At 71.3% G+C, this 56,120-nt stretch carries 54 protein-coding genes (1 of these 54 only partly in view); 35 read left to right on the top strand and 19 right to left on the bottom strand.

Annotated elements, in window-relative coordinates; all coding sequences use genetic code 11:
• The 5 genes from ACZ4VT_RS13460 to ACZ4VT_RS13440 all read right to left on the bottom strand — a co-directional run.
• Nucleotides 1–2,136, bottom strand: partial view of a TPM domain-containing protein gene (locus ACZ4VT_RS13460; RefSeq protein WP_467949158.1) — the 5' portion only. The gene continues 33 nt to the left of window position 1, outside the view; only the first 2,136 of its 2,169 coding nucleotides appear in the window; it begins with the start codon at nt 2,134–2,136; its stop codon lies beyond the left edge, outside the window.
• An 81-nt stretch (nt 2,137–2,217) separates the two neighbouring features.
• Nucleotides 2,218–2,988 (bottom strand): succinate dehydrogenase/fumarate reductase iron-sulfur subunit, encoded by a 771-nt coding sequence (locus tag ACZ4VT_RS13455; protein ID WP_467949156.1) that lies wholly within the window; start codon nt 2,986–2,988, stop codon nt 2,218–2,220.
• Nucleotides 2,985–4,910, bottom strand: coding sequence for a fumarate reductase/succinate dehydrogenase flavoprotein subunit (locus ACZ4VT_RS13450; RefSeq protein ID WP_467949154.1), 1,926 nt, complete (start codon nt 4,908–4,910; stop codon nt 2,985–2,987). Before ACZ4VT_RS13450 ends, ACZ4VT_RS13455 begins: the two co-directional genes overlap by 4 nt.
• A 1-nt stretch (nt 4,911) precedes the next feature.
• On the bottom strand, nt 4,912–5,736 hold the full coding sequence (locus ACZ4VT_RS13445) for a hypothetical protein (protein WP_467949153.1): 825 nt from the start codon (nt 5,734–5,736) through the stop codon (nt 4,912–4,914).
• A 103-nt stretch (nt 5,737–5,839) separates the two neighbouring features.
• Entirely contained in the window at nt 5,840–6,070 is a 231-nt protein-coding gene (locus ACZ4VT_RS13440; protein WP_467949152.1) for a hypothetical protein, read from the bottom strand.
• A gap of 347 nt (nt 6,071–6,417) precedes the next feature.
• Here ACZ4VT_RS13440 and ACZ4VT_RS13435 point away from each other — a divergent pair, with 347 nt between their 5' ends.
• The 17 genes from ACZ4VT_RS13435 to ACZ4VT_RS13355 all read left to right on the top strand — a co-directional run bounded on the left by ACZ4VT_RS13435 (nt 6,418) and on the right by ACZ4VT_RS13355 (nt 28,295).
• Entirely contained in the window at nt 6,418–8,775 is a 2,358-nt protein-coding gene (locus tag ACZ4VT_RS13435) for an ABC transporter family substrate-binding protein (protein ID WP_467949150.1), read from the top strand.
• A gap of 345 nt (nt 8,776–9,120) precedes the next feature.
• Nucleotides 9,121–11,025: a translational GTPase TypA gene (gene typA / locus ACZ4VT_RS13430; RefSeq protein WP_467949148.1), complete on the top strand. Its 1,905-nt coding sequence runs from the start codon at nt 9,121–9,123 to the stop codon at nt 11,023–11,025.
• A 491-nt stretch (nt 11,026–11,516) separates the two neighbouring features.
• A complete protein-coding gene (locus tag ACZ4VT_RS13425) occupies nt 11,517–13,172 on the top strand; it encodes a peptide ABC transporter substrate-binding protein (RefSeq protein ID WP_467949147.1) in 1,656 nt (551 codons plus the stop codon).
• A gap of 257 nt (nt 13,173–13,429) precedes the next feature.
• On the top strand, nt 13,430–14,296 hold the full coding sequence (locus tag ACZ4VT_RS13420; protein WP_467949145.1) for an ABC transporter permease: 867 nt from the start codon (nt 13,430–13,432) through the stop codon (nt 14,294–14,296).
• A 23-nt stretch (nt 14,297–14,319) separates the two neighbouring features.
• Nucleotides 14,320–15,243, top strand: coding sequence for an ABC transporter permease (locus ACZ4VT_RS13415; protein WP_467949143.1), 924 nt, complete (start codon nt 14,320–14,322; stop codon nt 15,241–15,243).
• 117 nt (nt 15,244–15,360) lie between these two features.
• Nucleotides 15,361–16,344 carry an ABC transporter ATP-binding protein gene (locus tag ACZ4VT_RS13410; protein WP_467949217.1) on the top strand — a complete coding sequence of 328 codons (984 nt, stop codon included), beginning with the start codon at nt 15,361–15,363 and terminating at the stop codon, nt 16,342–16,344.
• Nucleotides 16,337–17,389: an ABC transporter ATP-binding protein gene (locus ACZ4VT_RS13405; protein ID WP_467949142.1), complete on the top strand. Its 1,053-nt coding sequence runs from the start codon at nt 16,337–16,339 to the stop codon at nt 17,387–17,389. Before ACZ4VT_RS13410 ends, ACZ4VT_RS13405 begins: the two co-directional genes overlap by 8 nt.
• Before the next feature lie 126 nt (nt 17,390–17,515).
• Nucleotides 17,516–18,442 carry a GNAT family N-acetyltransferase gene (locus tag ACZ4VT_RS13400; RefSeq protein WP_467949140.1) on the top strand — a complete coding sequence of 309 codons (927 nt, stop codon included), beginning with the start codon at nt 17,516–17,518 and terminating at the stop codon, nt 18,440–18,442.
• 106 nt (nt 18,443–18,548) lie between these two features.
• Nucleotides 18,549–20,180: a peptide ABC transporter substrate-binding protein gene (locus ACZ4VT_RS13395; protein ID WP_467949138.1), complete on the top strand. Its 1,632-nt coding sequence runs from the start codon at nt 18,549–18,551 to the stop codon at nt 20,178–20,180.
• A 31-nt stretch (nt 20,181–20,211) separates the two neighbouring features.
• Complete coding sequence (locus ACZ4VT_RS13390; RefSeq protein WP_467949136.1) at nt 20,212–21,135, top strand: ABC transporter permease; 924 nt, start codon at nt 20,212–20,214, stop codon at nt 21,133–21,135.
• A 112-nt stretch (nt 21,136–21,247) separates the two neighbouring features.
• Nucleotides 21,248–22,174 carry an ABC transporter permease gene (locus ACZ4VT_RS13385; protein ID WP_362797621.1) on the top strand — a complete coding sequence of 309 codons (927 nt, stop codon included), beginning with the start codon at nt 21,248–21,250 and terminating at the stop codon, nt 22,172–22,174.
• 12 nt (nt 22,175–22,186) lie between these two features.
• On the top strand, nt 22,187–23,161 hold the full coding sequence (locus ACZ4VT_RS13380; RefSeq protein ID WP_467949134.1) for an ABC transporter ATP-binding protein: 975 nt from the start codon (nt 22,187–22,189) through the stop codon (nt 23,159–23,161).
• Nucleotides 23,154–24,197: an ABC transporter ATP-binding protein gene (locus tag ACZ4VT_RS13375; RefSeq protein ID WP_467949132.1), complete on the top strand. Its 1,044-nt coding sequence runs from the start codon at nt 23,154–23,156 to the stop codon at nt 24,195–24,197. Before ACZ4VT_RS13380 ends, ACZ4VT_RS13375 begins: the two co-directional genes overlap by 8 nt.
• Nucleotides 24,198–24,600: 403 nt before the next feature.
• A complete protein-coding gene (locus ACZ4VT_RS13370) occupies nt 24,601–24,795 on the top strand; it encodes a hypothetical protein (protein ID WP_030012369.1) in 195 nt (64 codons plus the stop codon).
• A 23-nt stretch (nt 24,796–24,818) separates the two neighbouring features.
• Nucleotides 24,819–25,715: an N-acetyl-1-D-myo-inositol-2-amino-2-deoxy-alpha-D-glucopyranoside deacetylase gene (gene mshB, locus ACZ4VT_RS13365; protein WP_467949131.1), complete on the top strand. Its 897-nt coding sequence runs from the start codon at nt 24,819–24,821 to the stop codon at nt 25,713–25,715.
• Nucleotides 25,712–26,095, top strand: a complete 384-nt coding sequence (locus ACZ4VT_RS13360; protein ID WP_467949129.1) for a DUF6113 family protein — start codon at nt 25,712–25,714, stop codon at nt 26,093–26,095. Before mshB ends, ACZ4VT_RS13360 begins: the two co-directional genes overlap by 4 nt.
• A 205-nt stretch (nt 26,096–26,300) precedes the next feature.
• A complete protein-coding gene (locus ACZ4VT_RS13355) occupies nt 26,301–28,295 on the top strand; it encodes a peptidoglycan binding domain-containing protein (RefSeq protein ID WP_467949128.1) in 1,995 nt (664 codons plus the stop codon).
• A 216-nt stretch (nt 28,296–28,511) separates the two neighbouring features.
• Here ACZ4VT_RS13355 and ACZ4VT_RS13350 read toward each other — a convergent pair whose 3' ends face one another.
• Together ACZ4VT_RS13350 and ACZ4VT_RS13345 are read right to left on the bottom strand one after the other, a co-directional pair.
• The gene (locus ACZ4VT_RS13350; RefSeq protein ID WP_467949126.1) at nt 28,512–29,306 is read right to left on the bottom strand and encodes a transglutaminase-like domain-containing protein; all 795 of its coding nucleotides are present in this window, start codon (nt 29,304–29,306) and stop codon (nt 28,512–28,514) included.
• The gene (locus ACZ4VT_RS13345; RefSeq protein ID WP_467949125.1) at nt 29,303–30,289 is read right to left on the bottom strand and encodes a GNAT family N-acetyltransferase; all 987 of its coding nucleotides are present in this window, start codon (nt 30,287–30,289) and stop codon (nt 29,303–29,305) included. Before ACZ4VT_RS13345 ends, ACZ4VT_RS13350 begins: the two co-directional genes overlap by 4 nt.
• Before the next feature lie 117 nt (nt 30,290–30,406).
• Here ACZ4VT_RS13345 and fdxA point away from each other — a divergent pair, with 117 nt between their 5' ends.
• Together fdxA and dapC are read left to right on the top strand one after the other, a co-directional pair.
• Nucleotides 30,407–30,736: a ferredoxin gene (fdxA, locus tag ACZ4VT_RS13340; RefSeq protein ID WP_030011906.1), complete on the top strand. Its 330-nt coding sequence runs from the start codon at nt 30,407–30,409 to the stop codon at nt 30,734–30,736.
• 108 nt (nt 30,737–30,844) lie between these two features.
• Nucleotides 30,845–31,939, top strand: a complete 1,095-nt coding sequence (gene dapC, locus ACZ4VT_RS13335; RefSeq protein ID WP_467949123.1) for a succinyldiaminopimelate transaminase — start codon at nt 30,845–30,847, stop codon at nt 31,937–31,939.
• A gap of 75 nt (nt 31,940–32,014) precedes the next feature.
• Here dapC and ACZ4VT_RS13330 read toward each other — a convergent pair whose 3' ends face one another.
• Entirely contained in the window at nt 32,015–32,455 is a 441-nt protein-coding gene (locus tag ACZ4VT_RS13330) for an ATP-binding protein (RefSeq protein ID WP_467949121.1), read from the bottom strand.
• 331 nt (nt 32,456–32,786) lie between these two features.
• Nucleotides 32,787–33,773, bottom strand: a complete 987-nt coding sequence (locus ACZ4VT_RS13325; RefSeq protein WP_467949119.1) for a hypothetical protein — start codon at nt 33,771–33,773, stop codon at nt 32,787–32,789.
• Between the two features lie 86 nt (nt 33,774–33,859).
• Here ACZ4VT_RS13325 and dapE point away from each other — a divergent pair, with 86 nt between their 5' ends.
• Together dapE and ACZ4VT_RS13315 are read left to right on the top strand one after the other, a co-directional pair.
• Complete coding sequence (gene dapE, locus ACZ4VT_RS13320) at nt 33,860–34,939, top strand: succinyl-diaminopimelate desuccinylase (protein ID WP_467949117.1); 1,080 nt, start codon at nt 33,860–33,862, stop codon at nt 34,937–34,939.
• Between the two features lie 64 nt (nt 34,940–35,003).
• Entirely contained in the window at nt 35,004–35,762 is a 759-nt protein-coding gene (locus tag ACZ4VT_RS13315; RefSeq protein WP_365474846.1) for an LOG family protein, read from the top strand.
• Nucleotides 35,763–35,995: 233 nt separating this feature from the next.
• On the opposite strand, the gene folP is transcribed toward ACZ4VT_RS13315, so the two are convergent.
• Nucleotides 35,996–36,856, bottom strand: coding sequence for a dihydropteroate synthase (gene folP, locus ACZ4VT_RS13310; protein WP_467949114.1), 861 nt, complete (start codon nt 36,854–36,856; stop codon nt 35,996–35,998).
• A gap of 76 nt (nt 36,857–36,932) precedes the next feature.
• On the opposite strand from folP, the gene ACZ4VT_RS13305 reads away from it, so the two are divergent.
• Nucleotides 36,933–37,286 carry a DivIVA domain-containing protein gene (locus ACZ4VT_RS13305; RefSeq protein WP_362797348.1) on the top strand — a complete coding sequence of 118 codons (354 nt, stop codon included), beginning with the start codon at nt 36,933–36,935 and terminating at the stop codon, nt 37,284–37,286.
• Nucleotides 37,283–37,864 carry a DNA-3-methyladenine glycosylase I gene (locus ACZ4VT_RS13300; RefSeq protein WP_467949112.1) on the top strand — a complete coding sequence of 194 codons (582 nt, stop codon included), beginning with the start codon at nt 37,283–37,285 and terminating at the stop codon, nt 37,862–37,864. The genes ACZ4VT_RS13305 and ACZ4VT_RS13300 overlap by 4 nt, the downstream gene beginning before the upstream one ends.
• Nucleotides 37,865–38,351: 487 nt before the next feature.
• Here the strand turns inward: ACZ4VT_RS13300 and chcB are convergent, their stop codons facing one another.
• Nucleotides 38,352–39,155 carry a 2-cyclohexenylcarbonyl CoA isomerase gene (chcB, locus tag ACZ4VT_RS13295; RefSeq protein WP_467949110.1) on the bottom strand — a complete coding sequence of 268 codons (804 nt, stop codon included), beginning with the start codon at nt 39,153–39,155 and terminating at the stop codon, nt 38,352–38,354.
• Nucleotides 39,156–39,488: 333 nt separating this feature from the next.
• Between chcB and ACZ4VT_RS13290 the strand changes: the two genes are divergently transcribed.
• Both ACZ4VT_RS13290 and ACZ4VT_RS13285 read left to right on the top strand, forming a co-directional pair.
• Nucleotides 39,489–39,656, top strand: a complete 168-nt coding sequence (locus tag ACZ4VT_RS13290; protein WP_003966491.1) for a DUF3117 domain-containing protein — start codon at nt 39,489–39,491, stop codon at nt 39,654–39,656.
• 109 nt (nt 39,657–39,765) lie between these two features.
• Nucleotides 39,766–40,383 carry a hypothetical protein gene (locus ACZ4VT_RS13285; protein WP_467949108.1) on the top strand — a complete coding sequence of 206 codons (618 nt, stop codon included), beginning with the start codon at nt 39,766–39,768 and terminating at the stop codon, nt 40,381–40,383.
• 27 nt (nt 40,384–40,410) lie between these two features.
• On the opposite strand, the gene ACZ4VT_RS13280 is transcribed toward ACZ4VT_RS13285, so the two are convergent.
• The gene (locus ACZ4VT_RS13280) at nt 40,411–41,073 is read right to left on the bottom strand and encodes an O-methyltransferase (RefSeq protein ID WP_030710037.1); all 663 of its coding nucleotides are present in this window, start codon (nt 41,071–41,073) and stop codon (nt 40,411–40,413) included.
• A gap of 178 nt (nt 41,074–41,251) precedes the next feature.
• On the opposite strand from ACZ4VT_RS13280, the gene sigE reads away from it, so the two are divergent.
• From sigE to ACZ4VT_RS13255, 5 genes are all read left to right on the top strand, one after another.
• Nucleotides 41,252–42,031, top strand: coding sequence for an RNA polymerase sigma factor SigE (gene sigE, locus ACZ4VT_RS13275; protein WP_467949106.1), 780 nt, complete (start codon nt 41,252–41,254; stop codon nt 42,029–42,031).
• Nucleotides 42,028–42,684, top strand: coding sequence for a zf-HC2 domain-containing protein (locus ACZ4VT_RS13270; RefSeq protein ID WP_467949105.1), 657 nt, complete (start codon nt 42,028–42,030; stop codon nt 42,682–42,684). The genes sigE and ACZ4VT_RS13270 overlap by 4 nt, the downstream gene beginning before the upstream one ends.
• A gap of 54 nt (nt 42,685–42,738) precedes the next feature.
• Nucleotides 42,739–44,100 carry a S1C family serine protease gene (locus ACZ4VT_RS13265; RefSeq protein ID WP_467949103.1) on the top strand — a complete coding sequence of 454 codons (1,362 nt, stop codon included), beginning with the start codon at nt 42,739–42,741 and terminating at the stop codon, nt 44,098–44,100.
• 118 nt (nt 44,101–44,218) lie between these two features.
• Nucleotides 44,219–44,677: a sec-independent translocase gene (locus ACZ4VT_RS13260; protein ID WP_467949101.1), complete on the top strand. Its 459-nt coding sequence runs from the start codon at nt 44,219–44,221 to the stop codon at nt 44,675–44,677.
• A gap of 141 nt (nt 44,678–44,818) precedes the next feature.
• On the top strand, nt 44,819–45,562 hold the full coding sequence (locus tag ACZ4VT_RS13255) for a hypothetical protein (protein ID WP_467949099.1): 744 nt from the start codon (nt 44,819–44,821) through the stop codon (nt 45,560–45,562).
• 71 nt (nt 45,563–45,633) lie between these two features.
• On the opposite strand, the gene ACZ4VT_RS13250 is transcribed toward ACZ4VT_RS13255, so the two are convergent.
• From ACZ4VT_RS13250 to ACZ4VT_RS13240, 3 genes are all read right to left on the bottom strand, one after another.
• Nucleotides 45,634–46,794: an Mrp/NBP35 family ATP-binding protein gene (locus ACZ4VT_RS13250; protein ID WP_362797332.1), complete on the bottom strand. Its 1,161-nt coding sequence runs from the start codon at nt 46,792–46,794 to the stop codon at nt 45,634–45,636.
• 42 nt (nt 46,795–46,836) lie between these two features.
• Nucleotides 46,837–47,436 carry a DUF1003 domain-containing protein gene (locus ACZ4VT_RS13245; RefSeq protein WP_467949215.1) on the bottom strand — a complete coding sequence of 200 codons (600 nt, stop codon included), beginning with the start codon at nt 47,434–47,436 and terminating at the stop codon, nt 46,837–46,839.
• Between the two features lie 85 nt (nt 47,437–47,521).
• Entirely contained in the window at nt 47,522–48,793 is a 1,272-nt protein-coding gene (locus ACZ4VT_RS13240; RefSeq protein ID WP_467949097.1) for a magnesium transporter MgtE N-terminal domain-containing protein, read from the bottom strand.
• Between the two features lie 199 nt (nt 48,794–48,992).
• On the opposite strand from ACZ4VT_RS13240, the gene ACZ4VT_RS13235 reads away from it, so the two are divergent.
• The gene (locus tag ACZ4VT_RS13235) at nt 48,993–49,784 is read left to right on the top strand and encodes a hypothetical protein (RefSeq protein WP_467949096.1); all 792 of its coding nucleotides are present in this window, start codon (nt 48,993–48,995) and stop codon (nt 49,782–49,784) included.
• 22 nt (nt 49,785–49,806) lie between these two features.
• Here the strand turns inward: ACZ4VT_RS13235 and ACZ4VT_RS13230 are convergent, their stop codons facing one another.
• Complete coding sequence (locus ACZ4VT_RS13230) at nt 49,807–50,322, bottom strand: hypothetical protein (protein WP_467949094.1); 516 nt, start codon at nt 50,320–50,322, stop codon at nt 49,807–49,809.
• A 31-nt stretch (nt 50,323–50,353) separates the two neighbouring features.
• Complete coding sequence (locus tag ACZ4VT_RS13225; RefSeq protein ID WP_467949093.1) at nt 50,354–51,469, bottom strand: magnesium and cobalt transport protein CorA; 1,116 nt, start codon at nt 51,467–51,469, stop codon at nt 50,354–50,356.
• A 374-nt stretch (nt 51,470–51,843) separates the two neighbouring features.
• Between ACZ4VT_RS13225 and ACZ4VT_RS13220 the strand changes: the two genes are divergently transcribed.
• From ACZ4VT_RS13220 to ACZ4VT_RS13205, 4 genes are all read left to right on the top strand, one after another.
• Nucleotides 51,844–52,428, top strand: a complete 585-nt coding sequence (locus ACZ4VT_RS13220; protein WP_467949092.1) for a suppressor of fused domain protein — start codon at nt 51,844–51,846, stop codon at nt 52,426–52,428.
• Nucleotides 52,429–52,488: 60 nt separating this feature from the next.
• Nucleotides 52,489–53,133, top strand: a complete 645-nt coding sequence (locus tag ACZ4VT_RS13215; RefSeq protein ID WP_467949090.1) for a DUF6758 family protein — start codon at nt 52,489–52,491, stop codon at nt 53,131–53,133.
• Nucleotides 53,134–53,211: 78 nt separating this feature from the next.
• The gene (locus ACZ4VT_RS13210) at nt 53,212–54,075 is read left to right on the top strand and encodes a PHP domain-containing protein (RefSeq protein WP_467949088.1); all 864 of its coding nucleotides are present in this window, start codon (nt 53,212–53,214) and stop codon (nt 54,073–54,075) included.
• Between the two features lie 73 nt (nt 54,076–54,148).
• A complete protein-coding gene (locus tag ACZ4VT_RS13205; protein WP_030660108.1) occupies nt 54,149–54,754 on the top strand; it encodes a MarC family protein in 606 nt (201 codons plus the stop codon).
• Nucleotides 54,755–54,827: 73 nt separating this feature from the next.
• On the opposite strand, the gene ACZ4VT_RS13200 is transcribed toward ACZ4VT_RS13205, so the two are convergent.
• A complete protein-coding gene (locus tag ACZ4VT_RS13200) occupies nt 54,828–54,980 on the bottom strand; it encodes a hypothetical protein (RefSeq protein WP_199808063.1) in 153 nt (50 codons plus the stop codon).
• A gap of 100 nt (nt 54,981–55,080) precedes the next feature.
• Nucleotides 55,081–55,935 (bottom strand): alpha/beta fold hydrolase, encoded by an 855-nt coding sequence (locus tag ACZ4VT_RS13195; protein ID WP_467949085.1) that lies wholly within the window; start codon nt 55,933–55,935, stop codon nt 55,081–55,083.
• Nucleotides 55,936–56,120: the final 185 nt, after the last annotated feature.

Below are 56,120 nucleotides of genomic sequence, written 5' to 3'. Positions count from 1 at the left end.
GGTTCCGCCGCCGCCGAAGGAGCCGGGGCCGCTGCCGCCGCCTCCACCGAAGCCCCCGCCGAAGCCCCCGCCGCCACCCCGGCCGCCGCCTCCGCCGAAGCCCCCGCCGCCCAGCCCGCCCCGCAGGATCTCGCCGAGGATGATCCCGCCGAGCACCGCGCCGCCCTGACCGCCGCCGCGCCGGCCCCCGTACGGATCCTGGTACGCCCGTACGTCCTGCTCCGCCAGCTGCTGCGCCTCCCGCGCCAGCGCGTCCGCCCGCTGCGCCTCCGCCAGCGCGCCCGACGGATCACCCGCCGCCAGGGACCCCGCCCGCTCCAGGTGCCGGCCGGCCTCCGCCAGCCGGGTGCGGGCCTGGCTGCCGACCGCGCCCCGGCTGGTCGTGACGTAGTCCGTCGCCGCGCCGATCGCGCTGCGCGCGGACAGCATGGCCTGGTCGAGCAGGGCCACCGCCCGCTGCCGGCCCGACTCCCGCTCCCGCGCCCCGGAGAGCGCCTCGTCGAGAGCCGCGTCGGCCTCCTCGATCCGGCGCAGGGCGTCGATCGGGTCGTACCGGCCGGCCGCCTCCTCCTGCCGTACGTCGGCCAGTACGGCCTCCGCCCGGCCGATCCGCCCGCGCAGGTCCGCCGTCGAGGTGCCCTCCGAGGTCCCGCTCAGCAGCCCGCGGGCGTCCGCCAGGTCGGTCTCCGTCTCGTTCAGCGCGCCCGTCAGCTTCCCGGCCGCCTCCGCCAGCTCCTGCGCCCGCCGCTCGACCGCGTCCAGCAGGGTCGCCGCCTGGTCCACGGCGCCCTCGGCGGCCCGCACGTGCACGGCGGCCGTACCCTTCTCGCCGCCGTCGAGGGCCGCGTGCGCCAGCCCCAGGTTGGTCGCCGCGAACAGCAGCCGGTCCTTGGCCTGTTCGGGGTTGGAGGCGACGGGCGCGGAAGCGGAGTCGGCGTACCGCCGCGTCAGCGCGATCAGGGTCGCCTCGGCGGTGCCGGCGCGCCCGGTCAGCTCCAGATAGCGCTCCTCCACGGTCGCCAGCGCCCGCGGGGCGTTCTTCTCCAGGTCCCGCAGCCGGTCGAAGGCCGCCGACTCGGCGTCGAGCCGCCGGTTCGCCCCGGTGCAGCGGGCGACGATCTCGTCCAGCATCCGGCGCCGGGTCGCGTCGTCCTCCGGGTAGGCGTCGTCCAGCTGCTGGCGCAGCCGGAAGGCATGGGTCAGCTCGCCCTTGGCGTACTCCACGGCCTCGGTGAAGGGGCCGACCGCCTCCTCGCCGAACTGCGCGGAGGCGAAGCCCAGTTCCTCCGTGCTGGTGCGGACGGCGTCGTCGGTCTGCACCAGCAGGGTCTTGGCCCTGCCGTCCAGTTCCGGCAGCGGCAGCCGGTCCGGCGCGCCCTCGGGCCAGCCCGGCCCGGTGGTCGTACCGCGTCCGCCGCCGCCGGCCGTCTTCCGCTTGCGGCGGGTGTACGCGTACGCCCCGAGCGCCCCGGCCGCGCCGACCGCGACCACCGGGAGGACGAAGTCCCCGGCGCCGTTCTCGCCGCTCGTCCCGCCACCGGGATCGGCCGGGCCGGGGGTGATGGTGGGCACGGGCACGGGCTGCCCGCCGAGCACCGCGTTGTAGCCGTTCGCCGCCCCGATCGCGGCGCCCGCCCAGTCGTTCTGCCGCAGCGCCGGCTCGATGGCGTCCCGGGCCACGGCCGCGAGCTTGTCCTCGGTGAAACCGGAGTCGACGGCCGCCGAATAGGCGTACTGGCGAGCCCCCGTCGCCACCGCAAGCAGGATGTCGTTCTGGCCGAGGCCGTTCTTCTCGGCGGTGGCGTCGGCCCAGCTCTGGGCGGAGCGTCCGGAGAAATCGTCCACGTACGCAACGAAGAGCTGGATCCGCCGGTCGGCGTACAGCTGGTCGAGCGCGGACTTGACGGCGGCCTGCCGGCCCTCCAGCGCCCCGACCCGGTCGGTGATCTGCCCCTGCCGGGACAGCGTGACGGGGTCCTCGGCCCGCGCGGGCGGCGCCTCGGCCACACCCCAGCCGCCGAGCGCCAGCAGTGCGGCGGCCAGGGCGAGCCCGGCCCGCACGCGTACCTGGCTCTTCGGCTCGCTTCTCGGCGGGGTCACATTTGGGAGAGTATGAGCCGTTTCCCGTGCCCGCATCCGGAGCAATGGGCGGTGCAGTGACCCGCCCGGGCCGGGGCCCTCCCGGAGAGGACCCCGGCCCCGGCCTCGCCCCGGCCCTCAGCCGTGCCGGCGCCCGATCTTGTTGCCCAGCCACACCAGCGGGTCGTACTTGCGGTCCACCGCCCGCTCCTTCAGCGGGATCAGCGCGTTGTCGGTGATCTTGATGCCCTCGGGGCAGACCTCCGTACAGCACTTGGTGATGTTGCAGTAGCCCAGCCCGTGCTCCTCCTGGGCGGTGCGCTTGCGGTCCAGGCCCGCCTCCGACGCCGCGTCCAGGGGGTGCATGTCCAGCTCCGCGACCCGCATCAGGAAACGCGGACCGGCGAACGCGCTCTTGTTCTCCTCGTGGTCACGCACCACATGGCAGGTGTCCTGGCACAGGAAGCACTCGATGCACTTGCGGAACTCCTGCGAGCGCTCCACGTCCATCTGCTGCATCCGGTACGCGCCCGGCGCCACCCCCTCCGGCGGCACGAAGGCCGGCACCTCCCGTGCCTTCGCGTAGTTGAAGGACACGTCCGTCACCAGGTCACGGACGACGGGGAAGGCCCGCAGCGGGGTGACCGTGATCGTCTCGGACCGCTCGAAGGTGGACATCCGCGTCATGCACATCAGCCGCGGCCGGCCGTTGACCTCCGCACTGCACGAGCCGCATTTGCCCGCCTTGCAGTTCCAGCGCACCGCGAGGTCCGAGGCCTGGGTGGCCTGGAGCCGGTGGACGATGTCCAGGACCACCTCCCCGTCGTGCACCTCGACCGTGAAGTCCCGCAGTTCCCCGCCCTCCGCGTCGCCCCGCCAGATCCGGAAGCTCGCGTCGTACGTACTCATTGGTACAGCTCCTCTTCGGCGAGGTACTTGACCAGCTCTTCCTTCTCGAAGAGCGCGAGCAGGTCGGGACGGATGGGCTCGGTGCGCGTGCGTTCGAGGACGATCCGGTCGGCCGCCGGGTCCGCCGGGGGCGGGTCGACGGGGCGGCACAGCAGGTTCACCGGACGCCAGCCGCGCTCCATCGACGGACAGTCCTCGCGGGTGTGCCCGCCGCGGCTCTCGGTGCGCTCCAGGGCGGCGCGCGCCACGCACTCGCTGACCAGCAGCATGTTCCGCAGGTCCAGGGACAGGTGCCAGCCCGGGTTGAACTGCCGGTGCCCCTCGACCCCGGCCCGGGCGGCCCGTACGCGCAGGGTCGCGAGCCTCTCCAGGGCCTCGGCCATCTCGCCCTCGCGCCGGATGATGCCGACGAGGTCGTTCATGGTCGTCTGGAGCTCCTGGTGGAGGGTGTACGGGTTCTCCGCGCCCTCGGCCGCGTGGAACGGGGCCAGCGCCTCCGCGGCCGCCGCGTCGATCTCCGCCTGGGAGACCGCCGGGCGCGCACCGGCGGCCGCGGCGTGCTCCGCCGCGTGCAGCCCTGCCCGCCGCCCGAAGACCAGCAGGTCGGACAGGGAGTTCCCGCCGAGCCGGTTCGAGCCGTGCATCCCGCCCGCGACCTCCCCCGCGGCGAACAGCCCCGGCACCCCGACGGTGGCCGCGGTCTCGGAGTCGACCGCGATGCCGCCCATCACGTAGTGGCAGGTCGGACCCACCTCCATCGGCTCCGCGGTGATGTCCACGTCCGCCAGCTCCTTGAACTGGTGGTACATCGACGGGAGTCGCCGCTTGATCTTCTCGGCGGGCATCCGGGTGGACACGTCGAGGAAGACCCCGCCGTGCGGGGAGCCGCGGCCGGCCTTCACCTCCGAGTTGATGGCCCGCGCCACCTCGTCGCGCGGCAGCAGCTCGGGCGGGCGCCGGTTGTGGTCCGGGTCCTCGTACCAGCGGTCGCCCTCCGCCTCCGACTCGGCGTACTTCTCCTTGAAGACGTCGGGCACGTAGTCGAACATGAACCGCTTGCCCTCGGAGTTGCGCAGCACCCCGCCGTCGCCGCGCACCGACTCGGTGACGAGGATGCCCTTCACCGACGGGGGCCAGACCATGCCGGTCGGGTGGAACTGCACGAACTCCATGTTCAGCAGGGGCGCGCCCGCGAGCAGGGCCAGCGCGTGGCCGTCGCCGGTGTACTCCCACGAATTCGACGTGGTCTTGAAGGACTTGCCGATCCCGCCGGTGGCCAGCACCACCGCCGGGGCCTCCAGGACGAAGAACCGGCCGGACTCGCGCTCGTAGCAGAAGGTCCCCGAGACCCGCTGCTCCGCGGCGGAGCCGCCATGGGACTCGCTCTTCAGGACCCTGGTGACCGTGCACTCCTGGAAGACCTTGAGCCGGGCCTCGTAGTCCCCGTACTGCTTGAAGTCCTCCTGCTGGAGCGCGACGATCTTCTGCTGGAGGGTGCGGATCAGCTCCAGGCCGGTGCGGTCGCCCACGTGCGCGAGGCGCGGGTACTCGTGGCCGCCGAAATTGCGCTGGGAGATCTTCCCGTCGGGCGTCCGGTCGAACAGCGCGCCCCAGGTCTCCAGCTCCCAGACCCGGTCCGGGGCTTCCTTCGCGTGCAGCTCGGCCATCCGCCACTGGTTGAGGAACTTGCCCCCGCGCATGGTGTCGCGGAAGTGCACCTGCCAGTTGTCGCCCTCGTTGACGTTGCCCATGGAGGCGGCGATCCCGCCCTCCGCCATCACCGTGTGGGCCTTGCCGAAGAGGGACTTGCAGATCACGGCCGTACGGGCCCCGCGCTCGCGCGCCTCGATCGCGGCCCGCAGCCCGGCGCCGCCCGCGCCGACCACGACCACGTCCCACTGCTGCCGTTCCACTTGGGCCATGTCAGAAGATCCTCGGGTCGGTGAAGGCGCCGCTGGCCAGCAGGTAGACGTAGAAGTCGCACAGGGCCACGCTGATCAGGGAGGCCCACGCCAGCTCCATGTGACGGGTGTTGAGCCGGCTGACCCAACCCCAGAGCCGGTAGCGGACCGGGTGCTTCGAGAAGTGCTTGAGCCGGCCGCCCATGATGTGGCGGCAGGAGTGACAGGACAGCGTGTAGGCCCAGATCAGCGTGATGTTGACCAGGAACAGCAGGGTGCCGAGGCCCATGTGGCCCCACGCGTAGTGCTCGTCGCGGAAGGTCAGCACGGTGTCGTGCGTGAGGATGCCCGCGACCGGGACCGCCGCGTAGAAGAAGTACCGGTGGGCGTTCTGGAGGATCAGCGGGAAGCGGGTCTCGCCGGTGTACTTCGTGTGCGGTTCGGCGACGGCGCAGGCGGGCGGCGAGGCCCAGAAGCCGCGGTAGTAGGCCTTGCGGTAGTAGTAGCAGGTCAGCCGGAACCCGAGCGGGAAGATCAGGATCAGCAGGGCGGGGGAGAGGCCCCACCAGCTGCCGAAGATCTCCCAGTTGGGGCCGCCCTTCATCGGGACGCAGTTCTCCGCGAGGCACGGGGAGTAGAAGGGCGAGACGTACGGGGCCGCGTAGTAGTCGGCGTTCGCGAACGCCCGCCACGTCGAGTAGGCGATGAAGGCGAGCAGCCCGGCCGCGGTGACGGCGGGGGAGACCCACCACCGGTCGGTCCGCAGGTGCCGGGCAGCGATCGCGGCCCGGGAGGCGTCGTGGACGCCGCCGGGCCGCTGCTGGGGTGGTTGTGTTCCTGTGGCCAAAGAGGACTCCGGGAGGAGTGATGAGGGGTGGCCCCAGGGGGCCCGGCCGCGAGCGGCCGGGCCGGATGGGGTGTGCGGGAGGTCGTGGGGTCGCGTACGCCGGTCAGGGCGCGCGACGGTCGCGGGCGCCGAGGCCCTCGTCGTCCGAGTCGGTCCACAGCGAGCTGTCGTACGGCGTGTCCGGGACCGTCACCATCCGGGACGGCTCCGGCGAGGACGCCGGCGGCGAGCTCCCGGGCCTGCGTCGCCCGGCCTGCTGCTCCAGCTGCTCGACCTTGCGCGTGAGTTCGTCGAGGTTTCGGCGTACGGCGTTCAGATCGTCTTGCAGGGACATGATTTGCCCTCACTTCCGCCGAGGTGCGGTGGCAACGCTCATGTGCGCCTGCGAGTGTCGCGCTTCCCGTCCCCCGTTGTGAAGGGACGTGCAGCGATTGCGGGCGCGCAGGCGTGAACTGTGCGCCCCTCCCCGACCCCCATTCTCATCCCTCTCCCGGGGGAACGCCCTTCGGTGCGCAAGCCGGATTGGTCCGCACGGGTGGGGTTCGCGGCGTGGCGAGAGGCGGGTGCGAAGGGTGCGGCGGACCGTCGATTTCAGTGGGATCCGGCAACCGGTGTGATCAGCTCCATATACCGCCGAACGTGATCATGCTTCCCCCACGCCCCGCCCCGGAGGTACCACCCATGTCCCAGCGAAGGCGCAGGTCCTTGGCGCTCCTGACCTCGGGAGTCCTCGCACTGCCGCTCCTCACGGGCTGCGGCGCGGGTGAAGACGAGGGCGGCCCTGTCGCCGCCGGGCAGGACATCGCCACGACCGCCCGCGAGAAGGTCGCGGACGGGGGTGTGCTGCGCTGGGCCGTGGACACCCTGCCGGACACCCTGAACACCTTCCAGGCCGACGCGGACGCCACCACCACCCGCATCGCCGGGGCCGTGCTGCCGCAGCTGTTCGTGCTGGACGCCAAGGGACGGCCCGTGGCCAATCCCGACTACCTGGAGAAGGCCGAGGTCGTCGAGCGGGAGCCCAAGCAGGTCGTCCTTTACAAGCTGAACCAGCAGGCGGTGTGGAGCGACGGACGCGAGATCGGCGCCGCCGATTTCGTGGCGCAGTGGCGGGCGCTGAACGGCAAGGACTCGGCGTACTGGACGGCGCGCAACGCCGGCTACGAGCGGATCGAGAAGATCGAGAAGGGCAAGACCGACCTGGAGGTCAGGGTCACCTTCGCCAAGCCGTACGCCGACTGGCGCTCGCTCTTCAGCCCGCTCTACCCCAAGCAGGTCACGGGCACCCCTGACGCCTTCAACGAGGGCGCCCGCGGCGCTCTGAAGGTCACCGCGGGGCCCTTCGCCCTCGGGGCCATCGACAAGAAGACGGGTACGGCGGCCCTCACCCGCAATCCGCGCTGGTGGGGCCGGCAGGCCAAGCTGGACACGCTGGTCCTGACGGCGGTGCCGCGGGCCGAGCGCGCCGCGGCGCTGGCGGCAGGGAAGCTGGATCTGGCCGAGATCGACCGCAACGGCGCCGACCGGATCGCACTGGCCCGCCGGGACGCGGCCGGTAAGGACGCCACCGGCAAGGACGCCACCGGCAAGGGCGCCGCGGGCTCGGGCGGCGCCCCGGCCCACGGTCCGGGAGCCGCGATGACCCCGGCGCAGGCCACGCTGTCGTGGGCGGTCGCCTTCGGGACGGACGAGGACAAGGCCACGGCGGAGAAGGAAAGCCGCGACAAGCACGTGGCGTCCGTGAAACGGTACGCCGACGAGCAGACGGCCCTGCGGAAGTTCACCGTCCGCAAGTCCCTGGAGCCGGCCTACACCCAGCTCGCGATGAACGGGTCCACGGGCCCGCTGGCGGACGAGCGGGTGCGCCGGGCCGTGGCCCGGGCGCTGGACCGCAAGGCACTGGCCGAGCTCGTGCTGAAGCCGCTCGGCCTGCCCGCGAAGCCCGTCGGCAGCCACGTGGCGCTGGCCGGGCAGCGGGCGTACGCCGACAACAGCGACGCCCTCGGCGGTCAGGACATGCAGGCGGCCCAGTCCCTCCTCGCGGACGCGGGCTGGCGCCGCGGCGGCAAGATCACCGAGCCGGCGGGAGCCAAGGCCGGCCCGGAGAGCGAGTCTCAGGACGACGGGAAGACCCCCTCGGGCCCGGGCACCGGAAACGACGGCCTCTACATCGTCGGCCAGGACGACGAGGCCAACGGAGACCCGCGCTCGGCCGCCGGGCAGCGCCCCCAGGGCCGCCCGGCGGGCCCCGGCGAGCGTCCCCTCGCCGCGGCCCCGGGCGATGCGCTGGACCGGCCCTCCCCCGTACTGGCCCCCGCCCCCTTCGGCGTCCAGCAGGAGGTCTCCCTCCTCGCCCAGGCCGCCCGGGTGGCGGCCGTCGACGACGGCAAGCGCAGCGCGGCCCGCGACGGTGACGCGACCGACCCCGCCAAGGCCTCTCCGGCCCCGGCCAAGCAGGCCACCCGGACCTCCGGAGCCATGCTCGCCAAGGACGGCAAGGCGCTCACCCTGCGCTTCGTCCTCCCGGCCGGCCCCGGCTCGGAGTCCCTGCGCGCGGTCGGCGAGCGGATCGCCCAGATGCTGCGGAAGGTCGGGGTGAACACCGAGACGACCAAGGTGGCCGACGACAGCTTCTTCAAGGACCACATCGCCTCGGGCCAGTACGACCTGGCCCTCTACTCCTGGCCCGCGACCGCCTACCCGGCCACCGACGCCCGGCCCATCTTCGCCAAGCCGGAGCCGGCCGCGGACGGCTCGCTCCTCGTCGAACAGAACTACACCCGGGTCGGCACCGACCACATCGACCAGCTCTTCGACCAGGCGGTCGGCGAGCTGAACGAGGAGCAGTCCCGCGAGCTGATCCGCAAGGCGGACGCCCGGATCTGGGCCGCCGCCGGCTCCATCCCGCTCTACCAGCGCCCGGAGCTGGTGGCCGTCAAGCCGGGCCTGGCCAACGCCGGCGCCTTCGGCCTCGGCACCCCGCGCTACCAGGACATCGGCTGGAAGAAGCCGCCGGCCGCCAAGGACAAGAAGAAGTAGCGTGGGCGAAGAAGTGATGACAAAGGGGTGCCTGTCAGGTTGACCCCCAGGTGGCAAGCTCAGATGTGACTCAAGTCCCTTGCCCGCCGGATCCCCGGCGGGCAAGGTCGTGCCATACCCATTGACCCGGCCGTTGACCCGCATGATTACCGGCACGATGGGCGGCCCGGGCACCCCACGCAGCACTCGGCCGCGCTCATTCGTCCGGCCCCTTGACAGCCCCCGGCAGGCGATTCCCGCCACGCGACGTACCATGGGGTAAGGCCGTGGCAGGTTTTCGCCCGGCCGAGGCGCGCGTGCCAGGCCGTACGCGACGCCATCCACGATCCCGGGAGAAGCGCCGAAGTGCCCACGCGCCACGACATCCGTAACGTCGCCATCGTCGCCCACGTCGACCATGGCAAGACGACCATCGTCGATGCCATGCTCAAGCAGGCCGGTGCCTTCGCCGCCCACCAGCACCTCGACGACCGCATGATGGACTCGAACGACCTGGAGCGTGAGAAGGGCATCACGATCCTCGCCAAGAACACGGCGGTGAAGTATCACCCCAAGGACGGCGGGGCCCCGATCACGATCAACATCATCGACACCCCCGGCCACGCCGACTTCGGTGGTGAGGTCGAGCGCGGTCTGTCGATGGTGGACGCGGTCGTCCTGCTGGTGGACGCCTCGGAGGGTCCGCTGCCCCAGACCCGCTTCGTCCTGCGCAAGGCCCTGCAGGCGAAGATGCCGGTCATCCTCTGCATCAACAAGACCGACCGTCCGGACTCCCGGATCGACGAGGTCGTCAACGAGACGTACGACCTCTTCCTCGACCTGGACGCGGACGAGGACCAGATCGAGTTCCCGATCGTCTACGCCTGCGGCCGTGACGGCGTCGCCTCGCTGACCAAGCCGGAGGACGGCACCGTCCCCGCGGACAGCGACAGCCTGGAGCCGTTCTTCTCCACCATCCTGGAGCACGTCCCGGCCCCGGTGTACGACGAGGAGGCCCCCCTCCAGGCGCACGTCACCAACCTGGACGCCGACAACTTCCTCGGCCGCATCGCGCTGGTCCGCGTCGAGCAGGGCGAGCTGCGCAAGGGCCAGACCGTCGCCTGGATCAAGCGTGACGGCTCGATCTCCAACGTCCGCATCACCGAGCTGATGATGACCGAGGCGCTCACCCGCAAGCCGGCCGAGGTGGCGGGCCCGGGTGACATCTGCGCGGTCGCCGGTTTCCCCGAAATCATGATCGGCGAGACCCTGGCCGACCCGGAGAACCCGATCGCGCTCCCGCTGATCTCGGTGGACGAGCCGGCGATCTCCATGACCATCGGTACGAACACCTCCCCGATGGTCGGCCGCGGCGGCAGCGGCAAGGGCGCGGACGCCAAGTCCGCCGTCAAGGACCGCAAGGTCACCGCCCGCCAGGTCAAGGACCGTCTGGACCGCGAGCTCGTCGGTAACGTCTCGCTCCGCGTCCTCGACACCGAGCGCCCGGACGCCTGGGAGGTCCAGGGCCGCGGTGAGCTCGCGCTCGCCATCCTGGTCGAGCAGATGCGCCGCGAGGGCTTCGAGCTGACCATCGGCAAGCCGCAGGTGGTCACGCAGGAGATCGACGGCAAGGTCCACGAGCCGGTCGAGCGCATGACGATCGACGTCCCCGAGGAGCACATGGGCGCGGTCACGCAGCTCATGGGCGTCCGCAAGGGCCGCATGGACAACATGTCGAACCACGGTTCCGGCTGGGTCCGCATGGAGTTCGTCGTCCCGTCGCGCGGTCTCATCGGCTTCCGTACCGAGTTCCTGACCGGTACGCGCGGCACCGGCATCGCCCACTCGATCCACGAGGGCCACGAGCCGTGGTTCGGCCCGCTGGTGACCCGTAACAACGGTTCGCTGGTCGCCGACCGCGCCGGTTCGGTCACGCCGTTCGCGATGATCAACCTGCAGGAGCGCGGTGTCCTGTTCACCGACCCCGGCACCGAGGTGTACGAGGGCATGATCGTCGGCGAGAACTCGCGCTCCGACGACATGGACGTGAACATCACCAAGGAGAAGAAGCTCACCAACATGCGTGCGGCTTCCGCGGACAACACGGAGAACGTGATTCCGCCCCGCAAGCTCTCCCTGGAGCAGTCCCTGGAGTTCTGCCGCGACGACGAGTGCGTCGAGGTGACCCCGGAGGCCGTCCGCATCCGCAAGGTCGTGCTGGACCAGAAGGACCGCTCGCGCACCGCGTCGCGTGCCAAGTCGGCCAAGTAGGAGTAAAGGCCTTACGCAGCAGGGCCGTTGCGTCGCCCGTCCCGTGGTTTGCTCGGGTGGGCGGACGCGGCGGACGCTGTGGGTCGCGGCACTCTGAAATGCAGCAGCCCCTCTCGTCACGGACTCCGTGACGGGAGGGGCTGTTCGCTTCTGTCAAGCGGATTTTTGCGTTCTGGTGTCCGCATACCGACCGTGACACTCCGGAAGATGAGCTAACCGTCCGTTTCGCACGTGTCTGTCTCCTATCCGTTTGTCCGGATTTCGGGTTTCTGCCGCGGATCGATGTTGTGAAAACGAGACCACCCAAGTGTGGTTTACGGCCTGGCAGTCCCTGAGGATGGCTCCATTGAGCTCGGGTCAATGGGTCACGCGCTGTGGGGAGCGCGCCGACTCACGAGCACACTATGGGCAGGAATTCGCTCGCCGTCAGGGGTGTCGGCGAGGTTTTTTTGCCCCTCAAGTCGATCAGTGGACTCATGAGGAGGAAACCCATGCGCGGTGCCAAGAGCGCCAAGTGGGTCGTGGGCGCGGTTGTCGTCGCCCTGGCCGCTACCGCCTGTGGCGGCGGTGACGGTGACAGCAAGGACAAGGGCAGCGCTGCCAACGGTGGCGTGTTCCGGATGGGCAGCACGGAGCCGGACACCATCGACCCGGGGCGTGCCCACGAGTCCACGGGCATCCTGCTGGCCAACGCCCTGTTCACCGGCCTGTACGGCAACACGCCGGACGGCCTGGCCGAGCCCGCGCTCGCCGAGTCGGCGAGCGCGGACGAGGGTTGCACGTCCTGGACCTTCAAGGTCAAGCCCGACACCAAGTTCTCCAACGGCGAGGTCGTGGACGCCGAGGCGTTCGCCCGTGGTTGGGCCCGTGCCGCGCACAAGGCCGCCGCGTCCGACGTCGCGTACCACTTCGCCGGCATCAAGGGCTACGCCGAGCTGCAGGACGGCTCCGCCAAGACCTTCTCCGGTGTCACCACTCCGGACCCGAACACCATCAAGGTGGACCTGTCCAAGGCGGACTGTGAGTTCGTCCTGAAGACGGCGCACAACGCCTACAGCCCCGTCCCGAAGTCGGCCAAGGTCGGCGAAGAGGACAAGGCGTTCGGCGAGGCCCCCATCGGTAACGGTCCGTTCAAGATGGACGGCACCTGGGAGCACAACAAGGCGATCAACCTCGTCCGCAACGACGACTACTCGCTGACCAAGGCCTCCCTCCAGAAGGTCCAGGTCACGCTCCTCAACGACAAGACCGCGCAGCAGCTCGAGTACGACGGCTTCCAGGCCGGCACCTTCGACTACGCGCACATCCCGACGCCGATGCTCAAGACGGCCGAGGCGAAGTACAAGCCGCAGAACAAGTGGTTCGCCAAGGACACGAACGGCATGAACTTCGTTCTGCCGATCGGTGACAACGGCCCGACCAACAACAAGGACGCCCGTCTGGCGATCTCCTACGCGATCGACCGTCAGGCCATCGCCAAGGGTGTCTTCCAGGGCTACCAGACCCCGTCGACGACCATCGTGCCGCCGGCGTTCCCGAAGGCGTACCAGAAGGACCTCTGCGTCTCCTGCGTCAAGCAGGACGTCGCCAAGGCCAAGGAGCACGCCGAGAAGGGCGGCCTGAAGCCGGGTACCGAGATCAAGTTCAGCTTCAACACCGGTGCGGGCCACGAAGAGTGGGTCCAGGCCATCGCGAAGCAGCTTGAGGACGTCCTCGGCGTCAAGGTCAAGCTGGACGGCAAGGACTTCCCGGGCATGCTCAAGGAGCAGCAGGGTTCCGGCGCCACCGGTGTCTACCGCTTCGCGTGGGGCGCGGACTACCCGACCCCGGAGAACTTCCTGTTCCCGCTGCTGCACTCGGCCTCGATGAACAAGGACGCCGAGGGCAACGTGACCGGTGACAACCGCGTCCGTTACAACAACCCCGAGTTCGACAAGCTGATCGACACGGCCCGCGCCACCAAGGACGAGGCCGCTCGCATCACGATGTACAAGCAGGCCGAGAAGATGGCCATGGACGACATGGCGCTCATCCCGACCTTCAACCGTTCCCAGTTCCGCCTGATGGCGACCGACAAGTTCAACGGTCTGGACGACATCAACTTCAACGAGGACCCGATCCTCGAGAAGATCTCGCTCAAGAAGTAATCGGTTCGGACGGTATATCCGTCAGGAGCGAACGTGCCGCGGCCCCCGGGTGACCGGTGGGCCGCGGCCCCGCTCGGCAGGCCGTTTTCACTTCGGCACCCCTCACATCCGCGGGCAACCCCCGCACGCCGAGAGCCGGCCCGTTCCTTGGGCTGGAGGTCGCTGCTCCCAGAAGCGGCCAGGTAGAGAGGCAAAACATGGGAAGGTACGTCGCCCGTCGCCTCGGGCAGATGGTCATAGTCCTCATAGGCGCGACCATGGTTCTGTTCGCGTGTCTGTTCGTACTCCCCGGCGATCCCGTGGGTTCGATCGCGGGCAGCGACAAGGCACGTGACCCCGCAGTGGTCGCGGAACTGAAGGCGCGTTACGGGCTCGACAAGTCGCTGCCCGAGCAGTACGTGAACTACGTCGCGAAGGTCGCCACCGGTGACCTCGGCGAGGACTTCGTGCAGCGCCGCGAGGTTTCCGAGATCCTCGCACCCAAGCTTCAGAACACGGCGAAGCTGGCCATCCTGGCCATCGTGCTCGTCACCGTGTTCGGTATGGGCGTCGGCATCATCGCCGCGCTCTACAGATACAGCATTCTCGACATGGCCACGACATTCTTTACGACGATGGCCGTCGGCTTCCCCACCTTCGTGATCGGCATGCTGCTCATGAAGTTCTTCGCGGTGGATCTCCAGTGGTTCCCGCAGCTGGGCGGCGACAAGCTGGAGGGCATGGTCCTTCCCGCGATCACCCTCGCCATCACCGACATCGCCTTCGTCGCCCGCCTCACCCGCGGCACGATGCTCGAGGTGCTGCGCGCGGACTACGTGAAGACGGCCGTGGCCAAGGGACTTCCGCGACGCCGCGTGCTGTTCAAGCACGTGCTGCGCAACTCGTCGATTCCCGTGGTCACGTACCTGGGCATTTCGTTCGGCGGACTCCTCGGTGGTGCGCTCATCACTGAGGCGATCTTCAACTGGGACGGTGTCGGTCTGGCACTGGTTCAGGCGATTCAGCAGCAGAACAACCCGATCGTCATCGGGGTCGTGACCTACAGCGTCGCGATCTTCGTCGTCCTCAGCCTCATCGTGGACCTGCTGTACGCGGCCCTCGACCCGCGTATCCGCCTCAGCTGACCGCCCCCAAGGAGGATTTCCTCATGTCTGAGCTCGCAACGAGCCCGGCGATCGGGGACGAGAACCCCGTGTCGTCCGCTTCGGCCACCGCCGAACCCGCACCCAAGCAACTGAGCCAGTGGGGCGAGATCCGGCACCGCTACGTCCAGAACAAGCTGGCCGTCGTCGGTCTCGTGATCATCTCCCTGCTGTTCCTGACGGCGATCTTCGGCGACATGCTCGCGCCGTACGACCCGGCCGCCCAGGACCTGGAGAACACCCTCGCCTCGCCGAACGGCACGCACTGGATGGGCACCGACGCCCTGGGCCGCGACATGTTCTCGCGCCTGATCGCCGGCACCCGCGTCGCCATGTTCGTGGGCCTCGCCTCGATCTTCTTCGCGGTGCTGATCGGTGTCGCCCTCGGCGCCATCGCCGGTTACTTCGCCGGCTTCGCCGACACCCTGGTCATGCGCGTCGCGGACGTGTTCCTCGCGTTCCCGCTGATGATCGGTGCCGTCGTCATCATCCTGGTCACCGGGCGCGGCATCACCCCGGTGGTCATCTCGCTGGCCATCTTCTCCTGGGCCACCGTGTCCAGGCTCCTGCGCAGCTCGATCCTGTCGGTGCGCGAGATGGACTACGTCCACGCGGCCAAGGCGCTCGGCGCCGGCGGCTGGCGGGTCGTCCGCACGCACATCCTGCCGAACTCGCTGACCGCCGTTCTGGTCTACGCGACGTTCAACGTCGGCACCACGATCGTCGGTGTGGCAGCGCTCTCCTTCCTGGGAGCCGGTGTCCCCGTCGACGTCCCCGAGTGGGGCAACATGCTGGCGGCCGGACAGGGCTTCATCGGCGTCAATGACTACCTGTGGTACTTCCCCAGCCTGTTCGTCGTCGTCACCGTGCTCGGCTTCGCCTTCGTCGGCGACGGCCTGCGTGACGCGCTCGACCCGAAGCTCCGGTAGGGCCGCCCGATGCCCCGAGACAACATCAGCAAGCAGGACGAAGGTGGCGGCGTGACGACGTCGGAGATTCTCAGCGTTGCGGAGACGGGCGGCGGGTCCGCCGTGCCGCTGCTGGAGGTGGACAACCTCCAGGTCGAGTTCAAGACCCGTGACGGGGTCGCCAAGGCCGTCAACGGCGTGAGCTACAGCGTCAACGCCGGCGAGACCCTCGCCGTGCTCGGCGAGTCCGGCTCCGGCAAGTCCGTCACCGCACAGGCGATCATGGGCATTCTCGACAGCCCGCCCGGACGGATCGCCGGCGGCGAGGTGCGCTTCCACGGCAAGGACATCCTCAAGATGTCCGACGAGGAGCGGCGCAAGCTCCGCGGCAACAAGATGGCGATGATCTTCCAGGACGCCCTGTCGTCCCTGAACCCGGTCTACTCGGTGGGCGACCAGCTCGGCGAGATGTTCCGGGTCCACCGCGGCGCCTCGAAGAGGGACGCGAAGGCCAAGGCCATCGAGCTCATGGACCGGGTGAAGATCCCCGCCGCCAAGGCGCGCGTGGGCGACTACCCGCACCAGTTCTCCGGCGGTATGCGCCAGCGCATCATGATCGCCATGGCGCTGGCCCTGGAGCCGGACCTGATCATCGCCGACGAGCCCACCACGGCCCTCGACGTGACGGTCCAGGCCCAGGTCATGGACCTGCTCGCGGAGCTCCAGCGCGAGATGAACATGGGCCTGATCCTGATCACCCACGACCTCGGCGTCGTCGCCGACGTCGCGGACAAGATCGCCGTCATGTACGCGGGCCGGATCGTCGAGACCGCTCCGGTCCACGAGATCTACAAGCGTCCGTCCCACCCGTACACCCGCGGCCTGCTCGACTCGATCCCGCGCCTGGACCAGAAGGGCCAGGAGCTCTACGCGATCAAGGGTCTGCCGCCCAACCTGCTCCGCATCCCGACGGGTTGCGCCTTCAGCCCCCGCTGTCCCAAGGCGCAGGACATCTGCCGTACGGAGATCCCCGTACTGCACCCCGTCACCGAGCAGGACGGCACCGAACTGCCGGGCCGCGGCAGCGCGTGCCACTTCTGGAAGGACCAGATCCATGGCTGAGCTCACCAAGAACGCCACCGAGCGCGAGCCGATCCTCCAGGTCCGCAACCTGGTCAAGCACTTCCCGCTGACCCAGGGCATCCTGTTCAAGAAGCAGGTCGGCGCGGTCAAGGCGGTCGACGGGATCTCCTTCGACCTCTACCAGGGCGAGACCCTCGGCATCGTCGGCGAGTCCGGCTGTGGCAAGTCCACGGTCGCCAAGCTCCTGATGAACCTGGAGCGGGCCACCTCCGGCCAGGTGCTCTACAAGGGCGAGGACATCAGCCGGCTGTCCGGCAAGGCCCTCAAGGCCGTGCGCCGCAACATCCAGATGGTGTTCCAGGACCCGTACACCTCGCTGAACCCGCGCATGACGGTCGGCGACATCATCGGGGAGCCCTTCGAGATCCACCCCGAGGTGGCTCCCAAGGGCGACAGGCGCCGCAAGGTCCAGGAGCTCCTGGACGTCGTGGGCTTGAACCCGGAGTACATCAACCGGTACCCGCACCAGTTCTCCGGCGGTCAGCGCCAGCGCATCGGCATCGCCCGCGGCCTGGCCCTGCAGCCCGAGATCATCATCTGCGACGAGCCGGTCTCCGCGCTCGACGTGTCGGTGCAGGCGCAGGTCATCAACCTGATGGAGAAGCTCCAGGACGAGTTCAACCTCTCCTACCTCTTCATCGCGCACGACCTGTCGATCGTCCGGCACATCTCGGACCGCGTCGGCGTCATGTACCTGGGCAAGATGGCCGAGATCGGCTCCGACGCCCAGATCTACGAGCACCCCACGCACCCGTACACCCAGGCGCTGCTCTCCGCCGTCCCGGTCCCCGACCCGGAGGCCCGTGAGGGCCGCGAGCGCATCATCCTGACCGGTGACGTCCCGTCGCCGGCCAACCCGCCGTCGGGCTGCCGCTTCCGCACCCGCTGCTGGAAGGCCCAGGACAAGTGCTCCACCGAGGAGCCGCTGCTGGCGATCCCGGAGCGCTTCAAGGGCCAGACCGGCCCGGCCGCGCACGAGTCGGCGTGCCACTTCGCGGAGGAGAAGGCCATCCTGGCCGTCTGACCTCCGACGGACCCGTACGTCCACGGCCGGTCCCCCGGTGCTTCGAGCACCGGGGGACCGGCCGTTTCCGTACGGGTCCCGGGAACCCGGTTGCGGCGCCTGGAGCGCGGCCCGGAGAGTGAGGCAATGACCCTCACCGTACGGCCCGCCGGGCCCGGGGACGCAGGCGACATCTGCGCCCTCCTCAACGCCGTCGACATGATCGAGATCGGCCGCCCGGAAACCGACCTGGGCACCGTCGAATCCGACCTCAACGCCCCCGACGTCGACCTGGCCACCGACTCCTGGCTCGCCTTCGAGGACGGCCGGCTCGTGGCCTACGCCCTCGTCTGGGCGGACTCCGGACCGGGCCGCGTCGACGGCGACCACTACGTACTGCCCGGCCACGACGAGGCAGCCGTCCTGCTGCTGGAGCGCATGGAGACCAGGGCCCGGGAGCTGACCGCCGCCTCCGGCGTCCTGCGGCTCCAGCTCAACGTGGAGCCCACCCTCGACCTCTCCCACCTCGCGGGGCGCGGCTACCACACCATCCGCCGCTACCAGGTGATGACCCGCTCCCTGTCACCGGCCGCCGACCTCCCGCCGGCCGTTGCGGACGGGCTCACCCTGCGCCACTGCGCCGACGACGAGGCCGACCGCCGCCGGGCCCACGCCCTCATCGAGGAGACCTTCGCGGCGCACTTCGGCCATGTGGACCGCCCGTACGAGAGCTGGCTGGACCACATCGACGGCCGCCGCCTCGACTGGTCCCTGGTCTGGATCGCGAGCCTGCCCGGCCACGGCGACGCGGCCGTCCTGCTCACCCGCGACGACCGCACCAGCATGGGCTGGCTCGGCCACATCGGCGTGCGCAAGGAACTCCGCGGCCGCGGCCTCGGCGGCTTCCTGCTGCGCCACTGCTTCGCGGCCTACGCCGCCCGCGGCCGCGACACCATCGGCCTCGGCGTGGACACCCACAACGAAACCGGCGCACTCGGGCTCTACGAGGCGCACGGCATGGGCCTGCACTACGCGGTCGACTCCTGGGAGCTGACGTTGCACTCGCAGGGGTGACAGGGGCGTGACGCGCGGGTGCAATCGGTCCAACGAGGAGTGTGCGGGCCCCCACATAGGGTGACATTGGCCCCTAAGTGAGTCTGGGACCCCTAGGAGGCACTCCATGCGCGGAGCCACCCACGCCAAGTGGGCCGCATGTGCGGTGGCCGTCGCCCTCGCGGCGACGGCCTGCGGCGGTGGAAGCGACAGCGGTGGGGGCGGGGGCGACGCGGGGATCGTCAGCTCTTCGTGGGGTGACCCGCAGAACCCGCTGGAGCCTGCCAATACCAACGAGGTGCAGGGCGGCAAGGTCCTCGACATGCTGTTCCGGGGTCTCAAGCGCTACGACCCGAAGACCGGCGAGGCGAACAACATGCTCGCCGAGAACATCGAGACGACGGACAGCCAGAACTTCACGATCACGCTGAAGGACGGCTGGAAGTTCAGCAACGACGAGCCGGTCACGGCGCAGTCCTTCGTGGACGCCTGGAACTACGGCGCGGACGTGCGCAACAAGCAGAACAACTCGCCGTTCTTCTCCGACATCGTCGGCTATCAGGACGTGCACCCGGCCTCCGGGGAACCGAAGGCGAAGACGATGTCAGGGCTGGTGGTGAAGGACCCCAAGACCTTCACCGTCGCCCTCAAGAACAAGTTCTCGACCTGGCCCGAGACCCTCGGCTACCAGGCCTTCTCGCCGCTGCCCAAGGCCTTCTTCACCGACCACACCGGCTGGCTGAACAAGCCCGTCGGCAACGGCCCGTACACGGTGGACTCGTACACCAAGGGCACCGGCATGAAGCTGCGCAAGTGGGACGCGTACCCCGGTGCGGACAAGGCGCAGAACGGCGGCGTGGACCTGAAGGTCTACACCGACAACAACACCGCCTACACCGACCTGATCTCCGGCAACCTCGACCTCGTCGACGACATCCCGGCGCAGCAGCTGAAGAACGTCAAGAACGACCTCGGGGACCGGTACATCAACCAGCCGGCCCTCATCATCCAGACCCTCACCTTCCCGCTGTACGACGCGCAGTGGAGCAAGCCGGGCATGGAGAAGGTCCGCCAGGGCATCTCCCGGGCGATCAACCGCGACGAGATCACCAAGCAGATCTTCCGCGAGACCCGCACCCCCGCCAAGGACTGGACCTCGCCGGCGCTCGGCGAGAAGGGCGGCTTCTCCTCCACCGTCTGCGGCGACGCCTGCGTCTACGACCCGGCCGAGGCCAAGAAGCTCATCCAGGAGGGCGGCGGGCTCCCCGGCGGCAAGGTCACGCTGACCTCCAACGTGGACACCGGCTCGCACCGCGACTGGATGGACGCCGTCTGCAACAGCGTCAACAACGCGCTGGGCGAGGGCCCGGTGTGCACGGTCAACCCGATCGGCACCTTCGCCGACTTCCGCAACCAGCAGAGCGCCTTCAAGCTGACCGGCCCCTTCCGTTCCGGCTGGCAGGCCGACTACCCGCTGATCCAGAACTTCCTCCAGCCGCTCTACTACACCGGCGCCTCCTCCAACTACGGGAAGTTCAGCAACCCGGACTTCGACAAGCTCGTCGACGAGGCCAACCAGGAGAGCGACCCGGCCAAGGCCATCGCGAAGTTCCAGGACTCCGAGAAGATCCTCGCCGAGCAGATGCCGGCCATCCCGCTCTGGTACCAGAACGGCAGCGCGGGCTACGCCGAGCGGCTCTCGGACGTGGCGCTCAACCAGTTCAGCGTGCCCGTGTACGACCAGATCAAGGTCAGCTGACCCACGTTTCGGATCGATCCTGGAGCAGTCCATGGGACGTTATGTGATCCGGCGGCTGCTCCAGATGATCCCGGTGTTCATCGGCAGCACGTTCCTGATCTTCGTCATGGTGTACGCGCTCGGCGACCCCGTCGCGGCCCTCTTCGGCGACAAGGCCCCCGACCCCGCGACCGCCGCCCGCATCCGCAAGGACCTCTACCTCGACCAGCCCCTGTGGAAGCAGTACCTCCACTACATGGGCCAGATCTTCCAGGGCGACTTCGGTACGGCCTTCAACGGCCAGTCCGTGACCGACCTGATGGCCAGCGCCTTCCCCGTCACCCTGCGCCTGACCCTGGTCGCGATCTTCTTCGAGGTCGTCATCGGCATCACCCTCGGCGTGCTCAGCGGGCTGCGCCGCGGCAAGACCGTCGACACCTCCGTGCTCGTGGCCACCCTCGTGGTCATCTCCGTGCCCACCTTCGTGACGGGCTACCTGCTCCAGTACCTCTTCGGCGTCAAATGGGGCTGGGTGCGGCCCACCGTCTCCCCGGAAGCCCCCCTCAACGAGCTGATCCTGCCCGGCATCGTCCTCGCGCTGGTCTCCCTCGCCTACGTCACCCGGCTGTCGCGCACCTCCATCGCCGAGAACGTCAAGGCCGACTACGTGCGCACGGCCACGGCCAAGGGCCTGCCCCGGAGCCGGGTCGTCACCCGCCACCTCCTGCGCAACTCACTGATCCCGGTGGTCACCTTCATCGGCACCGACATCGGCGCCCTGATGGGCGGCGCCATCGTCACCGAGCGGATCTTCAACATCCACGGCGTCGGCTACCAGCTCTACCAGGGCATCCTGCGCAACAACTCGCCCACCGTCGTCGGCTTCGTGACCATCCTCGTCATCGTCTTCCTGCTGGCGAACCTGCTCGTCGACCTGCTCTACGCGGTCCTGGACCCGAGGATCCGTTATGCCTGAGCCTGAGCCCGAGCCCCCCGAGCCCCCCGAGCGCGCTGAAGGCCCCGGCGGATACGACCCCGTCGGCCCCCGCCGGCACGAGGCGGTCTCCCCCACCGGTCAGGGAGGACCCATGGATCTCGCGCTGGAGGAAGCCGAGAGCGTCGAGGGCATCGAGAAGACCGCCGGGCCGACCGGCCCCGGACCCACCGAGAAGGCCCGCTCGCTGTGGTCCGACGCCTGGCACCAGCTGCGCCGCAACCCCGTCTTCATCCTCTCCTCGCTGCTGATCCTCTTCCTCGTGATCATCTCGATCTGGCCGCAGCTCATCGCGAGCGGCGACCCGCTCCAGTGCGACCTGTCCAAATCGCAGCAGGGCTCCTCCCCGGGCCACCCCTTCGGCTACGACACGCAGGGCTGTGACGTCTACACCCGCACGGTGTACGGGGCGCGCGCCTCCATCACCGTGGGCGTCTGCGCCACCCTCGGCGCCGCCCTGCTCGGCTCCGCGCTCGGCGGGCTCGCCGGCTTCTTCGGCGGCTGGGGCGACGCGCTGCTCTCCCGGGTCGCCGACATCTTCTTCGGCATCCCGGTGGTCCTCGGCGGCCTGGTCTTCCTGTCCGTCGTCACCAGCACCACCGTGTGGCCCGTGGTCGGCTTCATCGTGCTCCTCGGCTGGCCGCAGATCGCCCGCATCGCCCGCGGCTCGGTGATCACCGCCAAACAGAACGACTACGTCCAGGCCGCCCGGGCCCTGGGCGCCGGCAACGGCCGGATGCTGCTGCGGCACGTGGCGCCCAATGCCGTCGCCCCCGTCATCGTCGTCGCCACCATCGCGCTCGGCACGTACATCGCGCTGGAGGCCACCCTGTCCTTCCTCGGCGTCGGCCTGCGCCCGCCCACCGTCTCGTGGGGCATCGACATCTCCAACGCGGCCTCGCAGATCCGCAACGCCCCGCACATGCTGCTCTGGCCGGCGGGCGCGCTGAGCATCACGGTGCTCGCCTTCATCATGCTCGGCGACGCGGTGCGCGACGCCCTCGATCCCAAGCTGCGCTGAGGAGCCCCGCACATGCTGCTCGAAGTCCGCGACCTGCACGTGGAATTCAAGACGCGCGACGGAGTCGCGAAGGCGGTCAACGGTGTCGACTACTCGGTGGACGAGGGCGAGACGCTCGCCGTGCTCGGCGAGTCGGGCTCCGGCAAGTCGGTGACCGCCCAGGCCGTGATGGGCATCCTCGACATGCCGCCGGGCCGGATCACGGGCGGCGAGATCCTCTTCAAGGGCAAGGACCTCCTCAAGATGAAGGAGGAGGAGCGGCGCAGGATCCGCGGCGCCGACATGGCGATGATCTTCCAGGACGCGCTCTCCTCGCTGAACCCGGTCCTGAGCGTGGGCAAGCAGCTCGGCGAGATGTACGAGGTCCACCGCGGGATGTCCCGCAAGGACGCCAAGGCCAGGGCCGTCGAGCTGATGGACCGGGTGCGGATCCCGGCGGCGAAGCAGCGGGTGGGGGACTTCCCGCACCAGTTCTCGGGCGGCATGCGCCAGCGCATCATGATCGCCATGGCGCTGGCCCTGGAGCCCTCGCTGATCATCGCGGACGAGCCGACGACCGCCCTGGACGTGACCGTCCAGGCGCAGGTGATGGACCTGCTGGCCGAGCTGCAGCGCGAGCTGAACATGGGCCTCATCCTGATCACCCACGACCTCGGCGTGGTCGCGGACGTGGCCGACAAGATCGCCGTCATGTACGCCGGCCGGATCGTCGAGGCGGCCCCCGTCCACGAGATCTACAAGGCGCCCGCGCACCCGTACACGCGCGGCCTGCTGGACTCCATCCCGCGCCTGGACCAGAAGGGGCAGGAGCTCTACGCCATCAAGGGCCTGCCGCCGAACCTGCTGGCCATCCCGCCCGGCTGCGCCTTCAACCCGCGCTGTCCGATGGCGCAGGCCGTCTGCCGCGCCGAGGTCCCGCCGCTCGCGGAGGTCGCCGAGGAGCGGACCAGCGCGTGCTTCTTCTGGAAGGAGTGCCTCCATGGCTGAGTCCCTCCTGGAAGTGAAGGACCTGGTCAAGCACTACCCGCTGACCCAGGGCATCGTCTTCCGCAAACAGGTCGGCGCGGTCAAGGCCGTCGACGGGGTCTCCTTCGAGCTGCGCGCCGGCGAGACGCTGGGCATCGTCGGCGAGTCGGGCTGCGGGAAGTCGACCGTGGCCAAAATGCTGGTCAACCTGGAGCGGCCGACGGCGGGTTCGATCCTCTACAAGGGGGAGGACCTCACCAGGCTGTCCGGCCGCGCCCTGAAGGCCGTGCGCCGCAACATCCAGATGGTGTTCCAGGACCCGTACACCTCGCTGAACCCGCGGATGACGGTCGGCGACATCATCGGCGAGCCCTACGAGATCCACCCCGAGGTGGCTCCCAAGGGCTCGCGCCGGCAGAAGGTCCAGGACCTCCTCGACGTGGTCGGCCTGAACCCGGAGTACATCAACCGGTACCCGCACCAGTTCTCCGGCGGCCAGCGCCAGCGCATCGGCATCGCCCGCGGCCTCGCGCTCCAGCCCGAGATCATCGTGGCCGACGAGCCGGTCTCCGCGCTCGACGTCTCCGTGCAGGCGCAGGTGATCAACCTCCTGGACCGCCTCCAGAAGGACTTCAGCCTGTCCTACGTCTTCATCGCGCACGACCTGTCGATCGTGCGGCACATCTCGGACCGGGTGGGCGTCATGTACCTCGGCCGGATCGTGGAGATCGGCACCGACAGCCAGATCTACGACCACCCGACCCACCCGTACACCCAGGCCCTGCTTTCGGCCGTTCCCGTGCCGGACCCGGAAGCCCGCGCCCACCGCGAGCGGATCATCCTCTCCGGTGACGTGCCGTCCCCGGCCAACCCGCCGTCGGGCTGTCCCTTCCGCACCCGCTGCTGGAAGGCCGAGCCCCGCTGCGCGGCGGAGGTACCGCTGCTCGCGGTGCCGCAGGCCTTCCCCCCGGGCCCGGCGGCCCACCCCTCGGCGTGTCACTTCGCGGCGGAGAAACAGGTGGTCCCGCAGATGCCGCCGCCGGGTACGGAGGACTAGTCCCGGCCCGTCCGGTCCTGTTCCGCCCTGTCCTGTCCGTGGGACACGCGCCCCGCAGACCGATGATTTCCGGCCACCCACGGGGTGTGAGGCACGGGCGGGGGCAGTGCCCCACAACGCGGTTTACACGGGGGCAACTTGACCGTTTCTGCCCCGAGATCTGGGGCATGCAGCCTGGGTGCCGTGCGGCCGTGCGGGTGCCGACAGTCGGCCGGGGAGGCGTACAGCCGCCCCGGCCGACCTCCCCGTGACCCCGCCCGTGCGCGCCATGCGCCCCTCGTGCTGCCGGATTTCGATCGATGCGCTGGCACGGATAGTTATGATCCGTAGCGCACGGTGGGTATGACTCTCGCCGAGCACGAATGCGCGTACCGATGTCCGCTCGACGTGGAGGTGAAACGCCGTGGCACTCTCGATCTCCGCCGTGGTGCTGCTGGCGATCATCGTCTTCCTGCTGGTCCGGAGGGCCGGCCTGAAGGCGGGACACGCGGTCGTCTGCGTACTGCTCGGCTTCTACCTGGCGAGTTCCACCATCGCCCCGACCCTCAGCCAGCTCACCTCGAACGTGGCCAGCATGATCAGTGGCCTCAAGTTCTGAGCCGTGCCTCGTAGGCTAGGCCCATGAACGGTCTTCCCGCCCGTCGTCTGCTCCTCGTGCACGCGCACCCGGACGACGAGTCGATCAACAACGGCGTCACCATGGCCAAGTACGCGGCCGAGGGCGCCCACGTCGCGTTGGTGACCTGCACCCTCGGCGAGGAGGGCGAGGTCATCCCGCCCGGCCTCGCCCACCTGGCGGCCGACCGCGACGACACCCTCGGCGCCCACCGCGTCGGCGAACTCGCCGCAGCCATGGCCGAGCTGGGCGTCCACGACCACCGGTTCCTCGGCGGCCCCGGCCGCTTCCGGGACTCCGGGATGATGGGCGCCCCGCAGAACCACCGCCCGGGGGCCTTCTGGTCGGCCGACGTGGACGAGGCGGCCGCGTACCTCGTGGAGGTGATCCGCGAGCTGCGCCCGCAGGTGCTCGTCACGTACGACCCGGACGGCGGCTACGGGCACCCGGACCACATCCAGGCCCACCGGGTCGCCATGCGCGCCGCCGAACTGGCCGCGGAGACCGCGTACCGGCGCGACCTCGGCGACCCGCACACGGTCGGGAAGGTCTACTGGAACCGCGTCCCGCTCTCCGCGGTCGAGGAGGGCTTCGCCCGGCTGCGCGCCGCCGGAGCCGAGAACCCCTTCCCGGGGCTCGGCTCGCCCGAGGACGTGCCCGGGGTCGTCGCCGACGAGCGGATCACCGCCGAGATCGGGGCCGAGGAGGCCTTCGTCGCGGCGAAGGCGGCCGCCATGCGGGCCCACGCCACCCAGATCGCCGTGGACGGGCCCTTCTTCGCCCTCTCCAACGACCTGGCGCAGCCGCTGTTCACCCGCGAGTACTACGAACTGGTCGAGGGCCGGCCCGGCGTACCGGCGGGAACGCGCGAGCACGACCTCTTCGCGGGGGTGGGGGCGTGACCGGCAGCCTGACGGTGGGCCGGGTCGCCGGCGGCCTGGGCCTGGTGGCCGCGGGCGCGCTGACCGGTGCGGCCGGCTGGCTGGTGGTGGACCTGTGGTTCCCCGGCGGCATGCTGCTCGCCCTGCTGGCCCTCTTCGGGCTCTTCCTCGGGGGCCGGATCGCCCTCGGCACCGCCCTCGGCGTCGGCGGGGCCGCGGCCGGCTGGTTCCTCGCGTACGTGATGCTCAGCGTTCCGCGCCCCGAGGGAGACTTCCTCCTCAGTTCGTCCGGAATCGGCATGTACGCCTACCTTTTGGGTGGAACGGTGCTGGCTGTGATGTGTGCCACGATGCGCGGTCCGCTGGACCGGCCGGTTTCGGCCGCGCGCTCCGCCAAGTGACGTGGTGTCGGACCTCGTAGGGAGATCGGCGCAGGGTCGGGCGTGGGGTCTCTCGGGCCGGTTCAGGGGGGTTTGGCGGGCCCTGTGAGGAACCCCTGAATCCCGGCCGTCAGTTGCGTGCGGGCGGCGGCCAGTATGGTGGACGGGCCGCCGAGCTGCCCGCGCACGGTATGACGGGCGGCGGAGCCAACCGGGAGAACCTGCCTTGAGTCGTGAAACCGACAGTTCGTCCTCCGGGCCCAAGGGGCACGGTGGAGCCGCATACCCCTCGGGGACGCCGCCGTACGGAACCGGCCAGCACCCGTCCACGACCGTGCCGTCCGGACCTGGCGCGTCGACCGCTCCGGAGGAGAACCCTGTGACCTCGAAGCCGTCCACGCCCGAATCCGACGGGCCCAAGACCGAGACCACCCTGACGACCCGGATCCGAATCAACATCCCGGGTTCCCGGCCGATCCCGCCGGTGGTCGTGCGCAAGTCGATGGGCACCAACTCCGGCCCGGCCGCCGCCGCCGCGGATCAGGGGCCGGAGCCGACGGCCGGGCCGAAGCCCGCGCCCGCGCAGCGGCCGAAGCCCCAGCCGACGCGGATCGAGGCCGAGCGGGAGGCGGAGCCGGCGCGCGCCCAGGGCCCGGCCGAAGCCGAGGAGCCGGCCGCCAGCAACTGGTTCGCCCCCCGCAAGCCCGCCGGCGCCGCCCCCGCGACCCCGCCGCCCGCCGCCGCGCAGCTGCCGCCGGCCGCGTCGGCCCCGCCGCCCCCGCTCGCGCAGCGGCCCGTGCCCGGCGCCGCGCACACCCCCACCCCGCCGCCTCCGCCCGTGCCGGGCGGCGGGTACGCGCCGCCGCGCACCCAGAGCCCGCCGGCGCCGGACGGCACCTACGCACCGCCGCGCACACCGCCGCCGCCCGTCGCGGACTACGGCACCGGCTACGCCCAGCCGCCCGCGCCCGCGCCCGGCGGCCCGATGCCCGGCGGCCCCGGCGTCGGCTCCACCCAGGGCTTCCCGGCGTACGGGAGCGACGACGGCAGCCCCGTCACCGAGGCGTTCCCGGTCTACGGAAACCAGCCCGCCGGGCCCACCGGCGGTCCCGGCTTCGGCTCCGGCCGGGTCGGCGGCCCCGGCGGACCCCGCGTAGAGGAGGCGGCGGGCTGGCCCGGCCCCGAGCTGAACACGCCGCTGCCGACGCCCGTCCCCGTACCGGCACCGGCGGCCCCGCGCCCGGCGCCCGCACAGCAGAAGGACGCCGCCAAGCCCGCCAAGAAGGGCCGCTCCAAGCTGGTCCTGCTCGGCGGCGGGATCGTGGCCCTGATCGGCGTGGCCTACGGCGCCGGGCTGCTCCTGAACCACTCCGACGTCCCCAAGGGCACCACCGTCCTCGGCGTCGACATCGGCGGCAGCCGCGACGAGGCCGTGGCCAAGCTCCAGACGGCCTTCGGCACCCGCGCCGCCACCCCCATCCAGCTCAACGTCGGCGGCAAGCAGGTCGAGCTGAAGCCCGACAAGGCCGGGCTGACCCTCGACGGCCAGACCACCGTCCGCAACGCGGCCGGCAGCGACTACAACCCCGTCACGGTCATCGGCTCCCTCCTCGGCAACGAGCGCGTCGCCGACCCCGTGATGCCGGTCGACGAGGAGAAGCTCCAGGTCGCGCTCCAGGAGCTCGCGGGCACGGCCGGATCGGCCACCGAGGGCACGATCACCTTCGACACCGGCAAGGCCGTCGCGGTGCCCGGCAAGCCCGGCACCACCCTGGACGTGGACGGCTCCGTCGACCTGGTCACCAAGGCCTTCCGCGACCAGGTCGCCACCGGCAAGGCGGCCGTGGCCGAACTGCCGACCACCACCAGGGAACCGGCCGTCAACCAGGCCGAACTGGACCGGGCGATGAAGGAGTTCGCGGAGCCGGCGATGTCCGCCATCGCCACGGTCAAGGCGGGCGGCAAGTCCCTCCCCTTCGGCTCCAAGTCCCTGCCGAAGTTCCTCAGCATGCAGGCCGTGGACGGCCGCCTCACGGAGAAGTTCGACCTGGAGGCGCTCAAGGCGGTCTACGGGAACACCTTCGACGGGGTCCTGATCACCCGCGGCACCGGCGCCAAGACGGCGGTCACCCCGCAGGACGTCGCCGGCGCCCTCGGCAAGGCCCTGCGCGGCAAGACCACCGCCGAGCGGACCGTCGTCATCGAGACCAACGCGAGCTAGCCCCCGCCCCGTCACGACGGATCCAGTGCCCCCGCCCGGCCCCGGGCGGGGGCACTGTCATGCCCGCCGCAAGCCATCCGTCCTCCGGCACACACGACGCCCGGCACTGCCGCGCGGGACCCGGTACGGGCGGATCTCTCCCGCCCCGAACCCCGCCGGGGCCCGCCCCGCGGTCGCCCGCGCCACCGTCGCCGGGGTCCGGGGCGGGGCGCCGGGTCAGTTCAGCAGGGCGCGGGCGGAGGCCGCCTCCGCGTGGACGCGGGCCGCCGCGTCGGGGTCGACCGCGGCCACGACGTCCGCGTACGCGTCGAGCGCCACCGCGCCCTCCTGGAACGAGCCCCGTTCCACCAGCAGCCGCGCCCGCTCGTACCGCAGCGCCGCCGGGTGCGACGGCAGCAGCAGCGACAGGTCGAGCGACCACAGGGCCACGCCCGACTGCTCCGGGCGGGCCGACGCCCAGGCCCGTACATTGCCCAGGATCCGCAGCACGATGGCCAGGGTGCCGGCCGGCGTACGCGGCCCCGACGCCAGCTCCGCGGGCCCGGCGCCCAGCGACGCGCCGCCCGCGAAGGGATCCACGACCACGCCCTCCTCCGGGTCCCCGAAGCCCACCACGAAGTGCCCCGGCAGCCCCAGCCCGTACACCGGCGCCCCCGCCCGCCGGGCGACCTCCATCCAGACGACGGACAGGAGGATCGGGAGGCCGCGGCGCCGCCGCAGGACCTCGTGCAGCAGCGAGGACGACAGCCGGCCGTAGTCCGCCGGGGTGCCGTGGAAGCCGAGCCGCCCGCCCAGCAGTTCCGTCACGGCCGACGCCCAGGCCCGCGCGTCCCGCAGCCCGTACGGCAGCATCCCGGCGAGCCGGTCCAGCTCGATCTGCGCCCAGTCCATGGCGCGTTCGTCCAGCTCCGGGTCCGCCTCCGCCGCCAGCAGCAGGCACATCAGCGCCAGATCGGGCCGCTCCGAGCGGGCCTCCGCCGCGAACTGCTCCCGCCGGTCCGCCGGACTCACCCCGCCGCCCGGTAGTGGTGGTACGCGTGGTGCGTCGCGAAGCCCAGCCCGTCGTACAGCGCCCGCGCCCCCGCGTTGTCCGTCTCGACCTGCAGCCACGCCGCCGACGCGCCCTCCTCCAGGGCCTTGCGGGCCAGCGCGGCCATCACCGCCGTCGCCAGGCCCTGCCGCCGCTCCACGGGATCGACGGTGACCGCCGAGAAGCCGGCCCACCGCCCGTCCACCACGCACCGCCCGACGGCCCGGCACCCGGGCAGCGCCGCGAACCACACCGACGGCCCTTCCACCAGCAGCCGCCGCGCCACGTCCGGGTCGTCGGCCTTCCCGTAGCGCCCGAGCCACTCCTCGTCCGGGACGCGGGTCAGCCGTACGGATCCGGCGGCGGGCGCCGCCACGTCGGCCACCGTGGCCAGCGCCCCGATCCGTACCTCCGCCGACACCTCGGACGTCCAGCCCCGCCGTTCCAGCTCCGCGCAGAGCAGCTCCTGCGTGCCGACGGCCCCGGTCGCGGCCTGCACATAGGCCGGAAGCCCTCGTTCCGCGTACCAGGAGGTCACTCGCGCGAGTGCATCGTCCAGGGGTATCCCCGGGTCGCCCACCGCCAGTACGGAATTGGCCCGCCGGGTGAAACCGGCGGCGGCCCGCAGGGTCCACTCGCCCAGCGGCTCGCTCTCCAGCGGCTGCCAGGACCGCGCCGTGATCCGCGACAGCTCCTCGAAGGAGGCCGCCGGACCCCGCCTCCGGGCCGGCGCCGGAGGCACGATCTTGCCCGCGACCAGGGAGGATTCCGCGATGCGGACGGACTGCCCGTTCTTCTTTGTGATCAGCAGCACACCCTGGTCCCAGGATGTGAGAACACCGACCGTGTCCGTGAACTCGGGTGATCCGCTCAGCCGGGCCTCCACCCGTCGTACAGAGACACGTTTACCCACGTCAGCCGGGGTAATTCGGACCTCCAGCAGTCCTCCGGCGTTGATTTCCACAGCTCTGTCCGCCCCTCCTGTTCGGATCGTGCCCGGGAACGGAGATACTAGGTGCGGGCATCGACGACGCCGCGCTCCCGCGCGATATGGAAAGCCCTACCGAGGAGGAACGAGAGCGTGACCTACGTCATCGCGGAGCCTTGTGTCGACGTCAAGGACAAGGCATGCATCGAAGAGTGCCCCGTCGACTGCATCTACGAGGGCCAGCGGTCCTTGTACATCCACCCGGACGAGTGCGTCGACTGTGGTGCGTGTGAGCCGGTCTGCCCGGTCGAGGCCATCTTCTACGAGGACGACACTCCGGAAGAGTGGAAGGACTACTACAAGGCGAACGTCGAGTTCTTCGACGAGCTCGGTTCGCCTGGCGGTGCCTCCAAGCTGGGCCTGATCGAGCGCGATCACCCCTTCGTCGCCGCGCTGCCTGCCGGTATCAACGGCGAGCACTGACGCTTCAGGCAGGCGCGCCCCTCGGTCCCGTACGGCCTCGTCGCCGGACGGGGCCGAGGCGTTTGCGGACCCGTTACCAGCCAGTACTCAGAGAGAGCAGAGACCATCGTGGCCGCAGTATCCGACCGTCTTCCCGCCTTCCCCTGGGACAAGCTGGAGCCGTACAAGAAGACGGCGGCGGCCCACGCGGACGGCATCGTCGACCTCTCGGTCGGCACGCCCGTGGACCCGGTCCCGCAGCTGATCCAGCGCGCCCTGATCGAGGCCGCGGACTCCCCGGGCTACCCGACGGTGTGGGGCACGGTGGCCCTGCGCGACGCGATCACGGGCTGGGTGCGCGGGCGCCTCGGCGCGAGCGCCGCCGAGCACCGCAACGTCCTGCCGGTCGTCGGCTCCAAGGAACTGGTGGCCTGGCTGCCGACCCAGCTCGGCCTCGGCGCCGCCGACAAGGTCGCCTACCCCCGGCTCGCCTACCCGACGTACGAGGTCGGCGCGCGGCTGTGCGGGGCCGAGGCCGTCGTCTACGACGACCCGACCGAGCTCGACCCGGCCGGCGTGAAGCTCCTGTGGCTCAACTCCCCGTCCAACCCCACCGGAAAGGTCCTCCCCAAGGAGGAGCTGATCCGGATCGTGGCCTGGGCGCGCGAGCACGGGATCCTGATCTTCAGCGACGAGTGCTACCTGGAGCTCGGCTGGGACGCCGAGCCCGTCTCCGTCCTGCACGACGAGGTCTGCGGCGGCTCGTACGAGGGCATCGTCGCCGTCCACTCCCTGTCGAAGCGCTCCAACCTGGCCGGCTACCGGGCGGCCTTCATCGCCGGTGACGCGGACGTGCTCGGCGAGCTCCTGGAGATCCGCAAGCACGGCGGCATGATGACCCCGGCCCCGGTGCAGGCGGCCACGGTGGCGGCGCTCGGCGACGACCACCACGTCGAGGAGCAGCGCGAGCGCTACGCGGCCCGCCGCGCGGCACTGCGCGCGGCCCTGGAGGCGCACGGCTTCCGGGTCGAGCACAGCGAGGCCAGCCTCTACCTGTGGGTGACCCGGGACGAGCCCTGCTGGGAGACCGTCGCCCACCTGGCGGACCTGGGCATCCTGGTGGCGCCGGGCGACTTCTACGGCGACGCCGGCGCGCGGTTCGTGCGCGTCGCCTTCACCGCCACCGACGAGCGCGTCGAGGCGGCGGTCAAGCGCCTCGGCTGAGCGCCGGGCAGGTCCGCAACGGCCCGAGGGGGCCGGGAGTTCGCACTCCCGGCCCCCTCGGTGTGTCCCGCGGTGTCAGCCGCCCAGCGGCGCGCCACCGGGCAGTCCCGCCGGCAGGACACTGCCGACACTGCCCACGGGCAGGTCGGACACGGGCAGCTCGGACACGGGCAGCTCGGACACGGGCAGCTCGGACACGGGGAGCTGGGAGACCGGCAGCTCCTTCGTCGTGGGCAGCCCGCCGAGCAGGCCCCCCGCCTTGCCGGCCACGTCGGCGGCCGGGGCCGACAGGGTCTTGGAGGTGGAGCCCACGGCGTCGGTGGCCGCGTCCGTGGCCGCACCCGCGGTCGCGTCGGTGGTGGCTTCGGGCGCGTCCTGCGCGGCGAGTGCGCCCAGCTGCGGCACGGACTCCAGACCGGCGGCGCTGGCCGCGCCGGCCGCACCGACCACGGGCGCTGCCCCGGCTGCGAGGAGCAGCGCGGCACGGGCGATCCGACGGGTCAGGGGGAGAGACATGTTGCTCCTAAGCGGTAGCGGCTGAGTACGCCGTGACTAACCGCTCGCGGGGCGGGTGGAGTTGCGGTGCCGGTGGGTAAAGGATCGGTAACGCATCGTTTAATCGGCTTCCGCGACAAGCGCATCGGACGCGGCCCACCAGGGCTTCCGTCCGCTCCGGGGTCCGTGGCCCGCCGAACGGATCACCCTCGCAGGAGTGATCACTCGTACGCGCGGCCGGGTGTCCGCCCCGGCGTGTCGTCAGGGATCCCGACGGACGCCCCAAGCCGGTGTGACCCGGCCCGGAGGAGGGCCGGCGGGCAGGATCGGCGGGCGGGATCGGCGGGCAGGGTCAGCGGGCCATGAAGATCCGTACCTCGCCCGGATTCGCGTGGTGCGGGTCCCCGGCCCCGTCCTTCGCCCCCGTGCCGCCCTTCTGCTGCCACCGGCCCCGGTCCTGGCCCCCGACCCAGGCGCGCATGTCGTACGACACCCGGGAGATGCCCATCTCCTTGGAGTTGGCCACCGCCCAGTGGGCCATCGCCCGGCTGCGGCGACCGGCGGCCTCACCGCCGTTCGCCTTCTCCACCAGGGTGACCTCGGCCTCCGTGACCCCCTTGCCGCCGCCGCTGTTCCGGCCGGCCTGACCCACCTGGCCGGCCTGCGGGGGAATCGTGTGCAGCCCGTCCTTGCCGAAGATCCGGATCATTTCGGCCCGTACCTTCTCCGGGTCCCCCGGCCCGGCCGGCTTGGGACCGCCGCAGTCCAGGCTGCCGCCGCCCGCGAAGGCCGCCGTCAGCACGGTCGCGTCCGGCTCGTGCTTCGCGTACGCCTGCGGGAACCCGCTGCGCTGCACCTTCTGCGCGGCCACCGTCAGCGGCAGCCGCGAGTACCCCGGCACGTCGACGAGGTGGTCGTAGAAGATGCCGGCGGAGTAGACCGGGTCCGTGATCTGCTCCGGTGTGCCCCAGCCCATCGAGGGCCGCTGCTGGAACAGGCCCAGCGAGTCACGGTCGCCGTGGTCGAGGTTGCGCAGCGCGGACTCCTGCATGGCGGTCGCCAGCGCGATCGTCACCGCCCGGTCCGGCAGCCCCTTCGCCACGCCGACCGCGGCTATCGTCGCCGCGTTCGCCGCCTGCTCCGGGGACATTTCGTACGATTCGGAGGTTCCCTCGGCGTCGCCCTCCTTCGCGCTGGCCACGCAGAACGGGGCGCCGCCACCGCCGTTCGAGGCGCGCTGCACGGCGAAGTAGCCGATCACCGCGAGGAGAACGAGCAGACCGACGGCCGCGCGCGGCGGCCGGCGGCGGCGAGGACGGGGATCACGGTTCTCGGACACGCGGCCCACCGTACTTGAGGCATATGACGCGTCCACCGGCCGGACGGCGAGGCCCCGCCCCAGTCCGGGGCGTTAGGGTCAGTTCCATGTCCGAATCCGAGCTGGACCTCACCCTGGACGCCGCCGAGCTGACCGCCCGGCTCGTCGACATTCCGTCCGTGAGCGGCGACGAGAAGGTACTCGCCGACCTCGTGGAAGACGCGCTGCGCGGCCTGCCGCACCTCACGGTGGACCGCTTCGGCAACAACGTCGTCGCCCGCACGCACCTCGGCCGCGCCGAGCGCGTCGTGCTCGCCGGCCACCTCGACACCGTGCCGATCGCCGACAACGTCCCGTCCCGCCTCGACGAGAACGACGTCCTGTGGGGCTGCGGCACCACCGACATGAAGTCCGGTGTCGCCGTACAGCTGCGCATCGCCGCGACCGTGCCCGAGCCGAACCGGGACCTCACCTTCGTCTTCTACGACCAGGAGGAGGTCGCCGCCGACCTCAACGGCCTGGGCAAGGTCGCCGAGGCCCACCCCCACTGGCTGACGGGCGACTTCGCGGTGCTGCTGGAACCCTCGAACGCCGAGGTCGAGGGCGGCTGTCAGGGCACCCTGCGCGTCCTGCTGCGCACCGTCGGCGAGCGCGCCCACTCCGCCCGCAGCTGGATGGGCTCCAACGCCATCCACTCGGCGGGCCCGATCCTGGCCCGGCTCGCGGCGTACGAACCGCGCAAGCCGGTCATCGACGGCCTGGAGTACCACGAGGGCCTCAACGCGGTGCGCATCGAGGGCGGCGTCGCCAACAACGTCATCCCCGACGCGTGCACGGTGACGGTCAACTTCCGCTACGCCCCCGACCGCACGGAGGCCGAGGCCCTGGCCCACGTACGGGAGGTGTTCGCGGACTGCGACATCGCCGAGTTCGTCGTCGACGACTCCTCCGGCGGCGCCCTCCCCGGGCTCTCGCACCCGGCGGCCGCGGCCTTCATGGAGGCGGTCGGCGGCCGTGCCATGCCGAAGTTCGGCTGGACGGACGTCTCCCGCTTCAGCGCGCTGGGCGTCCCGGCGGTCAACTACGGGCCGGGAGACGCCCTGCTGGCCCACAAGGTCGACGAGCGGGTCGAGACGAAGGCGATCCTGCACTGCGAGGAACGACTCCGCGCCTGGCTGACCGCCTGAATTCCGCTTCCCGTCACCTTTGTGCGCCTACCCTGATCCAACGATCAGCAGGAGGGAGCACATCATGGGCAACCCCGAAAGTTCCGCTCGTCGTCGGCCCGAGGAGCAGCAGCTCGGGCCGGTGCTGAGGAGGCGGAGCCAGGTGCAGGCGGGCAGTACGACGGACCAGCGGCTGCTGGACTCCGCCGGGCCCTCCGAGTGGGTGCACACCGATCCCTGGCGGGTCCTGCGCATCCAGTCGGAGTTCATCGAGGGCTTCGGCACGCTCGCCGAGCTGCCGCCCGCGATCAGCGTGTTCGGATCGGCCCGCACCGCGGCGGGCACGCCCGAGTACGAGGCCGGCGTACGGATCGGCGGCGCGCTGGTCGACGCCGGCTTCGCGGTGATCACCGGAGGCGGTCCGGGAGCGATGGAGGCGGCCAACAAGGGCGCCCGCGAGGCCAACGGCATCTCGGTCGGCCTCGGCATCGAGCTCCCGTTCGAGCAGGGGCTCAACCAGCACGTCGATCTCGGGCTGAACTTCCGGTACTTCTTCGTCCGCAAGACGATGTTCGTGAAGTACAGCCAGGGCTTCGTCGTCCTGCCGGGCGGCCTGGGCACGCTGGACGAGCTGTTCGAGGCGCTGACCCTGGTCCAGACCCAGAAGATCACCCGCTTCCCGATCGTGCTGTTCGGCACGGAGTACTGGAGCGGCCTCATCGACTGGCTGCGCAACACGGTGATCGCCCAGGGCAAGGCCTCGGAGAAGGACCTCTACCTGTTCCACGTCACGGACGACGTGGACGAGGCGATCGCGCTGGTGACGAAGGAAGTCGGCAAGTAGCGCGAATCGGCCTCGCCGGCGTTTGAGGCGCGGGGTCCGGGGCGGAGCCCCAGGGTCTTTTCAGCCCGTCCCCGTCCCCGCCCCGCGTGGTGGGGCCGCCGGGGCCGGGCGCGCGCCGGGGTGCCTCCTCGGGCACCGAACGTTTCCAGGGGCTGGAAAGTGCGGCGGGGTTGTGTTCGGCGCCCTGCGGGGGCACCCCGCCGCACACCCGACCCCGGCTGCGGGGCCGGCCCTCAGGCCAGGCCGCGGCGGGCGACTGCCGGGGGGCGGTGGCCTTGGATCGAGCGGACCATTTCCAGGACCTGGCGGGTCTCGGCGACCTCGTGGACGCGGTAGACCTGGGCGCCCAGCCAGGCCGAGACGGCCGTCGTGGCCAGGGTGCCCAGCAGGCGTTCCTTGACCGGCTTGTCGAGGGTCTCGCCGACGAAGTCCTTGTTGGACAGGGAGACGAGGACCGGCCAGCCCGTCGCCGTCATCTCGTCCAGCCTGCGCGTGGCCTCCAGCGAGTGGCGGGTGTTCTTCCCGAAGTCGTGGCCAGGATCGATCATGATCGCGTCCCGGCGGACGCCGAGCGCGGCGGCGCGTTCGGCGAGGCCGACCGTGACCCGCAGGATGTCCCCCATCACGTCCTCGTACGCGATCCGGTGCGGCCGGGTGCGCGGCTCGACCTCGCCCGCGTGGGTGCAGACGAGGCCGGCGTCGTAGCGCGCCGCGACCTCCGCCAGCTTGGGGTCCACCCCGCCCCACGCGTCGTTCAGCAGGTCCGCCCCGGCCTCGCACACGGCCTCGCCGACCTCGTGCCGCCAGGTGTCCACGCTGATCACCACGTCCGGGAAGCGGCGCCGGACCTCGGCCACGAAGCCGACGGTGCGCCGCGCCTCCTCGGCCGCGTCCACGTGCTCGCCCGGGCCCGCCTTGACCCCGCCGATGTCGATGATCGCGGCGCCCTCGGCGACCGCCTGCTCGACCCGGTCCAGCGCCGGCTCGTCGCGGAACGTCGCGCCCTGGTCGTAGAAGGAGTCCGGAGTCCGGTTCACGATGGCCATGATCACCGGCTCGTGGGTGTCGAACTCGCGCCTGCCCAGTCGCAGCATCCTGCTCTTTCCTCCTTCGGCGGCCCTCGCGCCTCGCCTGCGACCTTAACCTGGTGGCCGGAGTCTCTCAGGGGAGTTGATCGTGTTCTTCTTCTTGATGATCGCGCTGGTCGTGGTCGTGGCGGCGGTCACCCTGGCCGTGATCGGGGGCGGCTCGGAGGCCGTCCTGCCGGAAGCGGAGCCGGACCGGGTGGCGGACGGGCTGCCGGAGACCCGGCCCGTCGTACGGGCGGATATCGACGCACTGCGACTGCCCGTCGCGCCGCGCGGCTACCGGATGGCCGAGGTGGACGACGTACTGGAGCGGCTCGCGGCGGAACTGGCCGAGCGGGACGCGCGGATCGCGCAGCTGACCGCCGCGGCGGCCGGCCCCGCCGCCCCGGCGGACGTGACCGACCGGGTGGACCTCGGCAAGGGCGGTGAGCGGTGAGCGGTGTGCTGGCCGGAGCGGACGGGCTGCTGCGCTGCCCGTGGGCGCTGTCCACGCCGGACTACGTCGCCTACCACGACACCGAGTGGGGGCGTTCGGTCCACGGCGACGACGCCCTGTACGAACGGCTGTGCCTGGAGGCCTTCCAGTCGGGGCTGTCCTGGATCACGATCCTGCGGCGCCGCGAGGGCTTCCGTACGGCCTTCGCCGACTTCAAGATCGCGGCGGTCGCGGAGTTCGACGAGCGGGACGCGGAGCGGCTGCTGGCCGACGAGGGGATCATCCGCAACCGGGCCAAGATCGAGGCGACCCTGGCCAACGCGAAGGTCCTGGCCGGCTGGGAGCCGGGCGAGCTGGACGCGCTGATCTGGTCCCACGTTCCGGAGGAGCCCGGAGCCGCGCCGTCGATGGTCACCGAGGTGCCGGCCATCACCCCGGAGTCCATCGCCCTCTCCAAGGCCCTGAAGAAGGCCGGCATCCGCTTCGTCGGCCCCACCACGGCCTACGCGCTGATGCAGGCCTGCGGGCTCGTCAACGACCACCTGGCTGCCTGCGCCTCGCGCCTGGCGGCGAGCTGAGCGGGCCGGGCGGGGGCCGGGCGGCGCCGCTGCCGGGGCTCCGCCCCGGACCCCGCGCCTCAAACGCTGGCGGGGCTTGGGGTGGGGCCGGTTGTGCCGGGGTCGGGCGCGCGCCGGGGTGTCTCCTCGGGCGCCGAACGTGTCGGGGGGTCGGATTGATCGGCCTTGTTGTGTTCGGCGCCCTGCGGGGACACCCCGGCACACACCCGACCCCGGCCCAACCGGCCCGGCTGCTACCCCAGCCCGAATCCAGCCCCTCCGGCGTTTGAGGAGCGGGGTGCGGGGCGGAGCCCCGGTCTTTGAGCCGCACGGCCCAATCCCACCGGCACCATGCAGCCTGGCCGCACCACTCCAGCCTCGCCGGCGTTTGAGGCGCGGGGTGCGGGGCGGGGGCCCGGTTTTTGCGCCGCCGCATCATCCGGCCGCACGCGCGGGTTCGGGCGGAGCCCGGCGGGGTTCGGGGCGGAGGCCCGGCTGTGGCGGGAGCCTAGCGGCCCAGGTACTGCGGCGGCTGCTTCGCGAGGAAGGCCTGGACGGCGATGCCGTGGTCCTCGGAGGCCCCCGCACGGGTCTGGAGGACGTCCTCGTGGGCCAGGGCGTCCGCGAGGGAGTGGGAGGCCCCGTAGGCCAGGGACTGCTTCAGCGCGGCGTACGCGACCGTGGGGCCCGCGGCGAGGGTGCGGGCCACGGACTCGGCCTCGGCGCGCAGGGAGTCCGCGGGCACCAGACGGTTGGCGATGCCGAGCTCGTACGCCTCCTTGGCCTTGACCGACCGCGGGAAGAGCAGCAGGTCCGAGGCGCGGGAGCCGCCGATCAGGCGGGGGAGGGTCCACGAGACCCCGGAGTCGGCGGTCAGCGCCACGCCGGCGAACGAGGTGTTGAAAGAGGCGGTGTCGGCGACCACCCGGAAGTCCGCCGCCAGCGCGAAGCCGAAGCCCGCCCCGGCCGCGACGCCGTTCACCCCGGCCACGACAGGCTTCGGCATCTCGGTGAGCGCCCGGACGATCGGGTTGTAGTGCTCCTTGACCGTGGACATGGTCAGCGAGGTGCCGCTCTCGCGGTCCGAGGCGAGGTTCCCGATGTGTTCCTTGAGGTCCTGGCCCACGCAGAAGGCCCTGTCGCCGGCCGCGGTCAGCAGGACGGCCCGTACCGCCGTGTCCCCGGCCGCGGCCTCGACCGCGTCGCGCAGGGCGACCTTGGCCTCGGTGTTCATCGCGTTCATCGCGTCCGGACGGTTGATCGTGATGGTCGCGAGTCCGTCGGTCACTTCGTAGAGCACGCTGTCGGCCATGGCAGGGGGTCCCCCTTCGTCGCGGGCTTGGCTACCGGCCGGTATCGGCCGGTGCAAGGGCCAGCATGGCGGACCGGACGCGGCGCGCACATGTGATGTGCGTCAAAGAAAGCCGGAGCCGTTCCCGCGGTGCGGCGGCGAAGTATCGCAGGCGGGTCCCCGAAATGAGTGGTTTTGGTCGAGCGCGTTGCCCAAGCGTTCCCGGGCGATGTTGGTCATCGGGTCCTGACATGCGGGATAATGGCTGGGAAGCAATGTGTTCGATGCCGGGTATTAGGCGCCTGAACGGGGCCGTCGGCTGACGATGAGCTGGTTTCAGGAAGGGGAACGAGCATGGCGGCCATGAAGCCGCGGACGGGCGACGGCCCGCTCGAGGTCACCAAGGAGGGGCGGGGCATCGTCATGCGCGTACCGCTCGAGGGCGGCGGTCGGCTTGTCGTCGAGCTGACCCCTGATGAGGCGGACGCCCTGGGTGACGCCCTGAAGAAGGTCGTCGGCTGACGCTGACAGCACTTCCACCTTCTGCATTCTCTGCGCTGCCCCGACCGCGATCAGCGGCCGGGGCAGCGTTGTGTCGTGTTCGAGGACAGATCCTCTCCGGAGCCCCGCCGTGACCTTCTCCCCGCCCGCGCCGCCCGCCTTCGCCGACTGCGGCCCCCGTCAGAAGGCGGCTCGGGTCCTCTCCGACGTGCTGGCGCCGGCGAACCTCGTGGTGGCCCTGCTCCTGCTGGTCGGCTGGCACAGCACCACCTCGTGGACCGGGCTCGGCTGGGGCCTGCTCGGCGCCCTGTTCTGCGGCGTGGTCCCGATCGGCATCATCGTTCTGGGCGTCCGCCGGGGGGCGCTGACCGACCAGCACATCCGCGTGCGGCGGCAGCGGCTCGTCCCGATGGGCCTGAGCCTGCTCTCCGTCCTCGCCGGGATCACCCTGCTGCACGTCCTCGGCGCACCCCGGGAGGTCTTCGCGCTCGTCGTCGCGATGCTCGTGGGCCTGGTCTCGTCCCTGCTGGTCACGGTCGGCTGGCAGATATCCGTCCACATGTCGGTGGCCGGCGGCATGGTGATGATCCTGGCGCTCGTCTTCGGCCCGCCGGTGCTCCCCGCGGCCCTGATCGCCGCCGCCGTCGGCTGGTCCCGCCTGGTGCTGAAGGCGCACACCCCGGCTCAGCTGCTCGCCGGCACCGCCCTCGGCGGCACGGCCGCGCTCACCTTCGCGCTCCTGAGCTGACCGTACGGGGGCCGGGCGCCCGGCCGCTCAGCGACGGACGGCGCAGAGCAGCCCGTCGCCCACCGGCAGTAGCGCGGCCTCCAGGGCCGGGCTCTCCCGGACGCTGCGCAGCAGCTCGCGGACGCGGAGCACCTCCACCGGCTGGGCCGCGGAGTCGACCGTACGGCCGTCGGAGAAGACCCCCTCGAAGCACACCAGCCCGCCGGGGCGCAGCAGCCGCAACGATTCGGCGAGGTAGTCGAGGGACTCGGTGGGGTCCCCGTCGCAGAAGACGAGGTCGTACCCGCCGTCGGCGAGCCGGGGCAGGACGTCGAGGGCGCGGCCGGGGATGAAGCGGGCGCGGTTGCCCGCGAAGCCGGCGGCGCGGAAGGCCTGGCGGGCGAAGGCCTGCCGGTCCGGCTCGGGATCCACCGTGGTCAGCACCCCGTCGGGGCGCATGCCGTGCAGGAGGTGGATGCCGGAGACACCCGTTCCGGTGCCGATCTCGGCGACCGCCTTGGCGTCCGCGGTGGCGGCCAGCAGGCGCAGCGCGGCCCCGGTGCCGGGGGAGACGGAGCGCAGGCCCGCTTCCCTGGACCGGTCGCGGGCCCATCGCAGAGCGTCGTCCTCGGCGACAAACGCGTCGGCGAACGCCCAGCTCGTCTGCCGGTTGCCGGTAATGACCCTCTCCTGTCCCCATAGTTGGCGCAACGGTGACTGTATCCGCTGACGTCGGGAACCCGCAGATGGGACCGGGCGTTGTGCAGGGTGGATGCGGGATGAGAAGGGACGGTGCCGGGCAGATCGACGGCCGGGGCCGCTCCGGGACCTAAATCCCGCGTAAAGATACTGCAAAAACGCTTATCCGGAGCTGACAGAGGGGGTGGCTATGGTAGGGACTCCACTGGACACCACCAGAGCCGACAGGGGAGGTGCGGCTGCGCCTGTGGATCGTAGGGGCGCGCTGAGACGCCTCTTCTGGTCGGCGGGTGAGCCGAAATCCGTGACCTACATTGCTGACCGCTTCCACACCGCCGACGCCGCGACCACCGCGACCTTTGCCGCCGACGCGGGCTCCCAGGCGTGGACCCCTCCTTCGTGGGAGGAGATCGTCAGCACGCACAGCGCGCGGGTCTACCGCCTTGCCTACCGTCTGACGGGTAACCAGCACGATGCCGAGGACCTGACCCAAGAAGTCTTCGTCCGCGTCTTCCGCTCGCTCTCCACGTACACGCCCGGCACCTTCGAGGGCTGGCTCCACCGCATCACGACGAACCTGTTCCTGGACATGGTCCGCCGCAAGCAGCGGATCCGCTTCGACGCGCTCGCCGACGACGCCGCCGAGCGACTGCCGAGCCGTGAGCCGTCCCCGCAGCAGGTGCTGCACGACACCCACTTCGACGCGGACGTCCAGCAGGCGCTGGACACCCTCGCGCCCGAGTTCCGCGCCGCCGTGGTGCTGTGCGACATCGAAGGCCTGTCGTACGAGGAGATCGCCGCCACGCTCGGCGTGAAGCTCGGCACCGTGCGCAGCCGTATCCACCGGGGCCGTTCGCACCTGCGCAAGGCGCTCAAGCACCGGTCCCCCGAGGCACGCGCCGAGCAGCGCGCCCTGGCGGGCGTGGCGATGGGCGCCCCCGGTGCCGGGGGAGAGGGCGGAGCCGAGTGAGCGAAGTCAGTCCGTCTCCTGCCGAACAGCACCTGGGCGACCGGCTTGCCGCCCTGGTGGACGGGGAGCTGAAGCACGACGCACGGGAGCGGGTCCTGGCCCACCTGGCGACGTGCGCCAAGTGCAAGGCCGAGGCCGATGCCCAGCGCCGCCTGAAGACCATGTTCGTGGAGAGCGCGCCCCCGCCGCTGTCCGCGGGACTGCTGGCGCGGCTGCAGGGGCTTCCCGGCGGCCCTGACGGCCCCTCCGGGCCGGTCGGCGGTCCACCGGGCCCGACGGCGGCCGGCCCCTTCGACGCGTTCACGTACGGGCTGCCCCCGGCCGCCCGGCCGCAGCAGCAGGGCTTCCGCATACACGAGGTGGGCCGGCCGCGCCGCCGGTTCGCCTTCGTCGCCGCCGGAGCCGTGTCGCTGGCCGCGCTCGCCCTGGGCGGTGCGCTGCCGCAGGAGGGCCTGGACCCGAACGTCCGGGGGGATTCCCCCGCGCCCGCCTCCAGGACCGGCCCCGCCCTCCCCGTGGCCGACGCGTCCGTCCGTGAGCGCATGCCCACGCCCGCGGCCGTCCCGACCCTCCTGTCGACCGCCGCGACCCCCCTGCCGCCCGTACACCCCACCCCTGCGAGCCCCGCGCGTCCGGTCTCCCTGCTGCGCTGACACCGGAGCTGGTTGAATCGACTCCACATGCGCACAGGTACGCGGGGAGCGCCGATGGCCGACAGGCAGCAGACCGATCCGGCTCCACAGTGGTGGAGCCGGCCCGAGGACACGGCTGACGGCCGCCCCGGGGCAGTGCCCGCCCCGCGGCCCGGAGCCGAGGACGAGGCGGGCCAGGGGGCGTGGCGGGAGCCCGGCGCCGAGGACCGTGTCCCGGCCGCCCACGAGGCCGGCCAGGACGGCGGACCGCCGGCCCGCGAGGTGCGCTACGACCCCTGGGGCGAGCAGCCGCTCCAGGTCGTGGACCGCGGCCGGGACCGGCGCGGCTTCCGGCTGTGGCAGGTGGCGGCCCTCAGCGCCGGAACCGCCCTCCTCGCCGGCGGGATCGGCGGCTACGTCGGCGTCCTCGCCGAACGGCAGAGCAGCACCCGGCTGGAGCTCCCCCAGGCCGCCGTCGCCGACAAGGGCCGGGCACCCGAGAGCGTGGCCGGGATCGCGGCCACCGCGCTCCCCGGAGTGGTCACCCTGCACGTGCGGGGCGAGAAGGGCAGCGGCACGGGCACCGGCTTCGTCCTCGACGAGCAGGGCCACATCCTGACCAACAACCACGTGGTCGCCGACTCCAAGGAGATGGCGGTCACCTTCAGCACCGGCGAGAGCGTCACCGCCGAGCTGGTCGGCCGCGACTCCGGGTACGACCTGGCCGTGGTCAAGGTCAGCGGCGTACGGGGCCTGCGGCCGCTGAGCCTGGGGAACTCCGAGAACGTGAAGGTCGGCGACCCGGTGGTGGCCATCGGCGCGCCCTTCGACCTCTCCAACACCGTCACCGCCGGCATCATCAGCGCCACCGGCCGGCCCGTCACCGCGGGCGGCGACAAGGGCGACGGAAGCGACATCAGCTACGTCGACGCGCTGCAGACCGACGCCCCGATCAACCCCGGCAACTCCGGCGGCCCCCTCCTCGACGCCAGGGCCCGCGTGGTCGGCATCAACAGCGCGATCCGCGGCGCCGACAAGGACGACCCCAGCCGCCAGGGCGGCTCCATCGGGCTCGGCTTCGCCATCCCCATCAACCAGGGCAAGCGCGTCGCCGAGGAACTCATCCGCACCGGCCGCGCCACGCACCCCGTCATCGGGGTCACCCTCGACATGGACTACACGGGCGACGGAGCCCGGGTCGGGGACAAGGGCGAGGACGGCAAGCCGTCCGTGGTCGCCGAAGGACCGGGCGCACGCGCCGGGATCAAGGCCGGCGACGTGATCACCAAGGTGGACGGCCAGCGGGTCCGGGGCGGTGACGAGCTGATCGTCAAGATCAGGGCACACCGCCCGGGCGATCCACTGACCCTCACCGTGCTGCGCGAGGGCCGCGAACGCACGCTGCAGGTGGTCCTCGGATCGGCGAACGGATCATGAGCGGGGGGTGACGGCCGGGTGAAAGCGTCACGGAGGCCGCACACAGGTATGGGTGTGTGGACAACGCCGGGTACCGTGTGTTCGGGCCCGAAGTGATTGAGAGCCGAGGAGCGGCAAGGTGTTCAACGACATAGGCGCACTCGAACTTGTCACGATCGTGGTGCTCGGCATCCTCGTCTTCGGCCCGGAGAAGTTGCCCAAGGTCATTCAGGACGTGACGAGCTTCGTCCGGAAGGTCCGTGCGTTCTCGGACAGCGCGAAGCAGGACATCCGCTCCGAACTCGGCCCGGAATTCAAGGACTTCGAGTTCGAGGACCTGAATCCGAAGACGTTCATCCGCAAGCAGCTGACCGAGAACGAGGACCTCAGGGAACTCCGCACCAGCTTCGACCTCCGCAAGGAGCTGAACGAGGTCACCGACGCCGTGAACGGCGACGAGGCCACCCCCGCGGCCACCCCCGCGGCGGCCCCCTCGTCGACCGCCGCCACGCCCATCGGCACGGGCCCCGATCTGCTCAAGAAGCCCGCCTCCCCGGACCGGGAACAGCGCTCGCGCTTCGACGCCGACGCCACGTGACACGCGGCCTGCCCGGCGTTTCGCGGTCGGGTGGCTATCCTCCATCTGTTGTCCGGACCCAGGACGCCCGAGGGAGGGGGTCCCCCCAGCCCAGCGAGGGGGAGGGCCGTTCCGGACCCCACGGAACGAGAGGCCGCTCAGATGGAGACGACGAGCAGTAGCCGGGTCGGGGCGCAGACCGCCGAGGCACCCGCCACCGCCGCCGCACCCGCGCAGGAACCGCAGACCGACGCGCAGACCGACGCGCAGACCGACACACAGCCGCAGGAGGCCGCCGCACCGGTGCCGGCCGCCCGGCGGACGGCCGAGGGCTTCCTGGCCGCGGACTTCCCCTGGTACGGGCTGGACGGGGCCTTCACCGGCCCCCGCTGGCTGATGCAGGTGGGAACCGCCGCCGACGGGACCGTGGAGCACGGCTCCACCGGTCACGGCGACGAGCCCTCAGCCCGGGGCGAGATCGCCACCGGCGAGAAGGAACGCTTCGCGGTGGTCATCACCGTGGCGAGCAACCCGCTGCGCCGCAGCGGCGACGGCACCGGCGTCCTGGAGGCCACCTCGGTCTCCTCGGCGGCCTGGCTGGCCGGCTCCGGACTGCTGGCCTACAGCTGGCCCGGACAGATGGACCACTCCCTGCGCGACGACTGGCTCGACCAGCAGACCGAGGCCGCGTGGGAGCTCGCGGACGACCTCGCCGGCGAGGACTGGTCGACGCTGTCGCTGCCGGTGGACGGGGAGCCGACGCAGTTCCACTACCGCGAGTCCGAGTTCGGGTGGGTGCTGGCCGGGTCCACCGGGAGCGGGGTCCACCTGGGTGCCTACGGGCGCGGGATGAGCGCGTACGGGCTCGGCTTCTCGGCGATCGCGGACCTCGGGACGTACGAGTAACGGCGACGCGGAAGGGCACCGCCGATCGGCGGTGCCCTTCGCGCTGTGCGGCCCGGTGCGGGCCGTGCCCGCTAGAACTTGTTCCGCGGGGTGATGCCCAGGGACATGCCCGAGAGGCCGCGGGCGCGGCCGCCGAGCTTGCCGGCGATGGCGCGCAGGGCCGCACCGGCCGGGGAGTCCGGGTCGGACAGGACGACGGGCTTGCCGTCGTCGCCGCCCTCGCGCAGGCGCACGTCGATCGGGATCGACCCCAGCACCGGCACCGAGGCGCCGACCGTCTTGGTCAGCCCGTCGGCGACCTTCTGGCCACCGCCCGAGCCGAAGACGTCCACCATCTCGTCGCAGTGCGGGCACGGCAGGCCCGACATGTTCTCGACGACGCCGACGATCTTCTGGTGGGTCTGTACGGCGATCGAACCGGCCCGCTCCGCGACCTCGGCCGCGGCCTGCTGCGGGGTGGTGACGACGAGGATCTCGGCGTTCGGCACCAGCTGGGCCACCGAGATCGCGATGTCGCCGGTGCCCGGCGGCAGGTCCAGCAGCAGGACGTCCAGGTCACCCCAGAACACGTCCGCCAGGAACTGCTGCAGGGCGCGGTGCAGCATCGGGCCGCGCCACACCACCGGGGCGTTGCCCGGGGTGAACATGCCGATGGAGATGACCTTCACGCCGTGCGAAGACGGCGGCATGATCATGTTCTCGACCTGGGTCGGGCGGCCCTCGACACCCAGCATGCGCGGCACGCTGTGGCCGTAGATGTCCGCGTCGACCACGCCGACCTTCAGGCCGTCCGCCGCCATCGCCGCGGCCAGGTTGACCGTGACCGAGGACTTGCCGACGCCGCCCTTGCCGGACGCGACCGCGTACACACGGGTCAGCGAGCCCGGCTTGGCGAAGGGCACCTCGCGCTCGGCGGTGCCGCCGCGCAGGGTGGCGGCCAGGTCCTTGCGCTGCTCGTCGCTCATCACGTCGAGGGTGACGGCGACGGAGGTGACGCCCGCGACCTTCTCGACGGCCTCGGTGACGTTCTTCGTGATGGTCTCGCGCATGGGGCAGCCCGACACCGTGAGGTAGACCGTGACGGCGACCGCGCCACCGTCGCCGATCTCCACCGATTTGACCATGCCGAGCTCGGTGATCGGCCGGTGGATCTCGGGGTCGTTCACCGTCGCCAGAGCGTCCAGGATCGCGTCCTGCTCAGGCACGGCGGCGGAGCTTGTGTCGGTAGCCATGCCCCGATGGTACGGCTCGGTAGCAGGGCTCGGGAAAGCCCGTCAGCGGTCGCCTTCATCACGTTCCGCGGGGAATAGCCGCCGCTCGTCCATCTCCTTGATCAGGTCCTGGAACTCGGATCTGATCCAGTCGCGCGTGGCGACCTCGCCCAGGCCCATCCGCAGGGCCGCGATCTCGCGGGTCAGGTACTCCGTGTCGGCGATCGACCGCTCGTTCTGCTTGCGGTCCTGCTCCAGGTTGACCCGGTCGCGGTCGTCCTGCCGGTTCTGCGCGAGCAGGATCAGCGGAGCGGCGTAGGAGGCCTGGAGCGACAGCATCAGCGTCAGGAAGATGAACGGGTACTTGTCGAACCGCAGGTCGTCCGGCGCGAAGATGTTCCACAGTACCCACACCACGATGACCAGGGTCATCCAGACGATGAACCGGCCCGTGCCGAGGAACCGCGCCACCTTCTCCGACAGCCGCCCGAAGGCCTCCGGGTCGTACTCGGGCAGCAGCGAGCGCCGCGGCGCCCGCGGCAGGTCGAGACGGACCCGCGAGCGGGTCAGCGCGCTCGACCCGGTGCTCTGGGCCGACTTTCCCGCCCGTTCGACGGAACGTTCCGCCGCTTCCGCCGCCAGCCCGTGCTCACGCGCCTGCATCCGCGCCTGCTCGCGCCGCTCCCGGATCTGCTCGCGCCGCCGCTCACGCGCCTGCTCACCGCGCCCCCGGTCGAAGCGCCCTCGCTCACTGGCCACGCAGGGCCTCCTCGGAATGGAATTCCGTCTCCCGCCAGTCGTCCGGCAGCAGGTGGTCCAGTACGTCGTCCACGGTCACCGCGCCCAGCAGCGAGCCGCTCTCGTCGACCACCGGCACCGCCACCATGTTGTAGGCGGCCAGGTGCGTGGTCACCGCGGGCAGCGAGGCGTCCGGCCGCAGCGGCGGCAGGTCCGTGTCCACGATCGAGCTGACCAGCGTGAACGGCGGATCCCGCAGCAGCCGCTGGAAGTGCACCGTGCCCAGGTACTTGCCCGTGGGCGTCTCGTCCGGCGGCCGGCACACGTACACCTGTGCCGCCAGCGCCGGCGACAGGTCCGCCTGCCGTACGCGGGCCAGCGCGTCCGCGACCGTCGCGTCCGGCCGCAGCACGATCGGCTCCGTGGTCATCAGACCGCCCGCCGTGTTCTCCTCGTAGGACAGCAGGCGGCGCACGTCGGCCGCGTCGTCCGGCTGCATCAGCGTCAGCAGCCGCTCCTTGTCGTCCTCCGGCAGCTCGGAGAGCAGGTCGGCCGCGTCGTCCGGGTCCATCGCCTCCAGGACGTCGGCGGCGCGCTCCTCCTTCAGCTTGCCGAGGATCTCCACCTGCTCGTCCTCCGGCAGCTCCTCCAACACGTCCGCGAGCCGGTCGTCGTCGAGGGCGTTGGCCACCTCGGCGCGCCGCTTCGGCGTCAGGTGGTGCAGGACGTTCGCCACGTCCGCCGGGCGCATCTGCTCGAAGGTGGCGACCAGGTTCTCGGCGCCCTGCCCGTGCTCCTCCAGCGAGAAGCCCGTGACCGCCGACCACTCCACCGTCAGCGTCTCGCCGCGCCGGCGCAGCGCCCCCGACTTGCCCTTCCGTACGAAGATCCGGTCGATCTCCCAGTCCCGGCGGGCCGGCAACTGCTGGATGGCCACGTCCAGGACGGTGACCTCCTCGCCGCTGCCGACCAGCGTCACCCGGCGGTCCAGCAGTTCGCCCAGGACCAGCCGCTCGGTGGGGCGCTGCTCGAAGCGCCGCATGTTGACGACACCGGTGGTGATCACCTGCCCGGACTCCACGCCCGTGACGCGCGTCATCGGCAGGAAGATCCGGCGCCGGCTGACCACCTCGACGACCAGACCCAGCAGCCGGGGCGGACGGCCGCCGACGCGCAGCATCGCGACCAGATCGCGGACGCGCCCGACCTGGTCGCCGTTGGGGTCGAAGACGGGCACACCCGACAGATGCGAGACGAAGATCCGCGGGGCGCCTGCAACCATCCGAGCGCCTCCTAGAGCGTCCACCAACAGTCTTATGGGCCCTCAGGCTAGCCCGTGCCGCGGGCGAGCGTCCTGGTGGGCGGTCCGCCCGGGGCCCGGCGGGGGTCCGCCCCGTCACGTGGGGCGCGGTCGCGGGCGGCGGCGTACGGGCGGGTACGCTGCCTGCTGCTCGCAGACGAACGACGAGAGGCACCCGCACGTGACCGCCTACTTCCCTGCCGCGCGGCTGCGCCGGGCCGCCTTCATCGGTGTGCTGTGCGCGGGCCTCGCCGTCACCGGTACGGGCTGCGGGGAGGACCCCGACGAGGGCACGAACGGGGTCGGCAAGCTCTCCGCCGACAAGATCGAGGAGAAGGCGAAGGCGGCCGCCACGGGGGCCGAGTCGGTCCACCTGTCCGGCACGCTGGTGAGCGGCGGAAAGTCCTTCACCCTCGACATGCGGCTGAAGTCGGACGGCGGCTCCGGCGAGGTGAAGTCGAAGGACGACACCTTCCAGCTGCTGCGCGTGGGCGAGCAGCTGTACCTGAAGGCGAGCGCGGCGTTCTGGGGGCAGTCGGACTCGGCCGGCAAGCTCGGCGACAAGTACGTGAAGGTGCCCGAGGGCGACCCCTCGTACAAGCAGTTCCGCGGGTTCACCGACATGGACGTCCTGCTGGACGGGCTGCTCGGCCTGGAGGGCAAGCTCGCCAAGGGCTCGTACACGAAGGTCGGGCACACGCGCGCGGTCCAGGTCACCGCGGACGCGGGCAAGGGCGGCAAGCTCTCGGTGTCCCTGGAGGGCACCCCGTACCCGCTGCTCATGGAGCGCGCGGGCGGCGCCGGCCGGGTGGAACTCGCCGAGTGGGGCAAGACCTTCCCGCTGGAGGCGCCCGCGCAGGACCAGACGGTCGACTACGGCTCCCAGCTGCCCACGACCAAGGAGCAGGGCGGCGACTCCGCCCCGGCCCCCTCCAAGGGCTCCGGCCAGGGCGCCAACCCGACGAAGCCCTAGGCCCTGCCCAGGCGTACAGGACCTAGCCGCGGGCCGTCTTCTTGCGCTTCAGGAGGAGCTTGGGGAGGCCCGCCGGGATCGGCTTGCGCGTGATCGCGGGGGAGGCCAGGGGGGCCGCGGCCAGCGAACCGGCCGGCAGCTCCGCCCGGACCGACTCCGGCTCCAGCCGCAGCAGCCGGCACTCCCGCGCCCAGCGCTCCGTCATCTCCTCGGAGTCGGGTGCGTTCAGCCGCTTGCCCTTGAGCTCGGCCACCGCCGCCGCCCACTCCTCGCCGCGCGGCGGCAGCTCGCGCACGGTCGCCGTCCAGGCCACCAGCCGGCCGCCCTTGTCCTTGCTCCGCACGGTCACCTCGGCCGTCGCGCCGTCCGCCAGCCCCGGGAACGGCTGCTCACAGGGCCCGTCGCCCACGACGTGGGCCGCGCCGTCCACCCAGGCGTGCCACAGGGCCCGGTCCGCCCCGGCGCCGCGGACCCAGATCAGGCCGGACTTCTTGGTGGCCTCCTCGACGAGGGCCAGGTCGAGCGTGCTGAGAGTCATGCGGACAGGGTAGGGGGTGCCTCCGCCCGCCCTACAGCCAGCCGTGGCGGCGCAGCGCGCGGTGGATGGTGAAGCAGATCCCCACGATCGTGACCATCACCATCGGATAGCCGTACTTCCACTGAAGCTCGGGCATGTGCTCGAAGTTCATCCCGTACACCCCGCAGATCATCGTCGGCACGGCGATGATCGCCGCCCACGAGGTGATCTTGCGCATGTCCTCGTTCTGGGCGACCGTCGCCTGCGCGAGGTTGGCCTGCAGGATCGAGTTCAGCAGCTCGTCGAAGCCCACCACCTGCTCGTGCACCCGCGCCAGGTGGTCGGCCACGTCCCGGAAGTACTTCTGGATGTCCGGGTCCACCAGCCGCATCGGCCGCTCGCTCAGCAGCTCCATCGGGCGCAGCAGCGGCGAGACCGCCCGCTTGAACTCCAGCACCTCGCGCTTGAGCTGGTAGATGCGGCCCGCGTCGCCGCCGCGCGTACTGCCCTTGGCGGGGGCGGCGAAGACGTCGCTCTCCACCTCGTCGATGTCGTCCTGTACCGCCGCCGCGACCGCGATGTACCCGTCGACGACGTGGTCGGCGATGGAGTGCAGGACCGACGAGGGGCCCTTGGCGAGGAGGCCGGGGTCGTCCTGGAGCCGGTGCCGCAGCCCCTTGAGGGAACCCTGGCCGCCGTGCCGCACGGTGATGACGAAGTCGGGGCCGGTGAAGCACATCACCTCGCCGGTCTCCACCACCTCGCTGGTGGCGGTCAGTTCGGCGTGCTCGACGTAGTGGATCGTCTTGAAGACGGTGAAGAGCGTGTCGTCGTAGCGCTCCAGCTTCGGCCGCTGGTGGGCGTGGACCGCGTCCTCCACGGCCAGCGGGTGCAGTCCGAAGGTGGCGGCGATCCCCGCGAACTCGGCCTCGGTCGGCTCGTGCAGGCCGATCCAGGCGAAACCGCCGTCCTCGCGCACCCGGCGGATCGCCTCACGTGGCGTCAGACACACCGGCCCCAGGACCCGTCGGCCGTCGCGGTACACGGCGCAGTCGACCACCGCGCTGCTCGCCGACGGGTCACGCGTGGTGTCGTAGCCGGGCTGGGCGGGGGTGGACTTGCGCAGCGACGGGCGGACGGCCGCACGCAGGTAGGGCAGCATCGACATGGCAGGCTCCTTCGACGCACGGCCGCGGACCGTACGGGTGGGAGACCCTCCACGACCGCGGGCGGGCGGGCCCGGGGCTCGGGGGAGGGAACAGGACGGGAGGACAAAGTTCTGCCGTCGCTCTTCTACTGATCAGGAGATCAGACGGGGCGGGAAGCGTCCGTCACAGAAGCGGAAGAGCGATTGGTACTGCACGATCGACTTCGATCCATTGCAGCCCCACCTCCTCCGGCCGGTCCCCCGTGGGGGAGGTCCTGTCTCCGGGGTGCCAGGCACGCTTCGGCATGCGGCCCCGAACAGCTGTCAACACTATCAGCCGACGGATGGTCAAGGCCCGTCCTTTACCCGCCTGATACGAGTTCTATGCTCGCTCCATGGCAGAAATTCTGGCTCTCGTCGAGGCCCGGCTGCGCGGCGCGTTCGGTGAACCCGACGCCCGCGCCGCCGTCACCTTCCTGGGCACCGACCGCATCGAGGTACTCCGTTTCGCCGAGGGCGACCTCGTGCGGTACGCGACCCTCGGGATGTCCGCGCACCCGATGACCGATCCGACCGCCGTGGTCGCCGACCCCGTACGGGGCCCGCGCGCCGAGCTGGTGCTGACCGTACGGGGAGGGCTGGCGCCCACCGACAAACTGCTCAGGCCGCTCGCGGTGCTGGCCGCGTCCCCGCAGGTCGAGGGGCTCGTCGTGGCTCCCGGGGCCTCGCTGGACGTGGGTGATCCGCTCTGGGACGGGGCACCCTTCAGCTCCGTCCTCGTGGCGGAACCGGGCGGTCTGGTGGAGGACCTGGAGCTCGACGAGCCCATGGATCCCGTGCAGTTCCTGCCCCTGCTGCCCATGACGGCGAACGAGGCCGCGTGGAAACGGGTGCACGGGGCGGCCGCGCTCCAGGAACGCTGGCTCGCGCGCGGGACGGACCTGAGGGACCCTTTGCGTACCGCCGTCGCGCTGGACTGACGGCCCGGACGGGTGACCGCGCCTTGACTGGCGGCCGGGCGGGGAGGAGCGTGGCTTCCTATGAGGGGTGAACCAAGTTGCCCGAAGTGCGGTGGCCGGGTCAGGGCGCCCGGACTCTTCTCCGACTCCTGGCAGTGTGCGCTGCACGGCGCTGTCCACCCCCTCCAGCCCGTCATCCCGCCGAGTGTCGAAGGCCTGGGCGTGGTGGTGCACCGCTCCCGCGTGCCCGTCTGGATGCCGTGGCCGCTGCCGGTGGGGTGGCTGTTCACCGGGATCGCATCCGCCGGTGACGACCGCAGCGGCGGCCGGGCCACGGCCGTGGCCTGTTCGGGCCCCGGACCGCTGGGCGGCATCGGCGAGCTGGTGCTCGTCGCCGAGGAACTGGGCGTGGGGCTCGGTGCGCGGTACGCGGGCATCGACGGACCCGACCCCGGCCCCTACATCGACATCTCCTCACCGCCCCACACCAAGGTCGTCGCCGCGGGCCGTCCGACCCCGCTGTGGCACCTGAACGGAGCCCCCGACGACCGGGCCGTCTTCGCGGGGGAGGCGAGGGGCCTGTGGCTCTGGGCCATCGTCTGGCCGGAGCAGTCCGGCCTCCTCATGTACGACGAGCTCGTCCTCACCGACCTCCGCGACGCGGGAGCGGAGGTCGAGCTCCTTCCTTGCGGGGCCCTGAGCCCCCGCATGCTGGGCCCGGCGTAGATCCTTCCGGGGCGAATCGGGCCCTCCGGTCCGGTTATCCTGGAGTGCCCCCACCCGTACGACCCCTGGAGCTCGGCTGTGCGCATCGACCTGCACGCCCACTCCACGGCCTCCGACGGTACGGACACCCCCGCCGAGCTGGTGCGCAACGCCGCCGCCGCGGGACTGGACGTGGTCGCGCTGACCGACCACGACACCGTGGGCGGATACGGGGAGGCCCTCGCCGCCCTTCCCGCCGGACTGACCCTCGTGACCGGGGCCGAGCTGTCCTGCCGGCTCGACGGGATCGGCGTGCACATGCTCGCGTACCTCTTCGATCCCGAGGAGCCCGGGCTGGCCCGCGAGCGGGAGCTCGTCCGGGACGACCGCACCCCCCGGGCCCGGACCATGGTCGACAAGCTGCGGGCGCTCGGCGTCGACGTCACCTGGGAGCAGGTGGCGCGGATCGCCGGGGACGGCTCGGTCGGACGGCCGCACGTCGCGACCGCCCTGGTCGAGCTGGGCGTCGTACCCACCGTCTCGGACGCCTTCACGCCCGACTGGCTCGCCGACGGCGGCCGCGCGTACGCCGAGAAGCACGAACTCGACCCCTTCGACGCCATCCGCCTGGTCAAGGCGGCCGGCGGCGTCACCGTCTTCGCGCACCCCGCCGCCGTCAAGCGCGGCCGGTGCGTGCCCGAGTCCGCGATAGCCGAGCTGGCGGCCGCGGGCCTGGACGGCATCGAGGTGGACCACATGGACCACGACGCCGGCACCCGCGCGCGACTGCGCGGCCTGGCGGGCGACCTCGGACTGCTGACCACCGGGTCCAGCGACTACCACGGCAGCCGCAAGACCTGCCGCCTCGGGGAGTACACGACCGACCCCGAGATCTACGGCGAGATCACGCGCCGCGCGACCGGGGCCTTCCCGGTGCCCGGCGCCGGCGGACGCGAGCGCTGACCGGCCCTTACCGGCCCGCTCCGCCCGTCCCCGCCCCTTCTCGCGACACCCCTCTCTCCTGCAAGGCATCACTGTGTTTGATTTCGCCGTCTTCGGATCCCTTTTTCTCACGCTTTTTGTGATTATGGACCCTCCGGGGATCACGCCGATCTTCCTCGCCCTGACCTCCGGCCGCCCCGTCAAGGTGCAGCGCCGCATGGCCTGGCAGGCCGTGTGCGTGGCCTTCGGTGTCATCGCCGTCTTCGGCATCTGCGGTCAGCAGATCCTGGACTACCTGCACGTCTCCGTCCCGGCGCTGATGATCGCCGGAGGTCTGCTGCTCCTGCTCATCGCGCTGGACCTGCTGACCGGCAAGACCGACGAGCCGAAGCAGACCAAGGACGTGAACGTGGCCCTCGTGCCGCTGGGCATGCCGCTGCTCGCCGGACCCGGTGCGATCGTGTCCGTGATCCTGGCCGTGCAGAAGGCGGACGGGGCCGCCGGCCAGGTCTCCGTCTGGGCGGCGATCATCGCGATGCACGTCGTCCTGTGGATCACCATGCGCTACTCGCTGGTCATCATCCGGGTCATCAAGGACGGCGGCGTCGTCCTCGTGACGCGGCTCGCCGGCATGATGCTCTCGGCGATCGCCGTGCAGCAGATCATCAACGGCGTGCTCCAGGTCGTACAGGGCTCCTGACCCGAAGGCCCCCGCGCATGCGAACGCCCCCGCACCGGACCGGTGCGGGGGCGGATACGTTTTCGTGCGGGCGTCAGATGGACGCGCTCTCGGCCGGTCGGATCAGAATGCGCTGGCCTACGGCTGCGGCCTGCTGCACGATCCGGTTGACGGAGGCCGCGTCCACGACGGTGCTGTCCACGGCGGATCCGTCGACATCGTCCAGGCGCAGAATCTCGAAGCGCATGGGGCTTCTCCCTTCGTCAGTGTTCTCCTTGCAGAGGGTTCAACGAAGTGTAAGCCGCAATCATTCCCTACGCTAAGGAAATTTTTTCACTAGCTAAGTACTAGTCGGCGCAGGCGTCCCAGAAGGCGGCCAGCGCGGCGGCCGTGACGAGCGGATCCTCGGCGTTCGGGGAGTGCCCCGTCCCGGGGACGACCACCCGCTCGGCGCCCAGGTGCCGGGCCATCTCGTCCAGCAGCGGGACCGGCCACGCGTCGTCGACGGATCCCGACAGGACCAGCTTCGGCAGCCCGGTCCGGCCCAGCTCCGCCACCCGGTCGGGCTCGGAGATCAGCACCCGGCCCGTGACGATCAACTGCTCGGGAACGGTCGCCACCCAGCGTCCCCGCAGGAACTCCGCCAGCTCGGCGGAGTCCGCGGCCGCGTCCTGCGGGTCGTAGGCCCGCATCGCCGCCCAGATGGCGGGCATGTCCCCGCCCATCGCCTCCAGCGCCGCCACCAGCAGCTTCGTACGCGCCTGCTGCTCCTCGGTGATCGCGGCGGGCCCGCTGCTCAACAGGGTGAGCGAGGCGAAGGGCGAGGCATCGCGGAGCACCGCGGCGCGCGAGATCAGCCCGCCGAGGGAGTGTCCGACCAGGTGCACGCGGTCCGATCCCAGGGCGCGGACCTGCGCGAGCACGTCCAGCGCCAGCTCCTCCAGGGCGTACGGCGCCTCCTCGCGCGGGCCCGGGCTCTCGTACTGGCCGCGCCCGTCGACGGCGACCACCCGGTATCCGGCGGCGGCCAGCGGCTCAAGGAGGCCGATGAAGTCCTCCTTGCTGCCCGTGAAACCCGGGACCAGCAGGGCGGTGCCGCGGACGGGCTCACCGGCTTCGTGCACGGCGAAGGCGCCGCGCTCGGTGGTGAGGAGGTACGCGCGGGCGGCGGAGGGCAGGGTCAGGCGCGGCGGCTTGCTCATGGGCCCGAGGTTACCGGCCCGTAGATTCCGGCCGCAGCCTCCCCCGGACGAACCCGGGAGACACCCCGGGTACGCCGACGGCCCCGGGGGGGGGGTGGGGGGGGGGGGGGGGGGGGGGGGGGGGGGGGGGGGGTGGAGAGAGGAAGAGTGCACACCCCCTCCCAACCCACCTTCTCTTTGGGTTG

The sequence above is a fragment of the Streptomyces sp. NPDC029164 genome, from assembly GCF_055563995.1.
Note: the sequence above shows the minus strand (reverse complement) of the source record. Positions and strands in the feature narration are given on the sequence as shown.

What these genes read in the sequence shown, in the direction of transcription:
- ACZ4VT_RS13455 (WP_467949156.1), bottom strand. Translation starts at nt 2,988, where the DNA reads ATGAGTACGTACGACGCGAGCTTCCGGATCTGGCGGGGCGACGCGGAG.
- ACZ4VT_RS13450 (WP_467949154.1), bottom strand. Translation starts at nt 4,910, where the DNA reads ATGGCCCAAGTGGAACGGCAGCAGTGGGACGTGGTCGTGGTCGGCGCG.
- ACZ4VT_RS13440 (WP_467949152.1), bottom strand. Translation starts at nt 6,070, where the DNA reads ATGTCCCTGCAAGACGATCTGAACGCCGTACGCCGAAACCTCGACGAA.
- ACZ4VT_RS13435 (WP_467949150.1), top strand. Translation starts at nt 6,418, where the DNA reads ATGTCCCAGCGAAGGCGCAGGTCCTTGGCGCTCCTGACCTCGGGAGTC.
- ACZ4VT_RS13425 (WP_467949147.1), top strand. Translation starts at nt 11,517, where the DNA reads ATGCGCGGTGCCAAGAGCGCCAAGTGGGTCGTGGGCGCGGTTGTCGTC.
- ACZ4VT_RS13420 (WP_467949145.1), top strand. Translation starts at nt 13,430, where the DNA reads ATGGTTCTGTTCGCGTGTCTGTTCGTACTCCCCGGCGATCCCGTGGGT.
- ACZ4VT_RS13415 (WP_467949143.1), top strand. Translation starts at nt 14,320, where the DNA reads ATGTCTGAGCTCGCAACGAGCCCGGCGATCGGGGACGAGAACCCCGTG.
- ACZ4VT_RS13405 (WP_467949142.1), top strand. Translation starts at nt 16,337, where the DNA reads ATGGCTGAGCTCACCAAGAACGCCACCGAGCGCGAGCCGATCCTCCAG.
- ACZ4VT_RS13400 (WP_467949140.1), top strand. Translation starts at nt 17,516, where the DNA reads ATGACCCTCACCGTACGGCCCGCCGGGCCCGGGGACGCAGGCGACATC.
- ACZ4VT_RS13395 (WP_467949138.1), top strand. Translation starts at nt 18,549, where the DNA reads ATGCGCGGAGCCACCCACGCCAAGTGGGCCGCATGTGCGGTGGCCGTC.
- ACZ4VT_RS13390 (WP_467949136.1), top strand. Translation starts at nt 20,212, where the DNA reads ATGGGACGTTATGTGATCCGGCGGCTGCTCCAGATGATCCCGGTGTTC.
- ACZ4VT_RS13385 (WP_362797621.1), top strand. Translation starts at nt 21,248, where the DNA reads ATGGATCTCGCGCTGGAGGAAGCCGAGAGCGTCGAGGGCATCGAGAAG.
- ACZ4VT_RS13380 (WP_467949134.1), top strand. Translation starts at nt 22,187, where the DNA reads ATGCTGCTCGAAGTCCGCGACCTGCACGTGGAATTCAAGACGCGCGAC.
- ACZ4VT_RS13375 (WP_467949132.1), top strand. Translation starts at nt 23,154, where the DNA reads ATGGCTGAGTCCCTCCTGGAAGTGAAGGACCTGGTCAAGCACTACCCG.
- mshB (WP_467949131.1), top strand. Translation starts at nt 24,819, where the DNA reads ATGAACGGTCTTCCCGCCCGTCGTCTGCTCCTCGTGCACGCGCACCCG.
- ACZ4VT_RS13330 (WP_467949121.1), bottom strand. Translation starts at nt 32,455, where the DNA reads ATGTCTCTCCCCCTGACCCGTCGGATCGCCCGTGCCGCGCTGCTCCTC.
- dapE (WP_467949117.1), top strand. Translation starts at nt 33,860, where the DNA reads ATGTCCGAATCCGAGCTGGACCTCACCCTGGACGCCGCCGAGCTGACC.
- ACZ4VT_RS13315 (WP_365474846.1), top strand. Translation starts at nt 35,004, where the DNA reads ATGGGCAACCCCGAAAGTTCCGCTCGTCGTCGGCCCGAGGAGCAGCAG.
- folP (WP_467949114.1), bottom strand. Translation starts at nt 36,856, where the DNA reads ATGCTGCGACTGGGCAGGCGCGAGTTCGACACCCACGAGCCGGTGATC.
- chcB (WP_467949110.1), bottom strand. Translation starts at nt 39,155, where the DNA reads ATGGCCGACAGCGTGCTCTACGAAGTGACCGACGGACTCGCGACCATC.
- ACZ4VT_RS13290 (WP_003966491.1), top strand. Translation starts at nt 39,489, where the DNA reads ATGGCGGCCATGAAGCCGCGGACGGGCGACGGCCCGCTCGAGGTCACC.
- sigE (WP_467949106.1), top strand. Translation starts at nt 41,252, where the DNA reads ATGGTAGGGACTCCACTGGACACCACCAGAGCCGACAGGGGAGGTGCG.
- ACZ4VT_RS13265 (WP_467949103.1), top strand. Translation starts at nt 42,739, where the DNA reads ATGGCCGACAGGCAGCAGACCGATCCGGCTCCACAGTGGTGGAGCCGG.
- ACZ4VT_RS13255 (WP_467949099.1), top strand. Translation starts at nt 44,819, where the DNA reads ATGGAGACGACGAGCAGTAGCCGGGTCGGGGCGCAGACCGCCGAGGCA.
- ACZ4VT_RS13250 (WP_362797332.1), bottom strand. Translation starts at nt 46,794, where the DNA reads ATGGCTACCGACACAAGCTCCGCCGCCGTGCCTGAGCAGGACGCGATC.
- ACZ4VT_RS13245 (WP_467949215.1), bottom strand. Translation starts at nt 47,436, where the DNA reads ATGCAGGCGCGTGAGCACGGGCTGGCGGCGGAAGCGGCGGAACGTTCC.
- ACZ4VT_RS13240 (WP_467949097.1), bottom strand. Translation starts at nt 48,793, where the DNA reads ATGGTTGCAGGCGCCCCGCGGATCTTCGTCTCGCATCTGTCGGGTGTG.
- ACZ4VT_RS13230 (WP_467949094.1), bottom strand. Translation starts at nt 50,322, where the DNA reads ATGACTCTCAGCACGCTCGACCTGGCCCTCGTCGAGGAGGCCACCAAG.
- ACZ4VT_RS13225 (WP_467949093.1), bottom strand. Translation starts at nt 51,469, where the DNA reads ATGTCGATGCTGCCCTACCTGCGTGCGGCCGTCCGCCCGTCGCTGCGC.
- ACZ4VT_RS13220 (WP_467949092.1), top strand. Translation starts at nt 51,844, where the DNA reads ATGGCAGAAATTCTGGCTCTCGTCGAGGCCCGGCTGCGCGGCGCGTTC.
- ACZ4VT_RS13215 (WP_467949090.1), top strand. Translation starts at nt 52,489, where the DNA reads ATGAGGGGTGAACCAAGTTGCCCGAAGTGCGGTGGCCGGGTCAGGGCG.
- ACZ4VT_RS13200 (WP_199808063.1), bottom strand. Translation starts at nt 54,980, where the DNA reads ATGCGCTTCGAGATTCTGCGCCTGGACGATGTCGACGGATCCGCCGTG.
- ACZ4VT_RS13195 (WP_467949085.1), bottom strand. Translation starts at nt 55,935, where the DNA reads ATGAGCAAGCCGCCGCGCCTGACCCTGCCCTCCGCCGCCCGCGCGTAC.